At 66.9% G+C, this 46,117-nt stretch carries 34 protein-coding genes and 1 CRISPR repeat array; of the genes, 12 read left to right on the forward strand and 22 right to left on the reverse strand.

The features are described from left to right. The 3 genes from U9979_RS10090 to U9979_RS10100 all read left to right on the forward strand — a co-directional run. On the forward strand, positions 1-320 hold a 320-nt coding region (locus U9979_RS10090), incomplete at its 5' end, for an aminotransferase class V-fold PLP-dependent enzyme (protein WP_322779159.1). Next, on the forward strand, positions 317-778 hold the full coding sequence (sufU, locus tag U9979_RS10095) for a Fe-S cluster assembly sulfur transfer protein SufU (RefSeq protein ID WP_322749672.1): 462 nt from the start codon (positions 317-319) through the stop codon (positions 776-778). The genes U9979_RS10090 and sufU, both read left to right, overlap by 4 nt. Then, positions 775-1,212, forward strand: coding sequence for a metal-sulfur cluster assembly factor (locus U9979_RS10100; protein WP_416219868.1), 438 nt, complete (start codon positions 775-777; stop codon positions 1,210-1,212). The genes sufU and U9979_RS10100 overlap by 4 nt, the downstream gene beginning before the upstream one ends. A gap of 210 nt (positions 1,213-1,422) precedes the next feature. Here U9979_RS10100 and U9979_RS10105 read toward each other — a convergent pair whose 3' ends face one another. The 3 genes from U9979_RS10105 to U9979_RS10115 form a co-directional block, all read right to left on the reverse strand. Then, positions 1,423-2,760, reverse strand: a complete 1,338-nt coding sequence (locus U9979_RS10105) for a hypothetical protein (RefSeq protein WP_322779160.1) — start codon at positions 2,758-2,760, stop codon at positions 1,423-1,425. Between the two features lie 94 nt (positions 2,761-2,854). Beyond that, positions 2,855-3,010, reverse strand: a complete 156-nt coding sequence (locus U9979_RS10110) for a hypothetical protein (protein ID WP_322779161.1) — start codon at positions 3,008-3,010, stop codon at positions 2,855-2,857. Between the two features lie 15 nt (positions 3,011-3,025). Further along, entirely contained in the window at positions 3,026-3,712 is a 687-nt protein-coding gene (locus tag U9979_RS10115; protein ID WP_322779162.1) for a Uma2 family endonuclease, read from the reverse strand. 300 nt (positions 3,713-4,012) lie between these two features. On the opposite strand from U9979_RS10115, the gene cas6 reads away from it, so the two are divergent. Genes cas6 through cas2 form a run of 7 tightly spaced genes read left to right on the forward strand, consistent with a single transcriptional unit; the run spans position 4,013 to position 12,208 of the window. Next, positions 4,013-4,702 carry a CRISPR-associated endoribonuclease Cas6 gene (gene cas6 / locus U9979_RS10120; RefSeq protein ID WP_322779163.1) on the forward strand — a complete coding sequence of 230 codons (690 nt, stop codon included), beginning with the start codon at positions 4,013-4,015 and terminating at the stop codon, positions 4,700-4,702. After that, positions 4,699-6,162, forward strand: a complete 1,464-nt coding sequence (locus tag U9979_RS10125) for a hypothetical protein (protein ID WP_322779164.1) — start codon at positions 4,699-4,701, stop codon at positions 6,160-6,162. The genes cas6 and U9979_RS10125 overlap by 4 nt, the downstream gene beginning before the upstream one ends. After that, the gene (gene cas7i, locus U9979_RS10130) at positions 6,162-7,223 is read left to right on the forward strand and encodes a type I-B CRISPR-associated protein Cas7/Cst2/DevR (protein WP_322779165.1); all 1,062 of its coding nucleotides are present in this window, start codon (positions 6,162-6,164) and stop codon (positions 7,221-7,223) included. The genes U9979_RS10125 and cas7i overlap by 1 nt, the downstream gene beginning before the upstream one ends. Further along, the gene (cas3, locus tag U9979_RS10135) at positions 7,220-10,402 is read left to right on the forward strand and encodes a CRISPR-associated helicase Cas3' (protein ID WP_322779166.1); all 3,183 of its coding nucleotides are present in this window, start codon (positions 7,220-7,222) and stop codon (positions 10,400-10,402) included. Before cas7i ends, cas3 begins: the two co-directional genes overlap by 4 nt. After that, the gene (locus tag U9979_RS10140) at positions 10,399-10,920 is read left to right on the forward strand and encodes a CRISPR-associated protein Cas4 (RefSeq protein ID WP_322779167.1); all 522 of its coding nucleotides are present in this window, start codon (positions 10,399-10,401) and stop codon (positions 10,918-10,920) included. Before cas3 ends, U9979_RS10140 begins: the two co-directional genes overlap by 4 nt. A 40-nt stretch (positions 10,921-10,960) precedes the next feature. Continuing rightward, entirely contained in the window at positions 10,961-11,941 is a 981-nt protein-coding gene (gene cas1b / locus U9979_RS10145; protein ID WP_322779168.1) for a type I-B CRISPR-associated endonuclease Cas1b, read from the forward strand. A 3-nt stretch (positions 11,942-11,944) separates the two neighbouring features. Beyond that, the gene (gene cas2, locus U9979_RS10150) at positions 11,945-12,208 is read left to right on the forward strand and encodes a CRISPR-associated endonuclease Cas2 (RefSeq protein WP_322779169.1); all 264 of its coding nucleotides are present in this window, start codon (positions 11,945-11,947) and stop codon (positions 12,206-12,208) included. Positions 12,209-12,317: 109 nt separating this feature from the next. Next, a CRISPR array of direct repeats spans positions 12,318-18,260; the repeat unit is 30 nt; unit sequence GTCCGTGATCATCCCTGGAGGGATTGAAAC. A gap of 86 nt (positions 18,261-18,346) precedes the next feature. On the opposite strand, the gene U9979_RS10155 is transcribed toward cas2, so the two are convergent. From U9979_RS10155 to U9979_RS10200, 10 genes are all read right to left on the reverse strand, one after another. After that, complete coding sequence (locus U9979_RS10155) at positions 18,347-18,748, reverse strand: hypothetical protein (protein ID WP_322779170.1); 402 nt, start codon at positions 18,746-18,748, stop codon at positions 18,347-18,349. Continuing rightward, positions 18,745-18,987 carry a hypothetical protein gene (locus tag U9979_RS10160; RefSeq protein ID WP_322779171.1) on the reverse strand — a complete coding sequence of 81 codons (243 nt, stop codon included), beginning with the start codon at positions 18,985-18,987 and terminating at the stop codon, positions 18,745-18,747. Before U9979_RS10160 ends, U9979_RS10155 begins: the two co-directional genes overlap by 4 nt. A gap of 1,636 nt (positions 18,988-20,623) precedes the next feature. After that, on the reverse strand, positions 20,624-22,945 hold the full coding sequence (locus U9979_RS10165) for a hypothetical protein (RefSeq protein WP_322779172.1): 2,322 nt from the start codon (positions 22,943-22,945) through the stop codon (positions 20,624-20,626). Next, complete coding sequence (locus tag U9979_RS10170) at positions 22,942-23,751, reverse strand: hypothetical protein (RefSeq protein WP_322779173.1); 810 nt, start codon at positions 23,749-23,751, stop codon at positions 22,942-22,944. The genes U9979_RS10165 and U9979_RS10170 overlap by 4 nt, the downstream gene beginning before the upstream one ends. Before the next feature lie 291 nt (positions 23,752-24,042). Continuing rightward, positions 24,043-26,820 (reverse strand): TIGR03986 family CRISPR-associated RAMP protein, encoded by a 2,778-nt coding sequence (locus U9979_RS10175; protein ID WP_322779174.1) that lies wholly within the window; start codon positions 26,818-26,820, stop codon positions 24,043-24,045. Further along, positions 26,813-27,379 (reverse strand): CRISPR-associated protein Csx19, encoded by a 567-nt coding sequence (csx19, locus tag U9979_RS10180; RefSeq protein ID WP_322779175.1) that lies wholly within the window; start codon positions 27,377-27,379, stop codon positions 26,813-26,815. Before csx19 ends, U9979_RS10175 begins: the two co-directional genes overlap by 8 nt. Next, positions 27,376-29,061: an RAMP superfamily CRISPR-associated protein gene (locus U9979_RS10185; protein ID WP_322779176.1), complete on the reverse strand. Its 1,686-nt coding sequence runs from the start codon at positions 29,059-29,061 to the stop codon at positions 27,376-27,378. The genes csx19 and U9979_RS10185 overlap by 4 nt, the downstream gene beginning before the upstream one ends. Continuing rightward, on the reverse strand, positions 29,061-31,772 hold the full coding sequence (locus U9979_RS10190; RefSeq protein ID WP_322779177.1) for an RAMP superfamily CRISPR-associated protein: 2,712 nt from the start codon (positions 31,770-31,772) through the stop codon (positions 29,061-29,063). Before U9979_RS10190 ends, U9979_RS10185 begins: the two co-directional genes overlap by 1 nt. Next, complete coding sequence (locus U9979_RS10195; RefSeq protein WP_322779178.1) at positions 31,769-33,520, reverse strand: Cas10/Cmr2 second palm domain-containing protein; 1,752 nt, start codon at positions 33,518-33,520, stop codon at positions 31,769-31,771. The genes U9979_RS10190 and U9979_RS10195 overlap by 4 nt, the downstream gene beginning before the upstream one ends. A 217-nt stretch (positions 33,521-33,737) precedes the next feature. Beyond that, positions 33,738-34,400, reverse strand: coding sequence for a Uma2 family endonuclease (locus U9979_RS10200; RefSeq protein WP_322779179.1), 663 nt, complete (start codon positions 34,398-34,400; stop codon positions 33,738-33,740). A 189-nt stretch (positions 34,401-34,589) separates the two neighbouring features. Between U9979_RS10200 and U9979_RS10205 the strand changes: the two genes are divergently transcribed. Then, positions 34,590-35,456 carry a DedA family protein gene (locus U9979_RS10205; protein WP_322779180.1) on the forward strand — a complete coding sequence of 289 codons (867 nt, stop codon included), beginning with the start codon at positions 34,590-34,592 and terminating at the stop codon, positions 35,454-35,456. A gap of 9 nt (positions 35,457-35,465) precedes the next feature. Here U9979_RS10205 and U9979_RS10210 read toward each other — a convergent pair whose 3' ends face one another. From U9979_RS10210 to rfbB, 9 genes are all read right to left on the reverse strand, one after another. Further along, the gene (locus U9979_RS10210; RefSeq protein WP_322779181.1) at positions 35,466-35,906 is read right to left on the reverse strand and encodes a GAF domain-containing protein; all 441 of its coding nucleotides are present in this window, start codon (positions 35,904-35,906) and stop codon (positions 35,466-35,468) included. Between the two features lie 21 nt (positions 35,907-35,927). Beyond that, positions 35,928-37,376, reverse strand: coding sequence for an alkaline phosphatase family protein (locus U9979_RS10215; RefSeq protein ID WP_322779182.1), 1,449 nt, complete (start codon positions 37,374-37,376; stop codon positions 35,928-35,930). Then, a complete protein-coding gene (gene eboE / locus U9979_RS10220; RefSeq protein ID WP_322779183.1) occupies positions 37,373-38,617 on the reverse strand; it encodes a metabolite traffic protein EboE in 1,245 nt (414 codons plus the stop codon). The genes U9979_RS10215 and eboE overlap by 4 nt, the downstream gene beginning before the upstream one ends. A 116-nt stretch (positions 38,618-38,733) precedes the next feature. Next, a complete protein-coding gene (locus tag U9979_RS10225; RefSeq protein WP_322779184.1) occupies positions 38,734-39,636 on the reverse strand; it encodes a TatD family hydrolase in 903 nt (300 codons plus the stop codon). A 72-nt stretch (positions 39,637-39,708) separates the two neighbouring features. Further along, positions 39,709-40,407, reverse strand: coding sequence for an EboA domain-containing protein (locus U9979_RS10230; RefSeq protein WP_322779185.1), 699 nt, complete (start codon positions 40,405-40,407; stop codon positions 39,709-39,711). Next, on the reverse strand, positions 40,404-41,303 hold the full coding sequence (locus tag U9979_RS10235) for a sugar phosphate isomerase/epimerase family protein (protein WP_322779186.1): 900 nt from the start codon (positions 41,301-41,303) through the stop codon (positions 40,404-40,406). Before U9979_RS10235 ends, U9979_RS10230 begins: the two co-directional genes overlap by 4 nt. After that, on the reverse strand, positions 41,300-42,178 hold the full coding sequence (locus tag U9979_RS10240; RefSeq protein ID WP_322779187.1) for an SCO3242 family prenyltransferase: 879 nt from the start codon (positions 42,176-42,178) through the stop codon (positions 41,300-41,302). The genes U9979_RS10235 and U9979_RS10240 overlap by 4 nt, the downstream gene beginning before the upstream one ends. Further along, positions 42,175-43,344 carry an inositol-3-phosphate synthase gene (locus tag U9979_RS10245; protein WP_322779188.1) on the reverse strand — a complete coding sequence of 390 codons (1,170 nt, stop codon included), beginning with the start codon at positions 43,342-43,344 and terminating at the stop codon, positions 42,175-42,177. The genes U9979_RS10240 and U9979_RS10245 overlap by 4 nt, the downstream gene beginning before the upstream one ends. 580 nt (positions 43,345-43,924) lie before the next feature. Continuing rightward, positions 43,925-44,926 (reverse strand): dTDP-glucose 4,6-dehydratase, encoded by a 1,002-nt coding sequence (rfbB, locus tag U9979_RS10250; RefSeq protein WP_322749205.1) that lies wholly within the window; start codon positions 44,924-44,926, stop codon positions 43,925-43,927. Positions 44,927-45,254: 328 nt separating this feature from the next. Here rfbB and U9979_RS10255 point away from each other — a divergent pair. Continuing rightward, a partial coding sequence (locus tag U9979_RS10255; protein ID WP_322779189.1) for an ATP-binding cassette domain-containing protein occupies positions 45,255-46,117 on the forward strand: 863 nt, incomplete at its 3' end.

The raw sequence follows: 46,117 nt of genomic DNA on the forward strand, positions 1-46,117 counted from the left end.
CCACCTACGCCCTCGGTCAGCTCGCCACCGTGCCGGGCCTGCGGATCATCGGGCCGCCGGACCCGGTCGACCGGGGCGGCGCCATCTCGTTCGTGTTCACCGGATCCGACAACCGGCCGCTGCACCCCCACGACGTCGGCCAGCTGCTCGACGAGCGGGGCGTCGCCGTGCGGGTGGGGCACCACTGTGCCCGCCCGGTCTGCGTGCGCTACGGCGTCCCGGCCACGACACGGGCGTCCTTCCACCTGTACTCGACCCGCGGTGAGGTCGACGCACTCGTGGAAGGCCTGGGGCATGTGCGGAGGTTCTTCGGGACGTGAAAATGGACTCCATGTACCAGGAGATCATCCTGGACCACTACCGCAACCCGCACCACCGTGGGCTGCGCGAGCCGTTCGACACCGAGGTCCACCACGTCAACCCGACCTGCGGGGACGAGGTGACCCTACGGGTCAAGGTGTCCGACGGTAAGGTCGCGGACGTCTCTTACGAGAGTGAAGGCTGCTCGATCAGCCAGGCGTCGGCGAGCGTCATGACCGATCTCGTGATCGGCAGGTCCGTGGCCGAGGCGCTGGAGCTGGGCCAGGAGTTCCTGGCACTGATGCAGTCGCGCGGCACCGTCGAGCCGGACGAAGATGTGCTGGAGGACGCGGTCGCCTTCGCGGGCGTGTCAAAATACCCGGCCAGGGTCAAGTGTGCCCTGCTGTCGTGGATGGCCTGGAAGGACGCGACCGCGCAGGCGGTGGGCGGCATCCCGGAACAGGAGGTGGACCGGTGAGCGAGACCACCGTGACCGAACAGGACCCGACCGTGGCCGAAGTGGCAACGGCCGGGGTTGAAACGGCTGAGGTCGACACGGCCGGGGTTGAAACGGCTGGGACGGCGGTGGACAAGGCCGCTGTCGACGACGTCGAGGAGGCCATGCGTGACGTCGTCGACCCCGAGCTCGGCATCAACGTCGTCGACCTGGGCCTCGTCTATGGCATCAACGTCCATGACGACAACACGGTCACTCTGGATATGACGCTGACCTCGGCGGCCTGCCCGCTGACCGACGTGATCGAGGACCAGACCCGCTCGGCCCTGACCGACGGACCGGACGGGCTGGTCAACGACGTGACCATCAATTGGGTCTGGATGCCCCCGTGGGGTCCCGACAAGATCACCGATGACGGTCGCGAGCAGCTACGGGCCCTCGGCTTCAACGTCTGAGTGCTGTTCCGACGATATCGGCGGACGGACGCGGTCGAGCGTGCTAGTATGTAAATGCATGCGTGTTGGCGCGTGTGCTCTAATAGTGCCGGACATAATGGCCGGTTCAGGCATAGGGTGTTCGCAGGTCATGGAGACACGTGACTGGCGGAGCGCCAAGGTGTAGAACCGCCGGGAGTGGTTGATGTACTCCCGGCGGTTCTACATTGGTCATTTGGATGGTTGGGGCAGCTGTGAACCGATTGCCATCGCTGATCCGTACGGACCCCAATCCGATCGTGGATCCGTTAGAAAAGCAGGGAAACGTGCGCCGCGTTCAATATGTTCTCGTCTCAGGTGTTCCAGAAGAATGGGCTGTCCGTCGGCTTCGATGAACCCCCTGCTGGCATAGGGTCCGAATGGCTCCGTGACCTGGACCGTTGTCACATTCTTGTGCTGCCACACCCCGGGGAGGGTCGGCTGCGGGTCGAGGGATCCGACGTAGCGCAGCCCGGCGTCGGTATCCACATGGACCATCACACTCATGCCCGGGAGCAGAAATCCTGGCGGTACCCGCAGTCTTCTGTGTTTTGAGGCGAGTTTTATCTCGACGCTAGTTTCGTCCAACCACCGGTTGACTGTGGCGGTATCAAGACCGGACGGCAGGCTGCGTCGGCTTATATCAAGGGCCACCCGCGGAAAGTCGTTTCGCCCCCGACCCAGGTCGACGCCGACCGGCCAGAGATCTACGCGTCGTCCCGGCAGGGCCTTGCCCGGCAGGCGATCAACGGGAATGCTACCGAGCCGGCATTCCGGTCCACTGAGCATGATCCGATGAGTGGTTTCATCGATGTAGTCAATGTTCATTGTCTGTGGTGTGTCGGCAATGCAGGTTCGGGCAATGATCATTCGTAGTTTATGCCCACGAGGCTCGGTGCGAAGATCTACCGCTGTGGCAAGTGCCTCCTCGTCCAGCAATAACCATCGATGGTCATCGTGTCGCCACTGTACGCCGTCATGGGCTGCCGCCCAGATCGGGATACCGGCTTCTTCGGCAAAGTGATATGCGGGGATGATATCCATGTCCCTGCTGACGGAAATGATCCCGCGGGCCTGGTGCTCTCCATCCCGCATGGCGACTGCCAGTCGGCAGATCTCCACAGCGCAGAGGACATCGACCAGTTTTTCGGTCGGCTGGCCGTCACCGACCTTGCCGTCGTCGGTTCTGTCGGTGAGGCGCCCATCGAGAACTTTTGCCCGTGAGTCCTTCTCCCAACGTTCCTTGGCGGCTCGGTTCTTGTTCAGGGCGTCGACAAACCTCGCGCTCGGCCCTTTGCGGTCGTTGCCATGCCGGACCGGTTCCGTGGCGAGGCCAAAGCAGACTTCCTTGACCTCGAAACCATACGAACGCAGAGCGCCGATCATGCCGGGTACCGTCGCGTGCCGTGGCTTTCCGAAGGCGGTCATAACCTGTCGTCGCAGGTTCCAGGCGTCCACTACGGCCACCACCGGCATCCGGCGTGCTTGATCCGTCTCGTGAAGGACGGGCGTGTTCAGGTGGCGGGACATGGCACCTCGTTCGTGGCATGGCAACAGCCATCACAGTGGATGGTCTTCAAGAACCACAGAGTACACGGGTAATAATCTGATTACCCGATCGCTGCTATCTTTCGGCAGCAAGCGCGGTGGCGAGGTCCTCTTCGGTGATGATTTCCCCGCGGGCCAGTTCGTGTTCGGACTCGGCCAGCCTGCGGACCGTCGTCGCATCCGACAGGATGGCCAGAGTCTCCGCCAGTGACTCCGGATCACAAGCAGTCATCGATCGTCCCTTGGCTCAGGCCAGTAGGTCGGCTGGGGAGAAGCTCAACGGAAACGGGCGTTCTACGGTGCACCTTGCCGGGCCCTCGGCATAGGCGACCTGCTCGTAGCGGCCCTTGGCGAGTTCGAAGACGAAGACCGCCGGGACGTCCGGATCGACGATCCAGTAGGACGGGACGCCGGCCGTCTCGTACTCGTCGAATTTGTCCCGTCGGTCATAACTCCGCCCGAACCGGGACAGCACCTCGACCGCGAGAAGCGGGATCTTCGCCTTGGGATGCGCCAGGACGACGATGTCGGGCTGAAGGACGCGGCCGGTCGCCAGTGTGACATCGAAGGGTGCGGGAAGCGCCCGAGCGGCCCCGGTCTGTGCGCTGACGAGCCGGGCGAGCAGGTGCGCGACCGCGAGCTGATGGGCGTAACCCGGGGACGGGCTCACGACGATGGTGCCGTCGACCAGCTCGTACCGCCGGCCATCCGCCGGAGTCCGGCGCAGGTCGTCCGGGGTGAAGCCATCCGGGTGGCGGGAGCGGAAGAACGTGACGCCGTCGCGGGTCTCGACAGCGCCGATGCCGAAGGGCCAGCGCCGCAGATCGGCGTCGCCGAGCGGCTCGCCGGCGAGACCGGTAAACGGGGAGCACGCCCGACCATCCACATCCGGCTGCGTGGTCGACGGTTCATCTCGCACCATCACCCTGGTCATGGTGCCACTCCCTGCTGGGTTCGGACGGCACGTTTGCTTCACAGCATACATCGGAGTGTTGCTGACATATAGCACTATGTACATGATGTCGGTCGGGTAGTGCGGACGGGTCTGCGTCTTATCCGATGGTTATGATCCGCTCGCCCGGCGTGCGGAGCCGGATCGGCGGGTGGGAGGCTGTCGTCCCGGTCGTCCGTCAGTACCTGATGGATGAGGGCGGCGTTGAGGGCGGCTTGGCGGGTACGGGAGCTCAGCGCCGAGCACGGACAAGACCACGGCATGCAGGATCGGGGGAGTCGGATGAGATTTCGGGTGGATGTCGCCGCGGACGTGGACAGCATTCCGTGGCAACAGGTGTTCAGCCCTGCGCGTGGGGTGGCCTACGATCTGATCCGCGCCCAGGATGAGGCGTTGGCGGTCGAGCTGCACGACCACGGCTATGCGGGCAGCTCGCTGCGTCCGCTGGGTCTGTCGTCGCCGTGTTTCCGCGGGGCGGGCCGGCGCACCGGCGTGTACGGCGCATCCGGCGACGGTTCGGTCTGGTTCGGCTCGCCGGTGCCTCGGGTGGCCGCGGCGCTGCTGGCAGGTATCGCGGGACGTACGGAAATCCGCTGGGGCACGGTTGCGTTGCGGGTGCGGGGTGTGCAGCTCGAACCGACGCCCGATCACAGTTCGGGGGAAGCCGTCTTTTCGACGGTGACACCGGTGCTGGTGAAGGTCGAGGACAGGTTCATCCACCCCGACGATTCGCGGTATGTGGAGCAGCTGTGCCACAACCTGCGGCATAAGGCGGACGTGCTGGGTCTACCCAACGACGTCGAGCTTGACGTTGTTGGGTACGGGCATCCGCGGAAGTTCCTGGTGCAGCATGCACCTCGCCACGGAAGTACCGTCCAGCTGCGCGTACATGCCGATCCTGCGTTGCTCGACGCCCTTTATGAATGGGGCCTGGGGCTCAACACGAACCAGGGATTCGGCTGGATCCGGTGACCGGACCACCGTATTCCGGCGAGCAGTTACGGACGGACGTGCTGGCCTGTACGCATCATCCGATCCAGCGGAGCGGCGCGTGGGCGGTGACGACCCTTGCGGGCCGCGACCGTCCCGATGAGGTGACCGCGGCAGATCTCGACGCTGTCGCGGCCCGGATCGTGCGGGACGTCGTGCGGGCATCCACGGCGGCCAAGGACCATCCGGCTTATGACTGGTGGAAGGTTCTGTACGCGCTGTTCCCGAACGCGAAACCGACCCACGCGAGCCGGCCCCGGGACGCGGCCGTCCTGACCGGTGAGGTGGAACGGTTCTTCGCCGTGGATCGAGCGGCGGACACGCTACGGCCGTGTGTGTTCTGCGGTGCGATGGCTGGGACGCTGTGGGCGAAGTCGATGTTGCCGATGTTCGACACCACCAAGTTCCGCAACACACTGCCGCCGGGCGTAGCCGGCTGGCCGGTGTGCCGGGCGTGCCGCATCGCGGTGTGGGCGATGCCGTACGGCGCCGCGGTGACGGCAGGGTCCGCGACCGTGCTGACCTGCGACAACGACCTGATCGAGCGGGACTATGTCACGACGAACTGCGAGCGCGCCGCCCGGATCCAGCAGGCCGGATTCAGCTCCCTGTCGTCGAATTCCTCGCCGGAAACGGTGACGTTGTGGGCGTTGCGAACCTACGCGAGGCGGCCCGAGACGCAACCGCGACCGGTTGCCACCACCTTGTGGATGTTCAAGAATGACAATCAGGAGCCGTGGTTGCGTGTCACGGCTACCCGCCTTGCGGTTGTGCGATTCCTGCGTGCGCTGCCGACGGAACCCGCCGCCTACCGTGGCTGGCGCCGGCTCGAACGTGCGATGACCCGGCGCGCTGCGGACGGAACGGTCGTCCGCAGCGGCCGCGACGCCATTGCCCGCACCTTGTTCGATCCGGTCAACGCCCACCGGGACCGGCTGTTGGTCGAACTGTTCAACCGCCGTGAATCGGTCGAGAAGACGTCGGGATCAACCCTGCGCGCTTGGCAGGCTTTATCCGCGTTGTACGTGAGGGAGATGTGTGGAATGGATACGGGTGATCTGAAACCTGTCACCGGACTGCTGGTCGACTGGATCACGGCCGAGAAGAATCCGCGTGGGCGGTTCAACGAGTATCGGAGGGCGGCCGGGCGGACGTTCGCGTTGCAACGCCTGCTGATGGAGGCGAGCGCGCGGCTGCTGCTCGACGGGCGTCGTCCGTCAGACATCACCGGGGTGACCGGGCCGCTGCTGGCATCGACGTCACAGGGCTGGCGGCTGCGAGGGCAGCTGTTCTTCGAGGTGGTCGCCGAGCTGGTCGCGCGTGGCGCCGCTATCGGAACAAAGGACGAATCCGAGGAACCCGACGAGCGGGACGGGCCGCTGGTGGGGTTCGGCCGGGATACCAACGAAGACGATGACGACAGTGACGGGGGGTACGCCTGATGGCGTTTCTGGCAGGCAAGATGGTACTCGCGGTGGAGGCGGGCGCACCGAACAACGGTGCCGGTGACGGGACGACCGGCAGGGTGAAGAAGACCCGGATCCGCGGCCGGGACTACCCGTACGTGTCCGCGCAGGCGTTCCGCCGCTGGCTGCGGGACACGATGACCGCCGCCGGATCGGTGCCGTCGCCGACCGAGCGGGTCGGCAAGGCGCAGGGCAAGGCACAGAAGGCGACCACGGCCGCGGACCCCATTCAGTACGTCGACGACGACCTGTTCGGTTACATGAAAGCCACGGCGAGATCCGACGACGCGGCCACGACCGTGCGGGATACCCCGTTCATGGTCGGTACTTTCCTCGCCGTCGAGCCGGTGCGCCCGACCGAGGATTTCGGGGTGATGTCCCGGAACATTTCCGATCCCGTCCTGCACGCGCACGAGTTCTACACCGCCGACCTCGCGGCACCGTTCCTGCTCGATGTCCCTCGGGTGGGCACGTTCACCCTGCAGGCCGCGAACGGGTCGGGACGGGCGAACTACCTCGACGAGAAGACGGCGCTCGCTGTCGCGTCGGCGGTACAGGCGGGTGCCACCACGCAGACATTTCGTGATCATACTGCGGTTCGCCTGCCGCTGGCGCCGCGGCGGGAACGGGTCGCGGTCCTGTTCGAGGGGCTGGCGGAGCTTGCCGGGGGTGCGAAAAAGGCGTTGCACTACGGTGACCGCGTCCCGGCGTTGCTTGTGATGGTGCCGATGGCAGGTGGGGTGAACCCACTCGGTTTCGTGATCGACGGCGCGGCGGACGGCACCGGTCTTCAGGTCCGCGGTGACGTGCTCCGCGGGGAACTGGCCGCGTGGCAGGGCGAATGGGAACCGCCCGTGCTCGTCGGCTGGCGGCCGGGTTTCCGGGACGTCCTGCGTAAGCAGTTCGAGGCTGACCTCGCCGAGGAGATCACCGCCGGCACAGTTGTGATCGATCATCCGCGGACGGTGCTCCTGGCGTTGGCCGCACGGGTCCGCTCCGGGCAGCACGACGCCTGGTTCGACGACCCGGCCCGGTGACCACGGTGGCCGATCCCCGGGACTCGATCGGGGCGCTGCGGGTCGAGCTGTTCGCGCCGGTCGCGTCGTTTCGCGACCCGATGTTTCCCGGGGTCACCCGATGCCTTCCTGTGCCCGCTTTGTCGACGGTGCGGGGGATGCTGGCGGCGGCCACCGGTCGGCCTGACGAACCGGTCCGGCTGGGGGTGGCGGCCAGCGCCGCCGGTGAGGCTACCGATCTGGAGACCTATCATCCGATCGCCGCGGACGGGAGCAACCCCGCGATCGGCGGCCGGGTCCGTCCGGGCAAGGGTGGTGCCACCGTCCGGGAACGGCCGTTCCTCGCCGGTGTACGTGTGATCTTGTGGATTCCGGGTGCGGACGGCCGCCGGATTGAGGCCGCGCTGCGTCGCCCGACCTGGGGGTTGCGGCTGGGCCGGTCCCAGGACCTGGTCCACCTGCATGGCCGACCCTGCTGGACGGTGCTGCACCCCGCAGGCAAGGCCGTCGTCGGTCATGCCCTGGCCCCGCTGGACGGGCACGGCGCGCCCGAGGCGGTGTCGATCCGGCTCGCCGAAACCGTGAGCACCGATCGCTTCCGTACCGAATACGGCTCCTTCCTGTGGTGCCCGACACCGGCGGGGTACCAGGAGGTTCGCGGTGCCTACCGCGACGAGGGCACCGGCGAGGCGGTCTGGCTCCATGGCGCGGACAGCGCGGACAGCGTCGCTGGCGTGGACCGGGCGGCCGGCGCGGACAGGGCCGACAGCGCCGGCGGTCACGGCGAGCTCGACCAGGTGCTCGCGAAGTCCGCGACCGGCTCCGCGCACGGCCAGCCGGAGCTGTTGACCGAGCATTCGGCTGTGGTACGCGACGCCGCTCGCGCGGTCGCCGACCGTATCGGCCCGGCCGGGCCGATCGCCGCCGAACCGCGTTTCTGGACCTGGGTGGAGCACGCAGCCCTGCTCCACGACGCCGGTAAGATCGCCGCCGGTTTCCAACGGCAGCTGCGGGTGCGCAAGGCGTCGTGGGGCGAGCGGCACGAGGTGTTCTCCCTGGCCTATGTGGACCTGCTCACCGCCGGCCAGCCCGATCATGATCGACTCATGACCGCGACGGGCGTCGCCTTCCATCACAAGCCGCTGACGGTCAGCGGTGGCCTCGGCGACGGCCTAGCCGACAGGTACCCGTACGACGGCGGCTGGGAACGCCGGTTCGGCCGCAACCCGGACGCGTTCGGCGACGAACCCCGCATCCAGGTCACCCCGGCGCGGCACGCCGAGCTGCTCGCCTGGTTTGCCGACCAGCTTGCGGCGACGCTCCCGCCACCGGACGGCCGGCGCCTGTGGCAGCGGGCCCGGGACCTGTTCGCCGGGACGCAGGACGCCTGGATCGACGCGGTCACTCCGGATGCGGGCCTGCTGGCGGTGCTGCTGCAGGGCGCGGTCACCCTGGCCGATCATTCCGGGTCCGCCCATGTGCCGCTGCAACGGCACATGCCTCTACCGCGGCACTTCCTCGACCGGCTGGCCACGCCGTATGATCATCAGCGGCGGGCCGCGGCGACCGCCGGGCATCTGGTCCTGACCGCGCCGACCGGCAGCGGCAAGACCGAAGCAGGCCTGGCCTGGGCGTCCACCCAGCTCGCGACGATGCCGGGGCGACCACGACTGATCTGGGTGCTGCCCTACCGGGCGTCCATCGACGCGGCCGTCGACCGGTTCACCCTCGGGCTCGATCCGCCACCGGGCGAGGACCGTCCTGACATCGGGGTGCTGCACTCCACCGCCGCCCGCACCCTGCTCACCCGGGCCGTGGCGGAGGACTGCGCCCCCAGCGTCGAGGATGCCCGTAAGGCTCGCGCCCGCGCGGGGGCGATGCGGCTGTTCGCGCAGCGGGTACGCGTCGCCACCCCGCACCAGCTGCTGCGGGCGGCGATCGCCGGGCCGCGGTACTCCGCGGTGCTGCTGGAGCAGGCAAACGCCTTGTTCGTCCTGGACGAACTGCATGCCTACGATCCGGTCACCTTCGGCCGGATCTGCGCGGCGCTGCAGCTGTGGGCGCGACTCGGGAGTCGGATCGCGGTGCTGTCCGCCACCCTCGCTCCACCGATGATCGAGCTGGTCGAAGAGAGCCTCCTGGTCGGGGACAGCCTCGGTCAACCGGTGACGGTCGTGCACGCTGCCCCGGGCACCGCGCCGGACCGCCATCGGCTCGTCCTCGACGACGAGCCGATCACCTCGCCGGCGAGCCTGGCGGCCATCACCGGCTGGTTGGTGGAGGGGCGCAGCGTCCTGGTCGTGGCCAATACCGTCCGCACCGCTCAGGCTCTGTTCGATGCGCTGGCACCGGCCGTCCGCGACGTTCATCCAGGTGACGATGACGCGGCCCTGCTGCTGCACTCTCGGTTCAAGGCCCGCGACCGCGCCGCGATCGAACAGCGAATCCGCGCCCGGTATCCCGAGCGGGGGCCAGGCGAGCCGGCGGTGCGGGAGGGGCGCGGCGGGCTCGTCGTGTCGACTCAGGTGCTGGAGGTGTCGCTGTGCCTGGACTTCGACCGCGGGGTCAGCGAACTCGCCCCGATCGAAGCGGTCGCCCAACGCGCCGGCCGAGTCAACCGGCGCGGATGCCATCCGGACGGGCCTGTCGAGTTCCGCGTTCACGCGGTATCCGCCCACCTGCCCTACGAGGAGGAGGCGTTGGGCGCGGCATGGGCAGCCATGCAACGCACCGTGACCGGCGATCCGAGGATCTCGGAGCACACCATCGACGCGTGGCTGGCGGACGTCTACGCCACGGATTGGGGCCAGCGGTGGGCACAGACCGCGCGTGAGGCGCGCGAGGAGTTCAGCGCCGCATTCCTGACCTTCTGCAAACCCTTCGAGGACCGCAGCGAGTTCGCCGAACGCCTCGACGAGGGCTTCGACACCATGCATGTCCTGCACAAAGACGACGTCGACGACTATCGGACGCTGTCAGACAAACGCGACGGCGACCCGCTGCTCGCCGAAGGGCTGCTCATCCCCATCCGATTCGGGCAGTATGCCGGGCTGGTGCGTGACCAGCGTGCCCACCTCGACCGGGCACTGAAACTGGCCGTGGTCGACCTCCCGTACACGTCGGATGCGGGGCTGGATCTGACCGCCGGCCAGGATGGCGGCGGTCGTGAACCGGCCGTGCCCGTGGACACCGTCCTGTGAGCGATGTTGGCAAGGCTGTGAGCGACGCCGCCGATGGCGGGCTCGGCGGGGTTCACATCAAGTACCTGCTGCACTGCCCACGTCAGCTCTGGCTCTACATGCGCGGCTACCGTCCGGAGGCTTCCAGCGATCTGGTCGCCTTCGGTGAGGTTGTGGATGACACCACCTACACTCGCCGTCGCGACATCGACCTCGGCGAGGCGAAGATCGACTGGGTCACCACCGGCGCGGTCGTCCACGAGACCAAGTCCTCCCGCGCCCCGTCAGCCGACCATGAGGCCCAGGTCCGCCATTACTGCCTGCTCCTGGAACGGCGCGGGGTCCACGTGCGCGGCGGGACCGTCCACTACCCGCTGATCCGCCGGACGGTCACCGTGATCTGGGACGACCAGGCCCGTGCCACCGCGCTGGACGCCGAGCGGCAGGCCCGAGCCATCATCGCCGCGCCGTCGATACCGCCACGGCTGGAGCGCCGCCGGTGCCGCGGCTGTTCCTACATCGACTACTGCTGGGGGTAGTTCATATGACCAACCATCGCCGGGCATCCTGGCGCCAGGCATGAGCGCGGCCGGCCGTACCTACTGGCTGACCGAACCGTGCCGCATCCGCCGTGAGGACAACAGCCTGCGCATCGAACGGGCCGACACCAGCCCCATCCACGTCCCGATCACCGACGTCCGTGACCTGGTGACCTTCGACCACGTCGACATCAACACCGCGGCGGTGTCGCTGCTGGGCCGGCACGGTGTGATGGTCCACATCCTGGACCACTACGGCAACTATGCGGGCGCCGTGACACCGGATGAGGACATGTCGTCGGCTCAGGTGGTCCGCTGCCAGGTTGCCCTCACCGCGGACCCGGAGCGACGGGTCGCAGTCGCCCGCTCGCTGGTAGCCACGACCGCGGCGAATGTGCGCTGGGCGCTGGACACCGAACATCTCGATCGCGCCCTGGATACCCTTACCGCCCAGCTCCCGGACTGTCACAGTGCTGAGCAGCTCATGGGCGCCGAGGGGAACTTCCGCCGGACGGCCTGGGGCGTGTTCGACACGATCCTGCCCGCCTGGCTGCGCCTCGACGGCCGTACCCGCCGCCCGCCGAGCAACGCCGGGAACGCCTTCATCAGTTACGTCAACAGCATCGTCTACGCCCGCCTCCTCACTGCCATCCGCTGCACTCCGTTACACCCGGCGCTCGGGTTTCTGCACGCCGACACCGACCGCCGCCGCAACACCCTCGCTCTCGATCTGGCGGAACCGTTCAAACCGCTGTTCGCCGAACGCCTGCTGCGCCGCGCCGCCGCGCAGAAAACCCTGCGTCCCTCCGACTTCGAAAGCGACGTCGGCAAGGCTTCGCTCAGCCGTGACGGCCGTAAGAAGGTTGCCACCATGATCCGTGAAGAGCTCGCCACGACCGTCTACCATCGGACGTTGCGCCGCAAGGTCTCCTACGAGGAGCTCATCCACTTCGAGGCCCTCAAGCTTGTCCGCCTCTGTCTGGAGGACACCCCCTACAAGCCGTTCCGGCCCTGGTGGTGACGCATGTTCGTCGTGCTCGTCTACGACACCGCGGCCGAACGCAACCCGGTCGTCCTCAAGACCTGCCGCAAGTATCTGAACTGGACACAGCGCAGCGTTTTCGAAGGGGAGCTGTCCGCCGCGCAGTACCGAGCGCTTCTCGCAGCCCTTCGCGCCCATCTTGATCTCGACTATGACAGCATCCGGGTCTACCGGACGCGGTCGCCGCACCTGGTGGAGACCGAGTGGCTCGGACGCGAGACGGGCAACCAGGACTCCATCCTCTAGAATGACGATCAAGGCTCTGACCTGCGGCGTTGCACTACCGCCGGACCGCTGCAGAACAGGCCCCGGATCGACCCCGCAAACCGCCTGTGACCTGCGAGTTTATCTTCGGGTCCGTGATCATCCCTGGAGGGATTGAAACGCAGAGACGAAAACGCAGGCGTCCAACGTTGGACGAGTCCGTGATCATCCCTGGAGGGATTGAAACTTGAGCTCCAGGCCCTCAGCGTGCGGGGTCGCCGTGTCCGTGATCATCCCTGGAGGGATTGAAACCAATTCCGGTAGCGGTGATCTCGACCCGTGCGGCGGTCCGTGATCATCCCTGGAGGGATTGAAACGTGCGTCCAGCGCCGTAGCCATCTCGCGGACACGTGTCCGTGATCATCCCTGGAGGGATTGAAACACAATCCGTAGCCAGTTATGCGGGTTGCTCAGCCAGTCCGTGATCATCCCTGGAGGGATTGAAACTTGACACGATGGCCGCTGCGCCGGCGGATACCGCGAGTCCGTGATCATCCCTGGAGGGATTGAAACGATGAGGTCTGCGCGCCGCTCTAGCTCGGCGTAGGTCCGTGATCATCCCTGGAGGGATTGAAACGTGAGATCCGGACGCGGTTGGGTGTCGGCCGCACCCGGTCCGTGATCATCCCTGGAGGGATTGAAACCGGGCATCCCGGCCGAACGGCACCGGCGTCCAAAAGTGTCCGTGATCATCCCTGGAGGGATTGAAACTTGAGATTGTAACCTGTCGAGAGCGACTTGATCGTGTCCGTGATCATCCCTGGAGGGATTGAAACCTGCCCAGACCAGCCAACCCCCCCTAAAGGGGGTCCGTGATCATCCCTGGAGGGATTGAAACAACCGGCCGGATCCGTCCGGCATGAACCGTGCGGTGTCCGTGATCATCCCTGGAGGGATTGAAACGCCGTCCGTGGACGTGCGGTATGCGGATGTCTGTGTTGTCCGTGATCATCCCTGGAGGGATTGAAACCCTGGTGCGCGCACGGCAAACCGACCGGCGGGGTCCTGTCCGTGATCATCCCTGGAGGGATTGAAACCTGCGGCCGGGTACATGCCCAAGCGGCGAGGGTAGGGTCCGTGATCATCCCTGGAGGGATTGAAACTTGAGCTCCGGGCGTTCCGTGCCGAGATGCAGGCTCGTCCGTGATCATCCCTGGAGGGATTGAAACCGGCAATGATGTTTGACACATCCCTTACAAAGATCACGTCCGTGATCATCCCTGGAGGGATTGAAACGCAGGAGCTGGACGGCTTCGTCCGGCAGAGCAGCAGTCCGTGATCATCCCTGGAGGGATTGAAACGCGTACCGGACAGTTCTGTACCTGACTGCTTCGCGTCCGTGATCATCCCTGGAGGGATTGAAACATGACGACCAGGCCACCATGGCGGAACGCGTGTGGTCCGTGATCATCCCTGGAGGGATTGAAACCAGGCCAGGGTGAGACGGGTGCGCGCCATGGCGAGTCGTCCGTGATCATCCCTGGAGGGATTGAAACACACCGGCCGCGCGCAAGGCCGCGCCGAGTCGCTGGTCCGTGATCATCCCTGGAGGGATTGAAACCTGGCATGTACTTGAGGTACGACCCGTTGGTGAACGGTCCGTGATCATCCCTGGAGGGATTGAAACGGCGGTGCGACCTGCATCGACTTCGGATCCACGGAGTCCGTGATCATCCCTGGAGGGATTGAAACGAGTACGGACGGGCGGTCCGATCAACAAACCGGGCGGTCCGTGATCATCCCTGGAGGGATTGAAACACGGGCGGACGCCCGCGACCGTCGCCCGCCGACTGGTCCGTGATCATCCCTGGAGGGATTGAAACCCCGGCACCCGATCGGCCGCAACATCCGTGAAAGCAAGTCCGTGATCATCCCTGGAGGGATTGAAACCAAATGGCCATCTCCGCATGAGTTAACCCGTTGAAGTCCGTGATCATCCCTGGAGGGATTGAAACACGAAACAATGACAGACCTGATAGCCAAAAAGGGCTGTCCGTGATCATCCCTGGAGGGATTGAAACCGACAATTGTGTATTTGGGCGAATTCTTTATCTATGTCCGTGATCATCCCTAGAGGGATTGAAACGTGTGATCGGCGTGGGGTATGGCTGGACGAAGGTGGTCCGTGATCATCCCTGGAGGGATTGAAACCGGTCACGCCGCTTGCGGATGCGGCGAAAGTCATGTCCGTGATCATCCCTGGAGGGATTGAAACAGGACCTTCCGGGTGGAATAGTGGATCTACAGCCGGGGTCCGTGATCATCCCTGGAGGGATTGAAACGCCAGGTCCCTCCCATCCCGCGCCACGGGTGGAGTCGTCCGTGATCATCCCTGGAGGGATTGAAACAGCTCCCCACGCAGCCTAAGCGCCGTATCCCACGCCAGTCCGTGATCATCCCCGGAGGGATTGAAACCAGCAGGCGGGAGGGTAGATTATGGCTGATCCAACACCGGTCCGTGATCATCCCTGGAGGGATTGAAACCCTTGAGACGAGCTGAGAGTGCCATTCTGGAGATAGGTCCGTGATCATCCCTGGAGGGATTGAAACGCTCCGTTGGCCTGCGCCGTCAGTTCGGTGAACCTGGCCGTGATCATCCCTGGAGGGATTGAAACGGCACATCTGCGAGGTCTGGTAGCAGTTGGACGCAGCGGTCCGTGATCATCCCTGGAGGGATTGAAACGAAGGTCGTGGCAGCCGCCACCCTGTTCCTGGCCGTCCGTGATCATCCCTGGAGGGATTGAAACCAGTCCGGGCGGGTAACACGATGGTCCTTGGCCTGGTCCGTGATCATCCCTGGAGGGATTGAAACAGGGTGGACCACGTTCCGGCCACGATGGGGGCGACCGTCCGTGATCATCCCTGGAGGGATTGAAACGCGGCGGGTAGCAGGCGCAGCAGACCTGATCCCGGGTCCGTGATCATCCCTGGAGGGATTGAAACGCGACGTGGGCGCGAAGCCAACCGAGTCCGGCACGTCCGTGATCATCCCTGGAGGGATTGAAACGGCTCCGGCGGCCAGAGCAGCGACCAGGCGAGCGCCTGGTCCGTGATCATCCCTGGAGGGATTGAAACATGATGATCGGGTGATTGCGTCGGTCGTCGTCGATGGTCCGTGATCATCCCTGGAGGGATTGAAACGGGCTTATGCAGGGGGTTGCCCCTGGACAAGCCGGGTCCGTGATCATCCCTGGAGGGATTGAAACACCCTTGCACCTGCCCTGAGCGGCCCTCCGGATACCGGTCCGTGATCATCCCTGGAGGGATTGAAACAACGCAGGGAGCAGACCCACGCCCACCGCGATCAGTCCGTGATCCTCCCTGGAGGGATTGAAACCGCAGCCGCAGCGCGGGCGCCTGCTTCTGATGGCCCGGGTCCGTGATCATCCCTGGAGGGATTGAAACACGACCGCAACGTGGTCGATGGGCTGCTGTACGGGTCCGTGATCATCCCTGAAGGGATTGAAACAGGTAGACACCGCCAGTGGTGCCGAGCGGCACGCGTCCGTGATCATCCCTGGAGGGATTGAAACGGCGGGCAAAACAATGCATTCAATTCTGATTCCAGTGTCCGTGATCATCCCTGGAGGGATTGAAACGCCTTCACCGTGACGAAGGATGCCGGACCTGTGACGAGAGTCCGTGATCATCCCTGGAGGGATTGAAACGCTGACGGGATAGACCAAGCTGTCCTCCGCGCCGAGGGTCCGTGATCATCCCTGGAGGGATTGAAACCCGCTAAGGTCACGACAAACCTGGTGATCATTACCGGGTCCGTGATCATCCCTGGAGGGATTGAAACGTGCGAGCAACGACGGTCTGCGCCCCGCCGGTCCGTCCGTGATCATCCCTGGAGGGATTGAAACGTGCCAAGCCAGCCCGCAGCCGCATTGCCCGTGCAGGTCCGTGATCATCCCTGGAGGGATTGAAACGTGGTCGGCTGCTGGCGGACCCCGAGGAGCGCGCCAGTCCGTGATCATCCCTGGAGGGATTGAAACTGCGGGCCGATTTCTATCGGCTGGTTGCGACTCCATTGTCCGTGATCATCTCTGGAGGGATTGAAACGCGCGGATCGTCAGAACCCGGCCGGCCCAATCCCCGGTCCGTGATCATCCCTGGAGGGATTGAAACGTGCCAAGCCAGCCCGCAGCCGTATTGCCCGTGCAGGTCCGTGATCATCCCTGGAGGGATTGAAACGCACCTTCCGGGCCGGTCATGAGCGTGACGGTGACCGGGGTCCGTGATCATCCCTGGAGGGATTGAAACCTAGGCGGTTGTGGGCCCCGCAGCGGTAGATCGCCCCGGTCCGTGATCATCCCTGGAGGGATTGAAACGACCGTAGACGAGCTGGGGGTGAGTACGACGGACCGGTCCGTGATCATCCCTGGAGGGATTGAAACACCGAGGTCCGCTGCCGGCTGTCTGCCACGGTCGGGTCCGTGATCATCCCTGGAGGGATTGAAACGCGGCTGTACGCAAGTCGCGATCGTGGCAGAGTGACGTCCGTGATCATCCCTGGAGGGATTGAAACGCTGCGGTCCTCTTCTGGTTGCTGGTCATCACTGGTTCGATCCGTGATCATCCCTGGAGGGATTGAAACTTTCGATCTGCGCTGTCCGCCTGGATCCCTGCGCCGGTCCGTGATCATCCCTGGAGGGATTGAAACATCGGCAACACCGTCATACCATCCACCCGGGATGAACGTCCGTGATCATCCCTGGAGGGATTGAAACAAAAAGACGAGGTCGCCCGGTTGCTACTGGCCTTCGGTCCGTGATCATCCCTGGAGGGATTGAAACACGCGGTGGCCACCGACGGCGCCGGGAGCTACACTGTCCGTGATCATCCCTGGAGGGATTGAAACTCCACCAGCCCCGGATAACCGTTCCGGCGGAGGTCCGTGATCATCCCTGGAGGGATTGAAACGGCGGCCGGTGGTCTGCACCTTGGCGGCAAGGGCGCGGTCCGTGATCATCCCTGGAGGGATTGAAACTAGTGGGTGCGGAACGGGGCGGTGCGCCGGTCCTTGTCCGTGATCATCCCTGGAGGGATTGAAACGTCCGGTAGGTCCACATCCTCTCGGATGATCGCGTCCGTGATCATCCCTGGAGGGATTGAAACACCCAACCGGTAGCGGCGCATGAGCGGCACGGTCCGTGATCATCCCTGGAGGGATTGAAACTCGTCACCGGATAGCCGCCCGCGGTCATCTGACGGGTCCGTGATCATCCCTGGAGGGATTGAAACAACGCGGTGCGCACCATCCCGGCGAGCTCGGCCGCGCTCGTCCGTGATCATCCCTGGAGGGATTGAAACCCGTCTCGTAGCGGCCAGGACGTCCCCGCCGGCAGTCCGTGATCATCCCTGGAGGGATTGAAACCGGGGGTTACGCCTGCCGTCCCGGCTATCAGCGACGTCCGTGATCATCCCTGGAGGGATTGAAACAACTTCCCGCCACGTGCACCGGGCAGAATCACGACGTGTCCGTGATCCTCCCTGGAGGGATTGAAACCGGCTTCCATACAGGGCGCCAATACGCCTCATAGCTGGTCCGTGATCATCCCTGGAGGGATTGAAACCGGACGGCGTCCCGGGTGACCCCGACAGCGTTCGTCGTCCGTGATCATCCCTGGAGGGATTGAAACCCCGCCTTGTTGTTCCGGCTGGCGGTCACTACCTGTCCGTGATCATCCCTGGAGGGATTGAAACGCCCGCACAAGCCCTTTTCCCTCGGACGGGTCACGGGTCCGTGATCATCCATGGAGGGATTGAAACTACGGCAGGTAGAACCGGTAGTAGCCCGACCCGTGTCCGTGATCATCCCTGGAGGGATTGAAACTGTTCCTTGTGCGCGCCGACCTGACAGCGGGGGGAGGTCTGTGATCATCCCTGGAGGGATTGAAACGTTTGGGAAAACCTCACCGACCTCGCCGATCCTGGTCCGTGATCCTCCCTGGAGGGATTGAAACCTCCTCCTCGGCGGGGTGCAGCTCACGGTTACCGGGTCTGTGATCATCCCTGGAGGGATTGAAACGTCGGCGACCGGCAGGCCAAGCAGCTCCACGGCGATCCGATCTGCAATCATCCATGGAGGGATTGACGCCGGTGCACGGGGTTGATTCAGACGGCGATCAGATGTACCTGATCGCCGCAGAGCCTGGACATGTCGTTGATATCCGATGTCAGCATGGCGACCGGTCGAGGCTGCCGCAGTGCGGCCTCGACCACTGTGGCATCGATCGCGTATCTGTGGCCGTGCAGATTGGCTTTCTTGAGTAGCTGCGCGGAAGCCGTCGCGGTCTCCTTGGTGACCGGTTCGACCTTGATCCGCGAGAGCAGCCAGTTCAGCCGAGGGATGTTCACGCCCGCGTGGCTGACCTCGATGATTGTGTTGGCGCTGATGATGAGGTCGGACTCCATTTCGCTGAAGATCTGGAGGATGGCGGCGACCTTTCGATCTTGAGCGATCCAGGCGGACAGTCCCGCGCAGTCCAGGATGACCGTTTCGATGCGCTTTGTCACGCTGTCGTGCCTTCGGTGATGTCTGCGGCGTCGAGTTTGGCCCGCGCCTCGGCCAGCTCCTCCTGCGTGAACGCGCCGGATTCCTCCTGGTAGCGCTGAAGCTCGTCGACGAGTAGCCGGTGTCGGATCTGGCGCGCGACAGCTGCGGCGACGTATCCGGAAACATTGTCCGTGATCTTTTTCAGCTCGGCGACCTGGTCGCTGGGTAGCGTGATCGTGATGCGGGTGGTAGCAGACATGCTTGGATCATACTTCGGTATGCGCCTCTGTGGATCGCTGGAGTGTTCGATGATCCACCGGCGACCAGCCCATCCCGGTTGTCGAGGTCCTGTCCGCTTCCGGCCGTAGGCACGGCATGCAGCACGAGCGCATCGCGTGCCAGACCGTAGGAATCCGCTCCTACGACGCGGCTCAAGAACGGCCCGAGGTTCCGCGGAGGCTGTGTCACTTACGCCTGCCTGGCATGAGGTCTGTGGCAGGCCCCGGTTACTGTCTCGCAGGCGTGACCTGTCAGCGGTGGTGGGGTGAACACCTGCCAGCACGGGTGCGGGATGATGTTCGGGTGCTATCGCCGGATGCCTCCGGGCGCTACCAGCCGCTCGCTATGCCGACGCCGGTGAACTCCAGGCCGGAGCAGGCTCACTGGGCCGACGCGATGAAGAAGGCGCTCGGCCATAGAAGAATGAGCCTGCCGGCGTTGACCGCCGCGGTCGCCGGACAGTTGGGTCTGGCGTCCACTACGGATAAGATCCGTCGTTGGTTGGCGAACGACACGGCTGTGGACCCACATGCCATTCCCGTACTCGCCCACGCGGTCGGGGTCCACCCGTTGGAGATGCTGGCAGCATTCGGGCTGGTCGAGGATTCGATCGCCGGCATGGCGAGCCGCCTCGCCGCGGCTGAACAGCGGGTTCGCAGACAGCGCGCCTTGCTGCAGCGTCAGCACCCGGAGGCCGGCGGAGCACTGTTCGCCGAGTTGGCGCTTCAACAGGGTAACTGGGCGGTGACAGTCGTGCCGCACTGGCGGGGCAGGATCTGCCGTTACCGCGTCGGCGACTACGTCCTGTTGGAACGTCGGGACGGTATCGCCACCCGCGCCGACGCGGAGCGGGTGTTTGCCAAGGCATTCGAGCGAACCGGTGCAACCTGGGACGATGTCCCGTTCGGCACGGAGCCCGCACCCCGATGGCCGGCGGGCCGGCTTTTCGTGCCGCGGCTTGCCGCGCCGCGGGCGGCGGAACCGCACGCGGGCGACGTCCCCGGTGTTCACGGCATCGTTCTCACCGGACCCATGTGGGCTGGGATGTACACGGTCGCCGCGCTGGTAGCCGCCGCGCTCGGCTGGGGTCTTGACAGCTTCGCCCTGCTGGCTCGTTCGTTGTCCAGCGGTGGGCAGCTCGACGGGCGGCTGGCCGACGAGTTGATGCGGGACGCGCTGGCCCGACCGGACGGCAATCCGCATCAGGTGTGGGCACACGTGCTCACCCAGGAGCCCGCGCCCATGACGCCGGCCGCCCGACTGCTGGGTTCGCCGCCCGAGGACGTGCGGGTCGTGTTTCTTGTTCCCGAGGACGACATGCTTGGCGTCGTCGCGGACCTCGGCGGGAAGCCCCGTGCGCAGGTACGGATCTTCACGGCCGGATGGCGAGCCCTGCTGCCCGAAGGTCCGCGAATCTGGCAGGTTCCCGTGCCCGCTCCGGTCGGCCGTGACGGGACGCCGCTGGCGCCGACCGAAACCGAATTCCTCGATGCCTATCACGACACGTCGGTGACCGCAGCGCTGCGGATACTCGCGATGCTGGCCGCACCCCGCAGGCTGGCCGACATCGTTCCGGTGCGGGCACCGGTCAACACCTTTGCCGCGCTGGCTGCGACCTACTCCGCCGCGGCGCCCGACTGCCCGATCGGCTTGGGTCCCTCGGCGAACTTTCGCACCTCACCGATCAGCCGCTCGAGCTTTCCTGCCAAAGCGTCTCGATCTTCCAATATCAGCGATGGGTAACGCTCGGCGAGCGCTTCCGTCAACTCGGCGTCCGCCTTGTCCAACAGCTTGGCGACGTAAGCGGGTTCCGGAACTCTGATTGGCTTGGTCCTCTCATCCTGCGTGGCTTTGTCGACGAAGCCGTGCGAGAGCGGATGACGGTTTCGCAACTTGTTCAGCTCATGGCATGCTCCCTGGCCGTTACGGACCGCTTTCCACGGTGCAAGATAGTACCAAGATTTAGGATCTGGCGTTATAGGAGACATTGTATTTGATTCGACTGGAACCCAGTCCTCGTCCGGGATGAGCACGAATTCACCTAATTTATGCACGGTCGCATTCTTGGTTTCACTGGGCATGCGGAACGTGTGGTCGAGCGTGGAAAGAGCAAGGTACGCGGCGTCCCATGGGTTGGACTTGACAATCTGGCGGCACAGTCCGAGCCGGGCGCGGGCATGTGCCACCTCAGCTCCGGAGGTTTGTGCGTCGGTGCTCGATGGCAGGACGCCGAAGGCGTTGCGCTGAAGCTCGTTGACCTCGACGGCGAGGGCTTGAAGCGTGCGGGAGCCGCGTTGGAGCAGATGCCCGGCCAGCGTGATGTCGAGCCTGGTCAGCGCCTCGGCAGCCAGATGGGCGAGGGCTCTGTCAAGGCCCAGGACGGCGAACGGTCTGGTTTTCTCCGCCGTTATCCGGGTCGTCTCGATGACGAGTCCGTCAGGGCCATGATTACCCTCCGCTACCAGCAGTGTTAGCGGCACCGCGGCGTGCAGCGACCAATCGATCCCTGCGAGGATCGCTGCTACCATTAGTGCTTTCCGTCCGATCGGCAGCAGTACGGCGACCTCGTCCGCCACCACCGCGCGCGGTTCTGCCAACAGTGCGTCAAACAGCTGAACGCGGCACTTCTCGACATTGTCCGGTCGCAGCTTGGGGTCGGTGACCGTCACCGAAATTCGTTCCACGCCTTCGCGGGTGGCCGTCACCCTGGCCATGTCGGTGACGAACTCGAACGAAAGCACCTGCCCGGCGCCGAGTGCCTCGGAGATACGGTCGAGCAGGAACTGATCGTCGATCTCACCCTGGTCGGGTGTGGCGGACCGGCTCAACGCCCGTAGAACGACGACCGTCCGTTCGGCCGGCGGCGGGGGTGCGACCGGCCAGTCCGGGAAGGCTTGGAGTACGCAGCGCTCAGCCCGCTGAGTGGTCGCCCATTCGTTCTGCATCGTGCGGATGACAGGAGGTAGAGGCGCCGGTTTGTGCATGCCGTGGCTGAGCCGTACAACCTTTCTACGCCACTCCTCGACCGTCGGATCTTCCGGATCGGGTAGCGGACGCACCAGCTGCCTGTTTTCCGGAATAGCGGCGTGTCTCGCCAGGGAGAGCCAGGTGCGGGCGGCAGCGCCATCGGTGATCTCCCCGCGGGCAAGTCCTTCGGCGAACGCGGCCTGTACCGCCTCAGCCAGGATCGCCTGAACAACGTCCGTCACTTTCCAGGCGTCGTTTTCCTTCGGCTGATCGGCGAGTAGCGCGCATACATCTACACGCTGCCGCTGGGCCAGCGTCGTCCAGCGCTTATCACCCGGGGACAGCGTCGGTGGCACCTCCAACGGCGGATCACTGCTGGCGAGCGGTTCGTAGTAGCGGTGGCGCACCAGCCATCGCGCCGGCGCCGCTTTCAGCCCGGACGGAACCAGCGGAATCGTGGACCCGGCTCCGTTCGCCGCCCACAATGTCAGGTCGTGGCCCCGTAGCAGCAGCTCGAACATCACCCCTAGCAGAACACCCGTCGCACCGCCGCCGAGCGGCAGTTCCCATCGGGTCTCCTTGCCGATGGCGTTGGCAGCGTTGTCGACAAAGGTTTCCAACCAATGTCTGGCGTCCGCGATGCTGGGCAGCGGGATCTGCTCGATGGTGCTTGCCGGCACCTGCTGCCGGACGAAGGGGAGGATCACCTCGGCCAGGTCCTGGGTTGCCGGCTGCACCCTCGGATCGTCGTGCCGCTTGGTCGCGAGGAGGATCAGTCGGTCAACCGGAGGATCATTCAAACTGTCGATCTTCCGAAGAAACCAGGCGATCGGTGTACCTGCGAGCTCATCAGCGAGAGCGGAGGGCTCAAGACCGGTGAGTTCTGTAATCCGCTTGGCCGTCTCGGCGGATGTCGGCTCGTGCATGCCGAGGTCGGAGGCTCCGACGACGTGCACAGCGATGCGGTTCACAGCCTGCCCTTCGTGGTGGCGATCGTCTTCATCGGCGTAGCTGCTGGCATGGACGCTCTTCCAGGTCTCGGTGCGACGAAGGCGCGGTCCTCCCACAGCCCTGGTGCCGTCGTGTACCGGTGTCGGTGCCGCCGGATAGGGTGCCCGTCGACGAGCTCGACGGCGCTGAACGGGACAGTTGTACGCGGTTTGGCCGCCAGCGGCCCCGCGATGTACCGCTGATACCGGCGCGGGTCTTCCGCACGCAGCACACTGACAACACGGGCGACCCACCTGGCCATGTCCGGGAGCGCCAGCCCGTAGCGTTCCGCCCACACCTGCAGCGGCCAGCCCGGATCGCCGGTCGCCGGGCCGTCACTGCCGAGCCAGGTAAGGACGTGTACGAGCAGCGCCCGATCCGCCGGGTCAGGGAACAACCGCTTTGCCCAGTCGGCGTCGGCGACCCGCTCCGGCCGTTGCGGCAACCCGAGATTCTTACGCCGATGGCGGTGCATCTCGCCCAGTACAGCGGCGGCTGTGCGTGCGGTGTACAGGGCCAGTCTCGCATCCACGCTGGCACCACCGCGGTCGTCACACGGCCGGGCGTAGTCGGGTGAACGCTCAAGCCAACCGGCGGACGTGACCTTCTCCACGACGGCGGCCAGTACCTCTTCGGCTTCGTCGAAACAGCCGCGGTCGCAACAGGCGAGCACCGTCCGCCGTGGATCGGGGCTTGCCGCCTTGCCCCGCGTAGACGGGCAGGGACGACCGCCGTGCCACAGCGACGCCCGCGCCATCGTGGCGTTCACCGCACTGGTGCAGGTCACGAACACCTGCTCCACCCAGCTGTCGCCCGCCCGATTCCTAGCATCCGGCGGTCGTGGAGCGTTCTTCTCACCACTGGCTCGGTCCGGATTTGGATCGGTTTCCATCGCATCCACGCCGCTGAGCCTTGTCGGGGATCATCGCGATCAGAACCCCGAGATCTGCCATTTTCGTCCCATCCGGCTGCAGATTCTGCTATTCCAAAGTCGCGGTTTGCACCATCGGACAGCAGGCCGTGGCCGGTTGCCGCTCGTCCCTTCGGGGATCAAGGCCGTCGTTTGGGGTGGCGTTGGTCATCGTGGTGGGCCTGTACGGTCGGGGGCCGGGTATACGACGAGCGGGTCGCCGTCTGTGGGCGGGAGGCTTTCGGCCCGCACGAAGCTGTTGGAGCGTTCCTGCTCGTTCTGGACGAACCAGGCGTAGGCCTGACCGCGCGGGTCGGGTGGGACGGGAACCGATCTGTCCATGGCGGCGGGCCGGACCCGCGGATAGTGCACCGGGGTGGACGCATCGCCGAGCGCCGCTGTGAGGAACGCGGCGAGGTGCGGGCGTCCGGGCCACACGTCGGACGCCTTCTCGAACACGGCGATGAGCGTGTCGACGTCTGCAGCGGCACCAGGGAGCTGATCGCCGAACGAGGCGTAGTAGTCGGCGATGGTGGCGCCTGTACGCAGTTCGGTCGTCTCGGTGTCGAGGCCCAGCCGGACGCTGCCGAAGCCGAGCGGCTTACCCAGCCCGAACCGATGATAATGCTCCGCCGGTAGCCGTAGCAGCCACAACAGGGCGCCGAGCTCCACCTCGGTCAGGTTGATCACGTCCAGGGTGAATCGAAATGTGACGCCCGGCTTGACCCAGCCACGCACCGATCGGTTCTGGTTGTCACGCTGTTCGTCGCGGCCGGTGGCAAACGCGCGGTTGTCGACGGTGAGCTCCTTGTCCGGGCTCTCTTTCGCCGGGCGTCTGTACTCCTGGTAGCGCCCTTTGTCCAACTTCTGGGTTCGGTCTTCGGTCGGGTTCTGCCAGTAGTCGTCAGCCAATCCGGCATGGTGTGGGTACACCTTGCGCCCACGCAAAGAACGGCCGGGGACGTACCAGTCCCGTCTCGGGGTGCGTGGCGGTAGCGGCATCGGATACTGCGACGTGCCTGCCGCCGCGTAGAAACGGCCCTGCTGGGGTTTTGGCTGGCCGAGGATCGCCAGCGGAAGACCGTCCGCGCCGAAATCCGCAACCGCGTGGCCAACGGCATCGCGGTCTGCGTCCAGCGTGACCGGTCCCACCCGTAGCTGTCCCCGGTATGCACCGTGGCCGTCCGGATTCACCCAGCCGAAGACCCGGTCCGCGGGCGACAGCTCGTCGCGGGTCGACGCCGGGCGGAGCGACGGGTGGAGAAGATCCTTGGGCGATGCGGAAAAGAGCTCCCGGGCGATCATCACCGGGTACAGGGCGTCGAGGTTCCCCCGCGAATCGAGGAGGGCGTAGCACAGGTCGCCGGGGCGGAGCTTCTCCGCTCCCTCCTCGTACAGGTGGCGACTCCATGCCGTCTTTCCCGGTTCCCGGCCGAGCCATTTCTGCGGTGGGGCGAACTTCTCTCTGCCACCCCGGGGCGGTTTCGGCGTTTCGCCGCGCCGGTCGGTGCTCACGTTCGGCCGCTCCCAGATATCAGCCTGCCGGTGAGCGTTGCGGTAGTCATTGACGAGCGCCGTCCACGCCTTCTTCGTCGTGTCCGTCAGCTTCAGGGTATGCGAATCGCCGAAGAAGACCCGTTCGTCATGTTTGCGGCTGAAATTGCGGTTGTTCACACAGACCCAGCCCGCCGCCTCCCGGGTGTCGGGCAGTGGCTCGTGCACGGTGAACCGGTCACGCCACACCGGGTCGGCGACCTTCATCTCAGCCGGGAACGGCTCGCCGGCCCGAGCGATCGCCACCACCTGCCAGTAGCGGAAGTCGGCGGCGTGGTCCTGCCGGCGCTTGTCCCAGCGGTAGTGCTGGATCAGCCGCAGCCGGACCCTGACCTCGTCCCGGTGCTCCGGCGCCAACTGGTCGCCGTACAGCACAGGCCGCCGGGATCCGGACCCGTACCGCGGTAGCCAGGCCGCGTACATCACGGCTTGCGGGGACGACCGCTGGCCAAGCGGCGCGGTACCAGTCAGCAGATCGACCGTGGCGGCATCTCGGCCCACGCGTGCCGGTACCAGCGCGAGACCTGCGCTCGCGGGCGGACGGTATCCCAACGGTTCGTCATGGCCGGTGAAGACACCGAGTCGGGAGTTGGTCGCCGCCTCGTAGGCCGCTCGCAACATCCCCTTGACCGCCGTCGACGGGATGTGTGGCCTGCCGTCGCGCAGCAGCACAGAGTAGGTCGTGTGCCCCCGGTCATCGGGCTTCGCCTGCGCAGTGTCCAGCAGCAGCAGCGGTGTGACGGCCGTCAGCGTCACACCGATCCGTCCGCTCCAGCGGTCCTGTTCCCACACGTCGTGGCCAGCGGGTGGGGCGTCCCCGAGCGGTCCCGCACCGTCGCGTGCCAGCGCCGGCACGAACGTGTAGGGGTTCCGGAACAGGTCCACGGCGTTGACCGCCGGCCGGGCGGACCCCTGAGCGGACGGCGGGCCGGTCGGGCGGGTCCAGCCGGGGCGCTGCCCGTCTGCATGCCGGCTCCCTGGCCTGCGCGGGGGAATGCTGTGCTGACCGACGCCCGCTTCATTCGATGCGCGGGTGGCAGGCTCTTGCGACGGGGTCCGCCGGCCGGTGTCGGAGGACGCGGCGGGCAGGGTCGATTGCGTGGAGGGGGGACGGCTCGGCAGCGGGGTGCCTGCCCGGCGGACACCCCTGACCTGGCCCTTCACCCATTCGTAGTCGACGCTGAGCCCGTCGAGTTCGGCGGGGGCAAGCGCACCCAGGTCGTCGACCAGGGCCTTGCCCGGTTGCGGGATCTTGCGTCGATTCGATCCGTCGACGACCACCAGCCGGCCGCCGTCGGCTCCCGAGGGCTGCCAGTGCAGACGTCCGCTGCGGGTGTGGGTGCCGCCGGCGGCGGCGCTGCTGCTGTGATCAGAGCTGAGAGCCTCACTCATCGACCTGCCCCTCCTCGATGGCGATCAGCCGTTCGTCGAGCACATAGGAGTTGCCGTGCTCGGGTTCCACCGCGATGTATTCGCGTGCCCGCAGTCGCAGCCTGCGTCCTCGCGGCGGCACCGCCGGTACCCGCAGGGTGCCGATCCGTGCCGACGACAGCGAGACCCAGCCTGCCGGCTCGTCTCCGTCGACCACCTCACCCCACAGCAGGTAGTGCAGATCCGCGGTCTGCAGGTCCGTCCACAGGTTGCCGCCGGTCACCTGCTCGCCGAGCAGCACGCCCTGGCCGCTGTCGCCGCGCCGTACCCACCGCAGTTCCACTTCCCGGGTGAAGGCACGCGCCTCATAGACCCGGCCGAGGTCTACCTCACCCCCCGGCATACCGCCGTCTGGCGTGCTACACCTACCGTCATCGCTAATGGTGGCGACGGTGTAAGCTTCGGGTGACGAAAGTAGTGCGATGCCACCCGCCAGTTCCGCTACCTGGGTGAGCATTGGGGGCAGCGGTCCGCGCAGCGACCGCGACCCGAGTCGTTCTACTCCGCGTACTCCGCTCATGCCGCAGCCTGTTCCTTCCACAGTGCTTCCCACGCGTCCCGCAGTCGCCTGCCAGTTGGTGACGCAAGGTAGTCACCAAGCTCCGATGTGCCGTCCGGCGTGTCGATGATCACGCTGGCGGTGATGTCGCCGAAACCGCGGGTGGTGCCCTGGCCGATCGGCAGCCGACGGTCGCGCAGATCGCGTAACACGAGCATCAGCAACGCCAGGGACGGGTGCGCCTCATCGCCCCACGGTGCGATGTCGACGGTCAGCTCGATCGGTTCCCACTGGACGTTCCACGGTTCCAGAACGGTGAACAGCAGCTTGTCGGCCGCGCCGCCGGTCCACCGGTCGATGGCGACGTGGTCCGCCTGATCGAACCCGTGCGCTGACAGCCACTGCCGGTAGCTCTGGCCGTCCTGCTCGGGTTTGCCGCTGTCCGCCAGCATCGCGCCGAGGTCGGCTTCCGTGGCGATCTTCCGCCAAACGTCGGCCGCCAGCGGTTGCGCCGAGCGACAGTCCGCGACGGCGACCGCGCCCACCCCGTAGGCGAACTGTCTGCCGGGTGCACCTACCGGTCCGCCCGGGATGGCGGATCGCTCATCCTGGGCGTCGGGAAGCTTTTCGATACCGTCCGCCGGGTCGATGGGAATTCCCAGGACCGAATGGTGGACGTCGGACGGCGTGGCGGGCGGCGCCGCGCCGAACAGCACCTTCGCCAGGTGCAGCTGATCGAGTTGCGCGCGGAACGCCGTCGCGTCGGCTATCGCGTCGCCGACGGGCCGCGGCGCCCGGCGATTCTCCAGCGTGCGCAGGATCCGCTCCGCGTGGCTGCGCAGCGCCCCTTTCACACTTGATCCGGGCAGTACCAGGCGTACCGTGTCGGCGCCGTCCGCACCCGTCAGCGGCAGGGTGTCGACGGCGACACCGTCGCGATCGGCGCGCACCATCACCGCAGCGTCCGGTGCCCAGTCGATGGTGACGGCCAGGCGGTGGCGCAGGTCAAGGTCGGGTTCGCCACGCAGTTCGTCCAGGCCCGGTCTACCCGGCTCGCCGCGCAGCAGCGCGATCAGGCCGGTGGCGTTGCTGAGGTCGTGTTCTTCGAGCTCGACCCCGGGTGCCAGCCGGATGCGACCGAGTCCACGGGTCGTGGCGGCGCCGAGGAGCATATCGCCACGACTGAGGGCGTCCAGCAGCGCCGCCAGGCGGGCGCGGTCGCGGAGCCAGCCGACGTCGGCCGGGTCAGTTGCGCCGGACTCGACGTCGAGTTCGAACCGGATGAACGCCCCGACCGGGATGACTGCCCGGGAGAACAGGATGCCGTAGGCGGCGGCACCGGTGTACCGGTCGATCCCGACCGAGGTACGGGCGTCCAGCCGGGTCACCGGGAAGGGCGCTTCGTCGTTCGGTTCGGCGCAGACGAGGCCGTCGCGGACGAACACCCGGCTCGCCCGGCCATCGGTGTTGTCGGTGAATCCCCACAGCTCACCGAGGGCGTTCGCGTCGGTGCGGCGGCCCGTCATCCAGTGGCGGTACACCCCGGCAAGACTCGTACCGGGCACGTACAGCCGGGACTTGCCGTCGAACGCGACCGGCAGGTCCACGTCCGGGTCGTGTCCGAGCCCGCCGACGTGCAGCGGCGAGCACACCTCAAGCCAGCCGCGGACCCGCAGCCGGTGGCGCAAAGGTCGTCCGGCCATCACTTCGCCTCCCGGTTCCGGCGGTGCGCGGTCAGGCAGGTCAGGACCAACGTCTGCACCGCCTCCTGCCACAGCTCCGTCCGCAGGTTCGCGGCGATTGTCGCGGCGTGCGGCGCTTCATGGGTCTGACCGCCGGCCGTCGGCCCCGCGGGGCCGACCCAGCCCAGGGCCTCCCACACCTGGCCCGGTCTGGTGAGGAGGGCCTTCAGCTGCCTGCCGACGCCGTCTGGCCATGATCGCCGGCGGGACGGGTCGACGAGCCTGTCGACGAGCGATTCGGTGGCCGCGCGGTCAGCCAGCCGGGGCAGGATGTCGCGGAGCTGGGCGAGCTGCGACGGCGGGACCTTGTCGACGCCGTCGCCGAATACCCGGCGTAGGCCGTCGGGGTCGGATGCGACCTTGACGGCACGCCTCGCGATTTCTGCTCGCCAGGCCTCCGTGCGCAGCGCCGCGATGAGCGCGATGTCGTCGGCCGACAGGTCGTCGGTGCCCGCGGTTCCGATGTTCCTGGTACGGGTGTCCGACCTGCCCGGGACGCTGACGGGCATGGTCGTACCCGGTGCGGCACCGGTCGCGGCCTCGTGGGGTTCCATCCGTGCCGCCAGGGCTTTCTCGGTGGACTCCTGCGTATCGGCGAAGCGTGTGATGACCTCGGGTCCGTCCTCGACACCCCCCGAGGGCCCCGGGACGGCGGCGATGCACAGCTGACCGAGCCCTTCGCCGCGCCGTTCCCCGAGACCCCCGGTCTCCAGCTCGGCGACCAGCGTCGGATCCAGCCGCGGAGTGGTACCGTCACTGCTGTCACCCGCCGTGATGTCGTAGGTCACAATGCTGCCGGCGGCCAGGCCGAGCAGAGTCGGACGCGGCCGACACCAGCGGGTGTGCCACGACTCGGTGCGTGTCACCGCGAACGTATGGCTCCGGCGACCGTCCGCCGAGCCGACGTGCTTCAGCGCCGTGGCGGGCAGGCGCAGCTCCCGGGTGAGCGCTTCTCGCAGCAACTCCGGATCGCTGGACGCGCGCAGCCGTTCGTCCAGCAAGATCATGTCGCTGACCAGCCAGACGACGATGCGGCGGGCGTCGACGAGCCGTGCCCGCGGCGCAGGCGGTGATACTGGCGCCGCGCTGACCGTTGCCCGGCCGTAGTCGTCCTTGCGGGAGCGTCCCAGCACCCATGAACCCGACAGGTCCTCGGCCCATCCGGCGGGCAGCAGGCCCGCACGTACCCGTATCTCAGCGACCAGTGGTCGCTTGGTCGCCAGCGCACGGTAGGTGTACACGCCGCCGCCCTCGTCGGTCGTCGGCCGTTGCATCGTGTCGTTCACGCTGTTGTGTGTGTGGACCGACAGTGTCGGTTTGACCTGCCGCAGCGGTCGGGTGGTGGCGACGTACCCGTCGATCTTGCGGGTCTCCAGCGTGCGCGCGTCGGTGTTGGCGCGGTTGATGATCCGACCCGGTTCGGTCTTCACCGCACCGAACGTGCGTGGCACGGGCAGTCCGCGTTCGCCTGCGACGTCCACGGTCGCGTCTGTCACCACCAGGTGGCCGGCGAGGAGCGCGGCCTGGCCTGCCGGTCCGAGGCGTCGCAGCGCGCCGGGCAGCAGGGTGGACCCGGGGATGTGGTCGCGGCCCATCACCTGGTTGCCGAGCTGACGCCCGCCGGCCAGCAGCGGGTCGTCCAAGGTGATCCTCAGTCGCGCAATCTCCCAGCCGGGCACCGGAGTCGGGTGCGGCCACGGGGTTGGCGTGGGTGTGGGTGTGGCTGCGGGGGGCGCGGCATCGACGGCTGGTGGCCGCGGGGGAGAGGCGGTTTCCAACCAGTCCCACCACGGTGTCGGATCGATGATCGACGGGAGTTCCAGTGTGCACCGTCCGTTACCGCGGCGGCGCTTTCCACCGATCTGCTCGACGAGCCTGCTGCCGGCAAGCAACAGCGCCGTGACGCAGCGCCGGGCGTTTTCGTCCAGCGGTGCCGCGGACGCCAGGCCGCCCGGCGAGGCGGTGCCGGTGAGCTCGAACGTGCCGTGCAGGACTGACCCGACCCGGGCCTGCTCGGAGAACCGCAACATCCCGGGCGTGGCGCGACCGGTGTCCCGGTCGACGCGTACACCCGGTTTGACGAAGGTGACGGCTTCACGGACGAACGGGTCGCCGGCCAGTGCTGCGCGCACGCCATCGCAGTAGCGGGCCGCCCGAATCGACACCGCCGCGGCCACCGGCGGCGCCGTGCTGGCGGGCGGGGAGGGCGCCTTCCCATCCGCTGCTCCGGCGGCATCCCGTCCCGTGCCTCGGGTCGTTGTCGGGCTACCGGAAAGAGCCGGCTGGCTACCGAAGGCGAACCTCACCCAGCCCTGCCATGGTCCGTCGCCGTCGCCGTCGCCGTCGCCGTCGCCGTCGCCGTCGCCGTCGCCGTCCAACGTGCGGGCCACGATTTCGCAGGCGTCACGCCACACGCCGGTGACGGTCTTAGCCGGCAGGTACGGCAGGCCGTCGAGGTCACGGTTGACCAGTTGGTCGACGTCGCCGGGGCGTCCGGTTCCCGTGCCCGGATGCCAATCGGAGGTCAACACGAGCCGGTAGGACAGGGGAGTACCGGTGGGAAGCGGTGCAGGACCCGACATCTGCGGCGGCTGCGTCGATATCGACGAGGAGACCGCCGGCTGTTCCTGCGCCGCGGCCGGTGCGGGAGGAGCGGTCTCGTGCGCGGTCACCGGCTTGCCGCCGTCTCGTCGCGGTCACCGATGAACTCCTCGGCGTCCATCGCATCGAGCAGACCGGTGATGTGGACACCGCCTTCCTCCCAGAACAGCGACCAGCGTTCACTGTTGGCGGCCAGCGCAGACAAGCCGCTGCGGCTGTAGCGGTTGCGCAGCAGTTGGAAGCGACCGTCGGCGGTGTCGCGGCCGAGGTACAGCCCGGCACGCAGGGTGTGGGTCTGGCTGCGTGGGAGAGCGCGTCCGCGGTCGCTGTCGCCGTCGGTGGGATCGACGGTCCCCCGCAGCGCGGTGACCCGGGCCAGCAGGTCCGACCACCGGCGACCGTCCGCCCATCCGGCATTGTCATTCCCGGTGATGATGTATGGCTGGGCAACGAGCCGGTCACCCCCGGGCAACGTTGTGCGTGCCCGCAGATCGTCCAGTGCGGTCGCGGCGCTGTCGTACAGGACGTGAAAGGACAGCGCGCTTGCGCCGGTAGCCTTGGCTTTCACGCACTTGGCCTCGTCCGTGAGCTCGTCGGCGAGCTGATACGCCGAGGAGAACGGGTAGTGTTGCTTGACGACGGCGACGCCGGCCGCCGCCGTGAGCTGTTTTTCCTTAGGGTGCAACAAAGCTGCTGTCCGGTTTTCGAATGCCTGCAGGAAGGCGGCCGTGAAGGGTAACGCCGCATTTCCGTCGCACACGACCGTGAGGTCGTCTCCGCCGAGAATGAGCGGCAGGACCGGGAAGAAGCTTCCGGATGCGCCCGGTCTCCTGACTTTTTTTATCCCTGGATAGAACCGGAGCTCGTCGAGCGCCGCACGGAACGCCTCATGTGCCGCGCGGTCGATGCGTTCGGAGTAGGCGGCGAGGAGGTCGACGTACCCACGGCAGCCTTGGACAGCCTGCCGGGTGGTGAGATTCCTGAGCACCGCACCGAGGCCGTTGACGTCGGCGTGGACGACCGCCACCCATTCGGCGTGGCGCTCCAGGTAGTCGGCTACCGCCTCGATCCCCTCCCGAGCCTCATCCTCATCAATATCGATGCGGGGCTCGGACCCGGTGTCCTCGTCGGCGACCGCCGCCGCTTTCTCCCAGGGGGCAGGGCGTCTACAGCCGTTGGGATCGGTCCATCCGACCGTCACCCTTGCCAGTCGGTCGTATCCGTCGTGCGCCGCCTCCAACTTGGCCGCGGACGGGTGCGACCGTGGCACCAGCCGAGCGTTCGCCGCGCCGGCGCGCCGGGGCGATCGGCTACCGGACGTCTCGTCGTACAGGTAGGCGGCGGGCAGGCCGCTGGAGGTGCACTGGTCGACGATGGGCAGCCGCGGAAATCGCGACTGCGGACCGGCCCTTCGTGTACGTACCTCAGGAAGCGTCGCATATGCAGTTGTGATGGCGTCCATCACCGGATCGGGGTCTTCGTCGTCCCACTGGAAGCGAATGACGACACCGCACACGTCGAGCCCCGATGCCACCTCGATGGCTTTCCGGGTCACCCGGGTGACCAGCTCCTGTGCCCGTTCGCGGTCTGTCAACAGGACCTTGACATCGCCGGAGGTGGCGGTGACCAGTTCGGCGGTGTGTGCCGGGACCCGTGACCGTCTCGTCCATCCGGTGACAAGGGCTTTCAGCGCTTCTTCCGTCCAGGCGGCGAGACTCGCGATGAGGTGGGACGCGCCGACGTTCTCCCGTCGCTTGTTGGTGTCGAAAATGAAGTTCTGGTTGCCAGACGTTTCAAGCAGCACGAGATAGCAGTCCACGCCTACATCCCCTCCCCCTCAGGCCTGACGCGGCACCGTGGACGGCACACTACGCGTCGGCGCAGGCCGGTCACCATGCCGCCCCACGCACTCCTGACGGACATCGGCGCGGTCACCATGCCGCATTGGCGTCCGATGGTTCGAATGTTGTGGATGGCTGGAGGTAGCTCGTCTCGGCGTGCGGCGCCGTCCTCGACCACGGCGACCGTGGCGAGAGTCAGGTCAGCAGGTCGGCGGGGCGGAAGGCGACGGGGAAGGGCTCGGCGAGTTCGCACGGTTCGTCGCCGCGGATGGTGGCGACGACGTCGTAGCAACCATTGCCGCCGAGCAGGTGGACGGTCACCGACGGGACCTTCGGATCGACGATCCAGTAGGAGCGGATACCGGCGTTCTGGTAGGCGACGCGCTTCTCCTCCGTGTCGTAGCGCCGGCCGTACCTGGACAGCACCTCGACGGCCAAGAGCGGCAGGCGCGTCTCCCTGTCGGGCAGGACGAGAACGTCGGGTTGAAACCTCTTCTTCAGCGACACGGGCACGTCGAACGGTGCGACCAGGGTCCGTTTCAGGCCCTGTTCGGCGGCGAGGAGGATGGCGCCGAGCCGGATCACGACTCGTTGGTGGTCGTAGCCGGGGGCCGGGCTCACGACGACGACGCCGTCGAGGAGTTCCCAGCGCCGCCAGTCGTCAGGCGCCTGGTCGAGGTGGTCGGTGGTGTAGCCGCCGGGGTCGACGGCATGGAGGTAGGCCAGACCTTCGTCGAAGTCGACCCGGCCGACCGGCAGCGGCCACTCGACGAGGCCGGTGATGTCCAGCGGCCGACCGAGCGGCCTGTCCTGCGGCTCCTGCGCCACCGGGTCACGGTTCACCGCCACAGCTGTCATGGTGCCACTCCTCCTCGGATTCGGACGGCACATTTGCTGTGAAGCATACGTCGATGAGTGACTGATTTACGACGATGAGCGAAGAATCGTCCGTCGGCTCGCAGCAGCCTCGGTGGCAGTGCGCTCGGATCACGGGATTCCCGGGCGCGTCATGCCTGGTCGATCGACCATAGTGGGGTGGGTGACACCGTGGCTCCGCTCGCGACCGCCACGGTGGGCAGTACGGGCAGTACGGGAACCGGGGAAAGCCCGGAAAGTGCGGCATGTGTCGTGATGGCCGCGGAGCCAGCTGACCCGGCACGCGCGTCCGGGCGCCGGTGGTGGGCCCGGATACGGCCGGTGGACGCCATGTGCGTCGGCGGCCTGGTCGCCCAGACGGTATGGGCGTCGGCCAGCGTGCTGCTGATCCCACAGCTGATCGGCACCGACCCGGTCCTGCTCGAGCTCCTCGGTGCCACCTCGCCGGCCATGGTCGCCGCCGGCGCATTCGCCCGGGCCGGCAAGGCCGGTCTCGTCGCTGCCCTCACAGCGCCGACGCTCGGCTGGGTGCCGCTGGACGCGTTCGGCTGGTGGGCGGGCCGTCGGTACGGGCGCTCGGCGGTCGATCTCATCACCCGTGGGCATCCCAGGAGCGTCGAGTTCGCCGACCGTGTCGACCGGCTGACGGGGCGTTGGGGATTCGGTGCGCTGGTGCTCGCACCATGGTTGCCCGTCCCGAACCAGCTGATCTACGCGGCCACCGGATGGCACGGGATGTCGCTGCTCCGGTTCGTGATCGGCGATGCCATTGGCACGTTCCTGCGCACCGCGGCCGTCGTCGGTCTGGGCTACGCGCTCGGCGACGACGCGGTTGATCTCGCTACCGCCATCTCCCACGACACCGTGCTCAGCTTCGTCGCTCTGGGCGTCCTACTGATCGCCTGGACGGCCTTTCGTCATCGCCGGCGCCTTCGTGGCCTTGGTGTGCGCTCGCGCTGGTGGCTGGCGGGAGGGGCACGGCGCGTCCGGATGCAGGCCCCCCCGACGGTCCGGGACCAGCCTCCGGATGGCTCCTGACGGGCGCCGTCAGGTGGGCAGATCAGCCGAGCCGGCCAGCAGAGTGATCATCTCCTGCGTCGGGATCTCCCGTTCGGTGCCGAAGGCGATACCCACGATCGCGTGAACCCGCCCTGCCGAATCGGTAACCGGCAGGGCCACCGCGGCGTTCGCGTTCACCTCCCGGGCACCGGGTCGTACATCGCCCGAGTCGTCGGTCTGCAGGTTACAGGTCTGTACAGCTTCTCCCCGGGCCAGCGCCAGGCCTGCCATACCTTTGCCCCGGGGAACGACCGCGGTAATCTCCTGAATCCGCGGCGGGATATTGTGAGCGGCGACCAGCACGAGATCGTCCCCATTGCGGAAATGTACCGAACCGGCGATCCCACCGTGCGCGCGCAGGAAATCAACCAGCCATCTACCTACGTCCCTTCCCTCGCCGTCTGTGTTCGCGTCAGAATTCGCTGACATGCCCGGTCCCGCCGTATGTGGTCACTGTGGTGTCCCGCCGTATGTCGTTACTGTGCCGTGCCGCGAAGTCGGGTTGGGTTCTGTCATTCCCGCCAGACGCAGCAGCAGGTCCTTCACCTCGGTGGCGCGGTAACGCTCCCGTGCGGCGCTCGGGTCGGAGCACAGCAGTACCGGCCCGTTGCGCGGGTCGTCGGGCAGTCGGCCGTGACTTCCCCGGATCATGGACGGGACGAGCGGAATCACCGCCATGGTGTAGCGCAGGCCGACCGCCTTGCGGGCGAGCGCGAGGGCGATGCGCGCCTTGGCCCACGGGTCGGCGGGATTGAGGAACAGTTCGGCGGGATCGTAGCCGGGCTTGCGGTGGATCTCGACGCAGCGGGCGAAGTCAGGGGCACAGTCGTCGTCGAGCCAGTAGTAGTAGGTGAACCAGTGGTCGGGTTCGGCGATCGCCACCAGCTCGCCCGCGCGTTCGTGGTCGATACCGAACGTCGCCTGGGCGCCGCGGTCAAGAACGGCGTCCACCCCGGGCAGCATGGCAATCATGGCTTGCACGCGCGCCACGTCGGCGGGATCCGCCACGTAGACGTGGGCGACCTGGTGGTCGGCTACGGCGAACGCCTTCGACGTCCACGGGTCGAGGTACTCCATGCCGGCCTGGACGTATACGCGTAACAGACCCTCGCGGCGGAGCATCCGGTTGATGTCGATCGTCCCGTGCACATCGGTGATCCCGTATTCGCTGAGTGCGACGACGGTGGTGCCCGCGGCGCGGGCCTGTGTCAGCAGTGGCGCCAGCGCCGTGTCGACATCGCCGGCCGCGGTCCTGGCCTGGGCGGAGTCCGGCCCGTAGCGCTGCAGATCGTAGTCGAGGTGCGGGATGTAGACGAACGTGAGATCCGGCCGGCTGCGGTCCAGGATTCGCCCGGCTGCGTCAATGATCCACTGCGAGGAGGGTAGGCCCGCTCCCGGGCCCCAGTACTTGAACAGCGGAAAAGGACCAAAGTGATCGGTCAGTTCGTCGTGCAGTTCGGGGGGGACGGTGTAGCAGTCCGGTGATTTGCGGCCATCCATGTGATAGATGGGTCGGGGCGTGACGGTGATGTCGACGTCCGCGCCCATCGCGTACCACCAACAGATATTCGCGACCCGATAGTCGCCGTTCTGCCGGCGGGCGGCATGCCAGATTTTCTCGCCCGCGACCAGACCGTTGTGCTGGCGCCACAGCAGGACCTCGCCGAGATCCCGGAAGTACCAGCCGTTCCCGACCACACCGTGGTCCCGTGGTGGCAATCCGGTGAGCATGGATGACTGCACCGAGCAGGTGACCGCGGGAAACACCGGGTCCAGCGTGGCCGTGAAACCCTCGGCGCCGAGCGCGCGCAGATGCGGCATGTGCGGAAGAAGCGCCGGGGTCAGCCCGACGACGTCGAGGACGAGCACGGCGGTGGGGGCCGTCGGGGACGCGCTCATGATGACACCTCCACCAGCCCGTGACGGACCAGGGCTCGCCGCGTCCAGTCCAGCTCGGCGGCGATCCCGGCGGCAAGGGACTTCTCATCGGTCGGGCGGTCCCGTTCGGGTAGGACCGTCCAGGTGTAGGTCTCCACCTCAACATGGTCGGTAACCGCATGTCGCCCACCGAACACGTTGGCGAGAACATCGTCCAGGACGTCCCGGGTGCTGCCAACCGGCCCTGCCGGCGTGGCGTGTAACGGGATGTGGAAGTGGACACGCCAGGGCCCGCGGGCGGGCAGTGCGCGCTGTCCGTAGAGCGCGTCGGGTAGATCGTCGCGGGCGTGCAGGCGGCGCTCGGACCCGCTGCCCGACCCAACGTCGGACCCGCCGCCGAACCCGTTGTCCGGTCCGGGCTCGGCCAGTTCGCGAGTCTGGTGCAGGAACCGGGGCTCGACGAACCCCCCGAGGATGTCGCGGGCGCCCGGCGCGGCTGGATCAGGAGCATGCAACGCGCAGGACGCCTGGACCTTGACCACCGCCAGACCGGCCGCGGCGAGTCTGCCCAGGGCGGCCTGCGGATCCTCGAAGCCCACCGCGAGATGACAGGCGTCCAGGCAGATTCCAAGCCTGGACGTGTCGAAGGTGTCGATGCCGGCGAGGCGGCGCACGGCGTCATCGGTGCTCTCCACCACGCAGCCGGGCTCCGGCTCGAATCCGACCCGAACTGTGCGCCCGGTCCGGTGCTCCAGGTCGGCGAGTTCGTCGGCGAGCGCGGCGAGCTGGCGGGCGGCGTCATCCCGGCGGCTGTCATTCCACCAGCTCCGCCAGCCCAGGGGAAGGGTGGAGATGCTCCCGCGGGCCGCGTCGTCGGGCATCAGCCCGGTGAGCAGGCGCGCCAGCACGGTGGTGTAGACGAGCCGGTCCGGCTGGGACCAGTCCGGTGTGTAGACGCCGTGCTTGACCACCGGAGCGTGGAAGTGCCGGTAGGGAAAGCCGTTGAGGGTCACGACCTCCAGACCGCGGGCGACCAGCTCGGCTCGCAGCCGGGCCAGGTCGGCGGGGTTGGTGTCCAGCGCCGTGGCGACATCGTGGGCGAGCCACAGCCCGAGCCCGAGCCGGTCGACACCGAGCTGTTCGCGGATCGGCTCGGCGTATCTGACCAGTTGGTCCCGAACACCGGCAAGATCTTCGGCGGGATGGACGTTCGTGCAGTACGCCAGGTGGACGACGGTGCCGTCGCGGTGTCGAAAGCGCATGGTGACGGCCCCTCATCCACGCCGGGCGGACGTGACATCGCGGCACCGGGCTGACTCGCCGCACCGGGCTGACCCGTGGCACCGGGCTGACCTGCATGATCGTGCAATGGGCCGGGTCATCGGACACCGCGCAGCACCGAATTGCCGGCGAACAGGGCGTCCGCGGCCGGGGCGGGCGCGGCCGTGTCGGTGCCGTCTGCGCTGTCGGTGCCCACGGCGTCGAGGCCGTCGATTTCCAGGCGTCCGCTCTGGCCGTAGAACGTGACCGGGTTGCGCCACAGAAGAGTCTCGACGTCGTCGGCGTCGAATCCCGCGGCGAGCATCGCCTCGCCGGTGGCCCGGGTGCGCAACGGGTCACTGCGTCCCCAGTCGGCGGCCGAGTTCACCAGCATCCGTTCGGTTCCGTACTCGGTGAGGATGCGGACCATCCGGTCGGGGTCCATCTTGGTATCCGGGTAGATCGAGAAACCCATCCAGCAGCCGGTGCCGGCAACCAGACCGACCGTGACCTCATTGAGATGATCGAGTACGACCCGTTCCGGCGCGATGCCCGATGCATCGATGAGCTCAAGGCTTCGCGATGTTCCAGCTGCTTTGTCGCGGTGCGGGGTATGTACCAGCGCGGGTAGGTCGTGTTCGACAGCGAGCGTGAGCTGGGTGGCGAAGGCACGCTCCTCCTCGGAGGTCATCGAGTCGAATCCGATCTCCCCGACCGCGACCACCCGGTCCTTCACCAGGTACCGGGGAAGTAGATCAAGAACCGGCTTACAGCGGGGATCGTTGGCTTCCTTCGGGTTCAGCGCGATCGTGCAATGATGTGCGATCCCGAACTGGGCTGCTCGAAACGGCTCCCAGCCGAGCAGCCCGTCGAAGTAGTCGACAAAACTGCCGATGGACGTGCGGGGTTGCCCGAGCCAGAACGCCGGCTCCACCAGGGCACGGACTCCGGCCGCGTACATCGCCTCATAGTCGTCGGTGGTTCGACTCGTCATGTGGATGTGGGGGTCGAAAATACGCATGCGCTGCCTTCCGACGGACGACATCGATCAAAACGACATCGGTCAGGGCGAGATCGGTCAGGGCGAGATCGGTCAGGGTTGAAAGCTCTCCACCACAGCCAGCACGTCGGGCGGCACATCCCGGCCGGCGGCGATGCGTTCGTGCGCGAACGCGACCAGCATCCGCACGAGTTCCTCGTCCGCCCGCCGGGTCAGGTCCGCGACCTCGCTCAGCCGGACACCGACGAAGACACACTTGAGCACCCCCTGACGCCACGAGGCGTCGTCGAGGTGCCGGGCCGCGTACGGGCCGAGTGCCGCGGCCACCAGCGTGGCGTCGTTCGTGCGTAGGGCGTCCCGAACGATCGCGACGGTGTCCGGGCCGACGTCCAGCAGCGGCAGTGCCCGCAGCACTGCGCGGCGCTCGGCGGCGTCGCCGCGTTCGTACAACCTCGCGACTGTGCCGGCAAGTGTGTCGCCGGAGATTGGCAGCGCCGTGAGTAGCAGTACTCGGGCTGCCTCGTCGACCGTCCAGCCGTGCAGCCCCGGGCCGGGGGCCGGGCCGGTGGACGCGAGCAGCGGCCCGTGGCCGCAGTGCCGACGCACCGCCGGGAAGAGCTGGTCAATCGTGTCGGCGCTGCCGCCGACGGCGCTGACCGCGTTGACCGCGTTGGTCAACCACGCATGCCCGGCACCGGTGAGCCTGAGCGCGAGCGTCGAGGCAAGTCCGTCGACGGACAGCCCCCCGTCGCCGGTCGCCCGCTCGCCAGTTGCTCTGTCGCCAGCTGTCATGTGATGTCACCTCCCAGGCTCACCGTGGATGGATCGTTTCCGGGAGGACTTGTCCCCGGCGCACACGCCTGCCGCAGGAAGGCCAGGGAACGCCGGGCCACCAGCGGCGCGGCATGGCTGTGCCGGGGTAGCTCGACCGATACCAGCCCGCCGTAGCCGATCTTGGTCAGCGCATCCAGGACCGGGGGAAAATCGATCTCGCCCGAGCCGAACTCCAGGTGCTCGTGGACACCTCGGCGCATGTCCTCGATCTGCACGTTGACCACCCGGTCCGCCGACCCCAGGATGCACTCGGGCACAGACGCGGACTCCAGGCAACGACAGTGGCCGATGTCGAGGGTGAGGCCGAAGGCAGCAGGCGCGCCGAGGGCGTTTCGCAGGCGCTCGTAGCCGGCGAGATCCTCGATCATCATTCCCGGTTCGGGCTCGAATCCGAGCTGGACCCCTGCCTGCTCGGCCGCCGTGACCACGCTGGCACAGCCGTCAACCAGCAGCTCCCAGGCCAGGGTGCGGGGGACCCCGGCCGGCACCGTTCCACTCCAGAACGACACCGCTTCGGCGCCGAGATCCGCTCCGACACCGACCGCCCGCCGCAGCAGGTCCAGTCGCCGTTCCCGGCCGTCGGGAGATGTGAGGGTGGGGCTGTGCTTCTGCCAGGGGTCGAGCAGGTACCGGGCGCCCGTTTCGATCACGACCGCGAGATCGGCCGCGGCAAGCCGGGCACCGACACGCCGTACCTGGCGGGCGAGGTCGGCGTCGAACGGGTCGAGATGCTGATGATCAAGCGTGAGTGCGATCCCGTCGTAGCCCATGCCGGCCAGCACGGCGATGACATCGTCGATGCGGTGGTCGGCAAAGCCGTTGGTGCCGTAGCCGAAGCGCAGCGGCCCATTCATGTCGGTGACACCCGTCTGGCCAGGGTCCGGGCTACCGGGAAGAGCAGGGCCAGCGCGCCGGCCGCCCGAAGCCTGCCGCTGCATGCCGTGATCGCAGCCTGGAGTGGAACCAGCCCGAGGATTCCCGCGCCGACCGCCTGCTGGACGTGGCGCGCGCCCGGGTCGCGTACGACAGCGGCCTGAGCCGCGCCGAAGGTCCCGGCGTAGGCACCCAGCAGGCCCATGCCGGCGATCTGGTGGCGCCGGGTACCCCGACGGCGGGTGACGGCCGCGGTTGCCACGATGACCAGCGTGGTCGCGCCCAGGGTGACCTTCGGTAGCACCTTGCCGCTGCCCTGTACCTCCCGTCGACTCAGCTCGGTGACCACGTAGGTGTGGCCGGCGACGACGAGAGCTGCGGGGAGGCAACGGCGGCTTTGGTGTGGACCTGCGCCGAGCATGACGTCGAGGGCTCGGGCGGTGGCCATCGCGGCGGGACCGAGCGGGGTGGACTTGAGGGCAAGATCGTAGGCCCACACCGTGGCGGCCAGGGGAACCGCGACGATGAGCGCCGGGGGCCCACCGGCCAGGCCCGCGATACCGATCCCGGCTGCGGTCAGGCCGGTGGCCAGCGCGAAAGCGGTCCGCGGGGTCACGCGGCCCGATGGGATCGGCCGGTGTGGCCGTTCCACGGCGTCGACATCGCGGTCCGCCATGTCGTTCAGTGCCATTCCGCCCCAGTACAAGCAGATGGAGGCAGCGGCGAGACCCACGCTCGCCGGGTCCAACCGCCGGCCCACGATCGCCGCGCCGGCGATGGTATCCCCGGGGACGGTCAGTGCGGCGGGCGCTCGCACCAGCTCGACCAGGGCCGCCAGATGCGCAACCGCGGTCATCGGTGCGGTCCCAGTGACCGCGCCCAGGAGCGGAGTGCCTCGTACTGCATGACCAGCCGGTGCTCGTCGGTAGCAACCGGATCCTTGAAGAAGAACGCGAGTTGACCCTGGGGGCCGACATGCCCCGTCTCGTGGGCCCGGCCGAGGAGACGGACGAGGTCCAACACCAGTGGTGCGGCCAGCGTCGAGTCACAGCCCTGCCAGGTGAACTGGAGCGTCATCCGGACACCGAGAAAACCTTCGAACAGGATGTGGTCCCAGGCGGTTTTCCATTCGCCGAGTTCCGGTACGTTGTCGATGTGGACGATTCCCTCGACCGGATGGCCGAGAACGGATTCGAGGACACGCGACTTCGATCTGGTCTTGCTGTGCGCTCGGGCCGGTTCGGCCAGCGTGGCGCCGTCCCCGCCGCCCAGCAGGTTCGTTCCGCTCCACGAACGCACCGGTAACGCGCGGTGGGCGAACATCGGTGCGAGCGCGGACTTGACCAGGGTTTCCCCGGTTTTGCCGTCGTTACCGGCGTAGGGGACGGCGCAGGCGCGGGAAAGCTCGTCGAGGGCTGGCAGCCCAGCGCCTGCGGACGGCGTGAAGTTGATGTATGAACAGCCCGCGGTGAATGCCGCATAAGCGTAGAGCGAACTCGTCGGAACGACCGATCCAGCCGACGACATCGCCTCCCGAAGACGGCTCAGGGATGCATGGGCTGCTGATTCCGGGGGCGTCGGCTCGGTGGACGCGACATTGACGACTACCACGCGTGCCAGCCGGTGTCGTTGTCGGAACGAAACCAGATCGGCCACCAGCCCCGCAGCCACCTCGGCCTGGGTCCGCCCGGACGGAAGGTCCGTGACACCAAGCTTGATCTCTTTGTCGGCCGCAACCAGCTCGTCCTTGACATGGTCGAGGAGATGCACGGGCACGACGCCGGCCAGCGCGAGCTGCTCGGCGCGTTTCACTAATGGGACGGTGCCGATGTCATGGCCGCCGAACACCAGGTCGTCAAAGCGCGCGAGCGCCGCTGGACGGAAGTCCGAAAGCTCGGTGACGCACCCGACCGGCGAGGTCAACCCGGCACGTATAGCAGCCATGCCAACCATGGTGGTGGTGGCGACGGAACCCCGTGCGCCGATCATCCACATACCGAGGCGGGCGTTTCCAGAAGCCATAACGATCATCCTTTGCGGGATCTCGTTGAATCGTTTTCCGGCGCTGGTAGATGGGTCTCGGTTGTATTGCGTGACATGAAGAACGACTCAGGTTGTCGGGTCGTCACATCGTCGGATTCACGTGCCGGGGCAGCCGGAATTCTTAATTGTATACAACGGCATCCGCGTGATCGCCAGATGTCATCCCTGGGTGCCATGGTGAATTGAGACGCGAAAGGCTTGCTTCGGGTCGACGTTCTTGGTCGGAAAAACGTAATAACCGCCGGTGTGCACTGAATATTAGATTAAAGCAGTCGTACCAAGTGTTAAATTTGGGTTAAATCTGGATATCAAACAAATAATACAAGGGTATTCGTAAGGATGCCGAACGTGACAATGCTGCGCGCGAGCCAGCTGGCCAGCTGGCCAGCAGCGAGTAGGCGGTCAGGTCAGGCTGGCGCGGAGCGCGCCAGCCTGACCGCGAGGAGTCGACGACCGTGCCGGTGTCGGGGTGTGCCGGCTCCGCGTCAGGCGGTCTCCACGTCAGGCGGTCTCAGCGCCAGGCGGTCTCAGCGCCAGGCGGTCTCCGCGCCAGGCGGTCTCAGCGCCAGGCGGTCTCGGAGACGGGGGAGCGGCCGAGGAGCGGGCGCCACCACGACTCGTTGTCGCGGTACCAGGCCACGGTCTCCTTCATCCCGTCGGCGAAGCCGATCTCGGGTGCCCAGCCGAGCTCGGCCCGAAGCTTGGACGAGTCGAGCAGGTAACGCCGGTCGTGCGACGGCCGGTCCGGCACGATCGTCTTGAGCGACGCGGACAGGCCCAGTTCGCCGAGGATGGTGTCGGCGATGGTCTCGATGTCGGCCTCCACCCCGCTGCCGACGTGGTAGGTCTCGCCGACCCGGCCCCGTTGGAGAACCACGTCGATCGCGGCGCAGTGGTCGGCGACGTGCAGCCATTCCCGCCGGTTGCGCACGGAGGCGTACAGCGGCAGGTTTTCCCCCTGCAGCGCCCGGGTGACGAACAGCGGGATGACCTTCTCCGGGAACTGGTACGGCCCGTAGTTGTTCGAGCAGTTCGTGATGGTCACGGGCAGGTCGTAGGTCAGGCCGTACGCCCGCACCGCGTGGTCGCCGCCGGCCTTGGCCGCGTTGTACGGCGTACGGGGCAGGTAGGGGGAGTCCTCGGTGAAGGCGCCCGGGTCGTCGAGGGCCATGTCGCCGTAGACCTCACACGTCGAGATCTGGTGAAAGCGCGCCACCCCGACCGTGCGGGCGGCCTCCAGCAGCGTCTGCGTACCGATGACGTTGGTGGAGAAGAACTCACCCGGGCGAATGATCGCCAGGCTGTTGTGCGACTCGGCGGCGAAGTTGACCACGATGTCGACGTGGTGCTCACGCAGCAGCGATTCGACCAGCTCGCGGTCGCGGATGTCGCCGTGCACGAAGGTGATCGCGTCCAACACGTCGCTGAGGTTCTCTCGGCAGCCCGCGTAGGTCAGCGCGTCCAGCGCTACCAGGCGGTCGCCGGCGTGCCGCTCACGCCAGTAGCGGACGAAGTTCGATCCGATGAACCCGGCGGCTCCGGTCACCAGCAGCGTCGACATGGTGTGAACGTCCCCCTTGGAATGAAAGTCGAGATCGGCGGCCGCGGCAGCCGACTGGAGCGCACGGGGCACGCGCCACCTGGAATCCGGCGCAGCCCTGCGCCACCCTCTCATGACCCGGTGACGCCGATCACCGGGGCACACCGACGCGGGCGCGGGTATCCGTACTCTGTGAGTATGGGCTCGGTGGTGACGTTCGCAGCGTCCAGGTCCGTCGCCCTGAAAGTTCCCGGCGTTGACGTTCACGGCTTCGTGAGGGGCCGTGACGCGGGCCGTGTTGTCCTGCTGCCGCGTTTGCTGACGTCTTCCCGGAAGGCCACGTGCACCTATGATCATCGCGTCCGATCTGGAGCTGCGGGCCGGCGCCCGCACACTCATCGAGGCGGTGTCGTTCCGCATCCAGCCGGGTGACCGGATCGGGCTGGTCGGACGCAACGGCGCGGGCAAGACCACCCTGCTCAAGACGCTGGCTCGCGAGACGCTGCCGTTCGCCGGAAAGATCGACGTCCGTGGTGACCTCGGTTACCTCCCGCAGGATCCGCGGGCTGGTGACCCGGCCGACACCGCTCGTGATCGCGTGCTGTCCGCCCGCGGCCTCGACGTGCTTGTGCGGGAGATGGAGAAGCTCCAGCTGGAAATGGCGGAGCTGGTCGACGATGCCGCACGGGACGTGGCGATCCGCCGCTACGGTCGCCTGGAGGAGCGTTTCGGCACCCTCGGCGGGTACGCGGCCGAGGCCGAGGCAGCCCGGATCTGCTCCGCGCTGGGCCTTGCGGACAGGGTGCTCGGCCAGCAGCTTGAGACGCTGTCCGGTGGCCAGCGCCGCCGGGTCGAGTTGGCCCGCATCCTGTTCGCCGGCGCCGGTGACAGCGACGCGACCCTGCTGCTCGACGAGCCCACCAACCACCTCGACGCCGACTCGATCGCCTGGCTACGCGAGTTCCTGCGCTCCCACGACAGCGGGCTGGTTGTGGTCAGCCACGACGTCGACCTGCTCGACCGCTGCGTCAACAAGGTCTTCTACCTCGACGCCACCCGCGCGGCCCTCGACGTCTACAACGTCAACTGGAAGACCTACCTGGCCCAACGGGATCTCGACGAACGCCGCCGCCGCCGGGAGCGGGCCAACGCCGAGAAGAAGATCGACGCGTTGAAGGCCCAGGCCGACAAGATGCGCGCGAAGGCCACCAA

The sequence above is a fragment of the Protofrankia sp. Cas4 genome, from assembly GCF_963555915.1.
In the GTDB taxonomy this organism is placed as follows: Bacteria; Actinomycetota; Actinomycetes; order Frankiales; family Frankiaceae; genus Protofrankia.

Excerpts from the sequence above, each read along its gene's own strand:
- U9979_RS10105 (WP_322779160.1), bottom strand. The coding sequence starts at position 2,760 with ATGTCCCGCCACCTGAACACGCCCGTCCTTCACGAGACGGATCAAGCA.
- U9979_RS10110 (WP_322779161.1), bottom strand. The coding sequence starts at position 3,010 with ATGACTGCTTGTGATCCGGAGTCACTGGCGGAGACTCTGGCCATCCTG.
- U9979_RS10115 (WP_322779162.1), bottom strand. The coding sequence starts at position 3,712 with ATGACCAGGGTGATGGTGCGAGATGAACCGTCGACCACGCAGCCGGAT.
- cas6 (WP_322779163.1), top strand. The coding sequence starts at position 4,013 with ATGAGATTTCGGGTGGATGTCGCCGCGGACGTGGACAGCATTCCGTGG.
- cas7i (WP_322779165.1), top strand. The coding sequence starts at position 6,162 with ATGGCGTTTCTGGCAGGCAAGATGGTACTCGCGGTGGAGGCGGGCGCA.
- cas1b (WP_322779168.1), top strand. The coding sequence starts at position 10,961 with ATGAGCGCGGCCGGCCGTACCTACTGGCTGACCGAACCGTGCCGCATC.
- cas2 (WP_322779169.1), top strand. The coding sequence starts at position 11,945 with ATGTTCGTCGTGCTCGTCTACGACACCGCGGCCGAACGCAACCCGGTC.
- U9979_RS10160 (WP_322779171.1), bottom strand. The coding sequence starts at position 18,987 with ATGTCTGCTACCACCCGCATCACGATCACGCTACCCAGCGACCAGGTC.
- U9979_RS10175 (WP_322779174.1), bottom strand. The coding sequence starts at position 26,820 with ATGAGTGAGGCTCTCAGCTCTGATCACAGCAGCAGCGCCGCCGCCGGC.
- csx19 (WP_322779175.1), bottom strand. The coding sequence starts at position 27,379 with ATGAGCGGAGTACGCGGAGTAGAACGACTCGGGTCGCGGTCGCTGCGC.
- U9979_RS10185 (WP_322779176.1), bottom strand. The coding sequence starts at position 29,061 with ATGGCCGGACGACCTTTGCGCCACCGGCTGCGGGTCCGCGGCTGGCTT.
- U9979_RS10200 (WP_322779179.1), bottom strand. The coding sequence starts at position 34,400 with ATGACAGCTGTGGCGGTGAACCGTGACCCGGTGGCGCAGGAGCCGCAG.
- U9979_RS10210 (WP_322779181.1), bottom strand. The coding sequence starts at position 35,906 with ATGTCAGCGAATTCTGACGCGAACACAGACGGCGAGGGAAGGGACGTA.
- U9979_RS10215 (WP_322779182.1), bottom strand. The coding sequence starts at position 37,376 with ATGAGCGCGTCCCCGACGGCCCCCACCGCCGTGCTCGTCCTCGACGTC.
- eboE (WP_322779183.1), bottom strand. The coding sequence starts at position 38,617 with ATGCGCTTTCGACACCGCGACGGCACCGTCGTCCACCTGGCGTACTGC.
- U9979_RS10225 (WP_322779184.1), bottom strand. The coding sequence starts at position 39,636 with ATGCGTATTTTCGACCCCCACATCCACATGACGAGTCGAACCACCGAC.
- U9979_RS10230 (WP_322779185.1), bottom strand. The coding sequence starts at position 40,407 with ATGACAGCTGGCGACAGAGCAACTGGCGAGCGGGCGACCGGCGACGGG.
- U9979_RS10235 (WP_322779186.1), bottom strand. The coding sequence starts at position 41,303 with ATGAATGGGCCGCTGCGCTTCGGCTACGGCACCAACGGCTTTGCCGAC.
- U9979_RS10240 (WP_322779187.1), bottom strand. The coding sequence starts at position 42,178 with ATGACCGCGGTTGCGCATCTGGCGGCCCTGGTCGAGCTGGTGCGAGCG.
- U9979_RS10245 (WP_322779188.1), bottom strand. The coding sequence starts at position 43,344 with ATGGCTTCTGGAAACGCCCGCCTCGGTATGTGGATGATCGGCGCACGG.
- rfbB (WP_322749205.1), bottom strand. The coding sequence starts at position 44,926 with ATGTCGACGCTGCTGGTGACCGGAGCCGCCGGGTTCATCGGATCGAAC.